This window comes from Saccharopolyspora sp. NPDC049357 (assembly GCF_040677225.1).
Classification (GTDB): domain Bacteria; phylum Actinomycetota; class Actinomycetes; order Mycobacteriales; family Pseudonocardiaceae; genus Saccharopolyspora.
On the sequence record NZ_JBFAQJ010000048.1, the window covers coordinates 1 to 48304 of the forward strand.

Sequence of the window (48304 nt, forward strand, 5' to 3'; positions counted from 1 at the left end):
CTACATCGGCGTCGACGTCGAGGGCCCCTACAAGCCCGAGCACTACCGCTACTGATCCGGTCGGTGGTCACCGCTCCCCGCGAGCGGTGACCACCCCCGGTTCCGCGATAGCCAGGCGGCCGTCCGCGATGAGCCGCCGGTCGCGTCGAAAAACCTTCTCCTTGAAAGAAAACGGTCCCTGTCGCACACGCGCAGGTTCGCAGGCGAATCCACTACAAGCGCTGCGGTGACCGAAGTCGACAGAAGGAATACCTGAGGCCGACATGACCACCATCGCACTCGAACTGGTTCCGCCCGACCTCGACGGCGGTGTGCAGAGGGCCGTTGAAGAGGGTCAGAAGATCGCCGAGCTCAGCCGCAACTCGGGGCTGACCGGCCGCATCGGACACGTGATGATCCCGGGGATCATCCAGGAAGACGGCGACCGCCCGGTCGACTTCCGGCCCAAGATGGACACCATCGACTTCTGGCGCACGATCCGCCCGGAGCTCGGCGACCTGCGGGGTCTGTGCACGCAGGTCACCGCGTTCCACGACGAGCGCGCGCTGGCCGAGCGGCTGCAGGCGCTGCGCGACGCCGACATGGACGGCATCGCCTTCGTCGGCGTGCCCCGGAACATGGCCGACGGCGAAGGCCCCGGAGTACCGCCCACCGACGCGCTCACCAAGTTCCAGGACGTCGTCCCGCACCGCGGGTCCATCCTCATCCCGACCCGGGAAGGGGAGCAGGGCCGGTTCGGCTTCAAGTGCGAGCGCGGCGCCACCTACGGAATGACTCAGCTGCTGTACTCGGACGCGATCGTGGACTTCCTCGAGGAGTTCGCGCGCACCACGCCGCACCGCCCGGAGATCCTGCTGTCGTTCGGGTTCATCCCGGGCGTGGAGGGCGACAAGAAGCTCATCCAGTGGCTCATCCAGGACCCGGGCAACGAAGCGGTCGCCGCCGAGCAGGAGTTCGTCGCCCGCACCGCCGAGCTCGGGTTCGAGCAGCGCAAGCAGGCGGTCGTCGACCTCTACAAGCGGGTCGTCGACGGCGTGCACGACCTCGGCTTCCCGATCAGCGTCCACCTGGAAGCCCCCTACGGCTACAACGCTCCCGCGTTCGAGACGTTCGCGGCGATGCTGGAGCACTGGGAGCCCGGCAAGTAGGCAGACCACCCGGCTGGGAATCACGAGACCCCGCCTCCGCAGCGCGACACGCCTGCGGAGGCGGGGTCTCGTGCTTTTCCGAGGCAGCGTTCGAGTGAGAATCCGGCGGCTTCGCCGGTTCCGCTCCGGTGCTCGGTGTCATCGCTTCGACCGTCGGGGCTTGATCATCGGCGCTGCTGCATGCTTTCGGGTGATCGCCTGAGCGCCAACGGGCACCGAACGAAGTGATCAAAACTCTTCCGGGGTTCAGCGCGCGCGATGTCGGTCGTTCTCAACCGATCATTTCTTCGCTAAGGTCGATGCACTCGTCAGCGGTTACGATGACGAATCGTGCAACGGCGCACTGGTACGTGAATAACGCTCGTGCGCCCAACCGAAAACCCTCACCGCTGCGGTGATCGGTGCGCGCACACCGATCGCCGACAGCACCGGAAGGAACCCGTCGATGTCGTCGCCACCAGCATGTTCGTGCTCGCTCGCAGGACTGCCGGTTCATCAGATCGTCGGATTGCGAACCGGTTTCGGCTTGGTCTGCAAACGCGCCCCGCGGACCATTCGAGAAATGATTTGTAACATGAATGACCAATTTATTGTTGACGGGAAATAGGCGATGAGCGCAACCGAGACGCCATCCAGAAGTGAACTCACGCCACTCGACTGGGCCTTTTTGTGCATGGAGCACGAGGACACGCCCATGCACGTCGGCGCCGTCGCGGTCTTCCGCCCCGAAGGGGCGGTCGACCGGGACCGGTTGCGGCGGGTGCTGGCCGAACGCGCGCAGCGCATCGCCCGGCTGCGCATGCGGCTGGAGCGCTCGTGGCTGCAACCGCACTGGCGCGAAGCCCGCGACTTCGACGCCGCCGAGCACGTCTACGACCACGAGATCCCCGCGCCCGGCGGACGCGAGGAACTGGCGGTCCTGGCCTCCGAGCTGATCGCCGATCCGCTCGACCAGCGTCGCCCGCTGTGGGAACTGCACCTGATCACCGGGCTGGCCGACAACCGGTTCGCGGTGCTGATGAAGTTCCACCACTCGCTGGTCGACGGGCACGACGCGGTCGAGGTCGGGGTCCGGCTGCTCGACGAGTTCACCGACCTCACCGACACCCCCGCGACCCCGCCGCCGAACCCGCTGGACGAGGCGTTCGGGCTGATCCGCCGGCCGGAGAAGCTGGTCGGGGCGCTGCGCGGGACGCTGTCGAAGTCCAGCGAATCGTTGGGGATCGCGGCGTCGGTGATGCGCAACATGCGGATCCCGGTGCAGTCCTCGCCGATGCACGCCTCGACCTCCCCGGCCCGCCGGCTCGCGCTGGTGCCCATCGACCTCGCCGACATCCGCCGCATCCGCTCCCGCCACGGCGGCGGCACCAACAACGACGTGGTGCTCGCGGTGATCGCCGGAGCGCTGCGGCGCTGGATGGCCGCGCGCGGCGAGGACTCCGGGGAGGTCCCGGTGCGCGCGCTGATCCCGGTGTGCCGCAGGCGCAGGAACCAGCCGCGCAGCGGCAACAACCAGCTCTCCGGCTTCCTGTGCGAGCTGCCGGTCGACGAACCCGATCCGGCGACCCGGCTGGCGTCCATCCGCGCCGAGATGAGCAGCAACAAGAGCGCCGGACCGCTGCGCGGACCAGGGGCGTTCCCGGTGCTGGCCGGCCGGTTGCCGCAGGTGCTGCACCACGTGGCGACCCCGCTGGTCGCGCAGGGCGCGCCGCTGCTGTTCGACACCATGATCACCAACGTCCCGCTGCCGACCTTCCACGCCGCGCTCGACGGCGCCGAGGTCGCCGAGCTGTTCCCGCTCGCCCCGCTGGCCTCCGGGCACTCGCTGTCGATCGCGGTCTCGCAGTTCCGCGGCACCGTGCACATCGGCGTGCAGGCGAACCGGGCGGCGCTGCCAGACTTGGAGAAGCTCGCCGAGGCGCTGCCGCAGGCGGTCGCCGAACTCAGCGACGGGACGTGAGCCGTGGACGCTGACAATCCGCCTTCCTTATCGACCTTCGGCTGGTTGTACGGAGGCGTGGACCTCATCGTTCGAACCGAGCACGGCGCCGTGCGGGGAATCTCCGACGGCGATGTCATGTCGTTCAAGGGGATTCCCTACGCGGCGCCGCTGGACGGGCCGCGCCGGTTCCAGGCGCCGGTGGCGCCGCAGCGCTGGGACGGGCTCCGGGACGCCTCGGGCTACAGCGCCTCGGTGCCGCAGGCCGCGCTGGACCCCGCGCTGCCCGCGTGCTGGCGGCCCGGTGACTCGACCGACTGCCTGACCGTGAACGTCTGGACTCCCGATCGCGGCGGCCACCTGCCGGTGATGGTGTGGTTCCACGGCGGCGCGTACCTGGGAGGAACCGCCTCGACGGACGGTTTCGACGGGGCGCAGCTCGCGCGCGACGGCGTGATCGTGGTGACGGTGAACTACCGCGTCGGCTACGAGGGCTTCGGCTGGGTGGACAACGCCCCGTCCAACCGCGGGATCCTGGATCAGCTGGCCGCGCTGCGCTGGGTCCGCGACAACATCATCACCTTCGGCGGGAACCCGGACAACGTCACGATCTTCGGGGAATCGGCCGGTGCGGTGTCGGTGGCGACCTTGGTCGCGGGCTCCGCGCGGCGCGGGCTGTTCCGCCGCGCCATCGCGCAGAGCCCGGCGGCGATGTACTGCGACGAGGACGAGCACCGCAAGATCGGTGAGCTGATCACCGGACGGCTCGGCGTGCCCGCGACCACCGCCGCGCTCGCGGAGGTCCCGCCCGAAGCCCTGCACCTCGCGCAGACCCACGCGATGGCGGAGATCGGCCGCAACCGCGCGGCCTGGACCAACAGCACGCCCTACAACGTCGTCCTCGACGGTGAGGTGCTCTCCGAGCTGCCGTGGGTGGCCATGCGCGGCGGTGCGGCCAACGGCATCGACGTGATCGCCGGGTTCAACCGCGACGAGGCGACCGGGTTCACCATCGACCTGCCCGCCGAGGCGCGCGACGTGCGGCGACTGGCCGACGACCTGCACCTGCCGCCGACGACGGTCGCTGAGTACCGGTCGGCGCATCCGGGCGTGGCCGATCCCGACCTCTACACCGTGCTGCTCGGCGACAGGCTGTTCCGGATGCCCGCGGTGTGGATGGCCGAGGCTGCTGCGGCCGCGGGTGGGCGCGGCTTCCTGTACGAGTTCACCTGGGAGACCCCGCAGCGCGACGGCCTGCTCGGCGCGACGCACGGGCTCGACGTCCCGTTCACCTTCGGCAACCTCGACGACCCGTTGGCGCTGGCGATGCTCGGTGCCTCGCCCGCCGGGTTCGACGAGCTGTCGGCCGCGATCCGCGGGTCATGGACCTCGTTCGCCGCCACCGGCGATCCCGGCTGGCCCGGCTACCAGCTCACCGATCGGCAGACGCGGATCTTGAACGTGCCGGTCTCGCTGGCGTCCGATCCGATCAGCGGGTCCCGGCAGATCTGGGCGCACCGCTTCCCGGAGCTCGGTTGAGACCTCGAACTCCACGTCCTGTTCACGGAGTTACTGTGTGGGCGGTTCGTGAAGTGGGAGGTAATCGATGGTGGACAACTCGGACAACGCAGCGCTGCGGGCACTGCGCTCGGCCTTGCCGGACGAGGTGGTGCTGACCGATCCGGACTCCACCGGACGTTTCTCCCACGACGAGGCGGAGTGGGCGCCGTGCGGGAAGCCCTTGGCGGTCGTGCGCGCGCGCAGCACCGAGGACGTCGTCGCCGCGGTCGAGGCCTGCGCCGAGCACGGGGTGCCCGTCGTGCCGCGCGGAGCCGGGACGGGCCTGTCCGGCGGCGCGAACGCCATCGACGGATGCGTGCTGATCTCGCTGGAAGGCATGAACGGGATCCTGGAGATCAACCCGCGCGAGCAGCTGGCCGTGGTCCAGCCCGGCGTCGTCAACGACGACCTGCGCGCCGCCTGCCGCGAGCACGGCGCCTGGTACCCGCCGGACCCGGCGAGCTCGCCGTGGTCGACCATCGGCGGCAACGTCGCCACCAACGCGGGCGGCGTGTGCTGCGTGAAGTACGGCGTGACCCGGGACTACGTGCTCGGCCTGGAGGCCGTGGTCGGCTCGGGTGAGGTCGTGCGGCTGGGCCGGCGCACCGCGAAGGGAGTCGCCGGGTACGACCTGTGCGGTCTGTTCGTCGGCTCCGAAGGCACGCTCGGCGTGGTCACCGAGGTGACGGTGAAGCTCCTGCCGGGACTGCGCGCACCGGAGCGCACCGTGGTCGGCTACTTCGACTCGCTGGTCGCCGCGGGGGAGGCGGTCGCGGCCGTCGCGGCGGCCGGGGTGGTGCCCTCGGCGCTGGAGCTGCTCGACCAGCACTGCCTGCGCGCGGTCGACGAGTGGAAGAACATGGGCCTGTCCGCCGAGGCCGACGTGCTGCTGCTCGGCCGGTCGGACGCGCCGGGACAGGCGGGGGAGCAGGAGGTCGACGCCCTCGTGCGCTGCTTCGAGGAAGCGGGTGCGACCTGGAGCGCGCGTTCCACCGACCAGCAGGAGGCCGACGCCCTGTTCTCGGCCCGCCGCCTGGCCTACCCGGCGCTGGAGCGGCTCGGCCCGCTGCTCACCGAGGACGTCTGCGTCCCGCGCGCCCTGGTGCCCGACATGCTCGCGCGGATCGAAGCCGCCGCTCAGCGGCACGACACGCAGATCGCCAACATCGCCCACGCCGGCGACGGCAACCTGCACCCGCTGATCATCACCCCGCCCGGCGACGACGAGGCCCGCCTGCGCGCCCAGCGCGCCTTCGACGACATCGTCGCCGACGCCATCGACCTCGGCGGCACGGTCACCGGCGAGCACGGCGTGGGCCTTCTCAAGCGCAATGGCCTGCACGCGGAGCTGTCGCCGAAGGTGATCGACATGCACCACGACATCAAGAACGCCCTCGACCCAGCCGGAATCTTCAACCCCGGCAAGGTCTTCGGCGACCCGTCCTGACCCTCGTCCGCGACCCCGGGTTCGGGTTCCGGTGGGTCAGGTCTTGCGGCGGGTGCGGACCGAGAGGGCTGCGCAGGTGATCACCGCCAGGGCGCCGAGGGCGGTGGGCCAGGTGAGGGGTTCGGACAGGAGGAGGGCGGCCCAGAGGATGGTCATGACGGGCTGGGTGAGCTGGATCTGGCTGACCTGGGCCATCGGGCCGATCGCCAGACCCCGGTACCAGGCGAGGAACCCGAGGTTCTGGCTGATCACCGCCAGGTAGGCGAAGGCCGCCCACTGCACCGGGGTCGCGCCCGGGGGATGTTCGGCCACCTCGATGCCGGTGATCACGATCATCACGGGTGCGGCCAGCACGAGAGCCCAGGAGACCGTCTGCCAGGCGCCGAGCTCCCGCGCGAGCAGTCCGCCTTCGGCGTAGCCGATCGCCGCGGCGACGACGGCGCCGAACAGCAGCAGGTCCGCGAGGTGGAGCCCGCCCAGGCCCTGCAGCGAGGCGAAGGACACCGTGGCGATCGCCCCCAGCGACGCCATGATCCAGAACGCCTTCGGCGGCCTTTCGTGCCCGCGCAGCACCGCCATCACGGCGGTCGCCGCGGGCAGGACGCCGATCACGACCGCTCCGTGGCCGGCCGGGGTGCTGGCGAGCGCGTACGAGGTGAGGAACGGGAATCCCACGACCACGCCACCCGCGACGACGGCGGCGCGCGCCCACTGCGTGCCGCGCGGCAGCGCCTGCCGGGTGGTCAGCAGCGCGACGACGGCGATGATCCCGGCGACGGCGCCGCGGCCGGCCCCGATGAACAGCGGCGAGAGCCCGTCGACGGCGATGCGGGTGAGCGGGAGGGTGAACGAGAACGCCACGACGCCGAGGAATCCCCAGGCCAGTCCGGCGCGAGGCGGGGATAGCACCGGTTCACGAAGAGCAGTAGCGCTACTATTGCCTGTCATGTCGGACGATAGCAGCTCACGGATTGTCGCGGAACTCCGCAAGTGGATGGCGACGGCTCAGCCGGGCGCGAAACTGCCGTCCACGCGCGAGCTCGTCGCAGAACACGGGGTCAGCCCGGTCACCGTGCAGAAGGCGCTGCGCGCCCTCGCGTCCCGCGGTCTCGTCGAAAGTCGGCCAGGTGTGGGGACGTTCGTCCGATCGGTTCGGGTGGCCCGGCCGAGCGACTTCGGCTGGCAGACCGCCGCGCTGGGGTCACCGAAGAACAGCCGCCCCACGCTGTCCACCGCCATGCGGCCCGCGCCCAACGACGTGATCGCGCTGCACTCCGGGTACCCGTGCCGCGAACTGCTACCCGAACGGCTGGTCCGGTCCGCGTTCACGCGAGCGGCGCGCAGCGACGTGGTCATCGACCGGCCCGCCACGGCCGGCGTCCCGGAACTGCAGGCGTGGTTCGCCACCGAGCTCGGCACGGCGGTACCGGGCGACGTGGTGATCTTCCCCGGCAGCCAGAGCGGGCTGAGCGCGATCTTCCGGGCGCTGGTGGGCGCCGGTCGTCCGCTGCTGATGGAATCGCCCACGTACTGGGGAGCGATCGTGGCGGCCGCCCAGGTGGGCGTGCAGACGGTGCCCATCCCGAGCGGACCGGACGGTCCCGACCCGGACCAGCTCGCCCGTGCCTTCGAGCGCACCGGTGCGCGCGCCTTCTACGCCCAGCCGAACTACGCCAACCCCACCGGCGTGCAGTGGTCTTCGCGCCTGGCCGAGGAGGTGCTCGACACCGTTCGCCGCCACGGCGCCTTCCTGATCGAGGACGACTGGGCCCGCGATCTCGGCATCACCACCGACCCGGTTCCAGTGGCCGCCCGCGACGAGGACGGGCACGTCGTCTACCTGCGTTCGCTGACCAAGACGGTGTCGCCGTCGGTGCGCATCGCCGGGATCATCGCCCGAGGTCCGGCGCGGGAGCGGATCCTCGCCGACACCCAGTCCGAGGCCGTCTACGTCAGCGGCATGCTGCAGGCCGTGGCCCTGGACGTGGTCACCCAACCGGCCTGGCGCACCTACCTGCGAGACCTCCGCAAGCAGCTGGCCGCCCGCCGCGACCTGCTGGCCGGTGCCGTGCGCGAGCACGTTCCCGGCGCGCACCTGGACGTCCCGGCAGGCGGGCTCAACCTCTGGGTGCGGTTGCCGGACACCACCGATCTGCCCGCGCTCGTGCGCGACTGCGAAACCGCCGGGGTCGTCGTGGCCCCGGGCGACGAGTGGTTCCCCGCCGAACCGACGGGCCGCTTCCTGCGCCTCAACTACGCCGGGCCCAACCCCGGTGCCTACCCGCAGGCGGCTCGACTCATCGGTGAAGCGCTCGTCAGCTGACCAGCTTGAGCGCGGCGGTCTCGATGGTGTCCTCGTCGAGCAGCACGTGGTAGGCCGCCGCGCCGAGCGGGATGAAGCTGTCCTCACTGGTCACGCGGCTGATCCGGCCGCTGAACCCGGCGTCGACCAGCGCGGTGACGACCGGCTCGGAAACTCCTCCGCTGCGGCGGGTCTCGTCCGCGACCAGCACGGCGCCGGTCGCTTCGGCGGCCTGGAGCAGGTCCTCGACCGGCAGCGGGGCGAGCCAGCGCAGGTCGAGGACTCGGGCGTGCACGCCCTGGTGCCGGAGCCGTTCGGCGACGCGCAGGCTCATCGGGACGCCGTTGCCGAAGCTGACCAGCGTCAGGTCGCTGCCGTCGCCGTAGAGGCGGGCGCGACCGATCGGCACGTGGTGTTCGCCCGGCGCGGGATAGCGGGCCAACCAGCCGTTGTCGCCGGATTCATGCAGGTCACGGGTGTGGTAGAGGGCGATGGGTTCGAGGAAGGTGCAGACCCGGCCGTCTTGCCGGGCGGCGGCCACGCAGGTGCGCAGCATCGCCGCCGCGTCATCCGGCCGGGACGGCGAGGCCAGGACGACACCGGGCAGGTCGCGCAGGGCGGCGACGCTGTCGTCGTTGTGGAAGTGCCCGCCGAAGCCCTTCTGGTAGCCGTAACCGGCGATGCGCACGACCATCGGGTTGGTGTAGCGGCCGTTGGAGAAGAAGCTCAGCGTGCTCGCCTCGCCGCGCAGCTGGTCCGCCGCGTTGTGCAGGTAGGCCAGGTACTGGATCTCGGGGATCGGCACCAGACCCGCCAAACCGGCGCCCAGCGCCGTGCCGAGAACGCTCTGCTCGTCCAGCAGTGTGTCGAAAACCCTGCTGCCGCCGAACTTCTTGCGCAGGCCCCGGGTCACGCCGTACACGCCGCCCTTGCGCGCGACGTCCTCGCCGAAGACCACGACCCGGTTGTCGCGCCCGAGCTCCTCGGCCAGGGACCGGTTGATCGCCTGCGCCAGCGTCAGCGGCCCCTCGTTCTCGGGTGCGGTGCCGAAGGTCGTGGCGCGGCCGGAGGGGGTTTCGGCGGTCCGCGCGGCGATGGCGTCGGGGGAGTGGGCGTGCACGGAGGCCATGACCTCCGCGGCGCTGCCGAGCTTGCGACGGGTCAGCGCGTCCTCGGCGAGAGCGGCGACCTCCGCTCGGATCGCCTCGTAGCGGGAGAGGACCTCATCCGCAGTGAGAACGCCGCGGGAGATGAGGGCTCTCGCCGTCGCCAGCAGCGGGTCGCGCTCGTGGTCGGCGGTGATCTCGGTGCGCGACCGGTACGCCGATTCGACGTCCGAGCCGGCGTGACCCATCAGCCGCACCGTGCGCAGGTGCAGGAACGCCGGTGCGCGGTGCTCGCGCACCCAGTCCGCGGCCTCCCGGGACACCCGCAGGCACTCGACCGGATCGGCTCCGTCGGCGGTGAAGTACCGCAGGCCGGGCCGGTCCCGGTAGGTCGAGGCGATCCAGCCCGCCGGTGTCCGCACGCTGATCCCGATCCCGTTGTCCTCGCAGACGAACAGCAACGGCAGCGGGAGTCCCTGAAAACCGCAGTGCAGCGCGGAGTTGATGGCGCCGGTGGTGGTCGAGTGGTTCGCCGAGGCGTCACCGAAGCTGCACACCACGACCGAATCGGCGGGCCACTCCGCAGGCACCCCGAGCTTCGCGCCGCGCTCCAACGCGAACGCCAGGCCCACCGAGCGCGGCAGGTGCGAGGCGATCGTCGAGGTCTGCGGGATGATCGACAGGTCGGCGTTGCCGAAGACCTTGTGCCGCCCGGCCGAGATCGGTTCGTCCGCCGATGCGACGACACCCAGCAGGACGTCCATCAACGGGGTGCTCCCGGCGACCGCGCCGGCTCGCTGGAGGTAGAACGCCCCGGAGCGGTAGTGCAGCAGCGCCGGATCGCTCACCCGCAGGGCCGCCGCCACAGCGGCGTTCGACTCGTGCCCGGACGACCCGATGCTGTAGAAACCCACTCCACGTTTCCCCAGCTCACGGGCCTTGAAATCCAGGTGACGGCTCCCCGCCTGGGAGTCGAACAACCCCACCAGGTCCTCACCCGATGCGGCGGTCGACCGGATTTCAGTGGAACTCGGGGTTCCGATTTCCACTGAAATCCGGTCACCGAGGTGGGCGATCGACTGCAGGAAGTGTTCGTCGACGGGTTCGGTCATGGTTGCTCCCACTCGGATGCGACCGCTGTGCAGGACTTGGCGAGGAATTCCAGGGCGACCGGGAGCAGCGGGTTGGTGTTCTGCTCGCGGTAGAGGACCTTGACCCGCCGGTGCGGTTCGAAGCCGGTGATCCGGGCCAAGCCCTGCTGCTCCCGGGGGATGGCGAGCGCCGGCAGGACGGCGACGCCGAGGTCCCGCCGCACCAGGTCGCGGATGACGGAGTAGTCGTTGCTGCGGAAGGTGATGCGCGGTGCGAAACCCGCCGCGGCGGCCAGCCGGACCAGCGAGCGGGCGCCCGCGGTGTCCTGGCGGGTGCAGATCCAGTTGTCGCCCGCCAGATTCGGCAGCTCCACCCGGCTCCGGCCTGCCAGCCGGTGCGACGAGGGCAGGACCACGCGAAGGGGTTCGGCCAGGAGCTCCTCCGCGCACAGCTCGATCGGCCACTGACGCGGGTCGAGGTCGTACTCGAAGACCAGGGCGGCGTCCAGCACTCCCTCCAGGACGCCGTCGACGACCTCGTCGGGTTCGCCCTCGTCGAGCTGCACCTCGGCGTGGGGCCGCTGCGAGATCACGGCAGCGAGCACGTCGGGCAGCACGCGGGAGTTGGCGGTGGCGAAGGACGCCAGGCGGAGACTGCCCTCCTCGCCGACCACCATCGCCCGCACCTCGCGTTCCAACGAGTCCAGCGCGCCGAGCGCGTCCCGGCTCCGGTCGGCCAGCCGCAGCGCGAGCGCGGTGCTGCGGGCGGACCGGGCCGAGCGCTCGAACAGCGGCGCACCGATCGCCCGCTCCAGCAGCACCATCTGCTGCGACACGGCCGAGGCCGTGTAGCCCAGCACCCGCCCGGCCTCGGCGAACGAGCCCGTGCGCACGCACTCCTGCAAGGTCCGCAGATGAATGGGGTTGAGCACGCCGACTCCTCAGGTGGTTCAGGCCGGGACCGGCAGGCGGCCGCGCAGCCGCATCGCCTCGCGCACCCGCTGCTGGGCAATCTCCAGGGCCACCGCGTGCGGGAGCACCCCGGTCTCCGCCGCGGTGTCGAGCACCAGCAGGGTGTTGCGCCTGGTCCGGGTCGCGACCTCGTCGAGGATCCTGGCGGGCTCGGGCCGGAACGCGGAATACCGCGCGTCCATCGCGAATCCGGCCGCGATGGCGCCACCGGCGTTGGCGATGAAGTCCGGCACGACCTCCACCCCGCGCGCGGCCAGCGCGGCGCGCGAGGCCGGACCGGTGGGCAGGTTGGCGCCCTCCACGACCAGCCCGGCGCGGATGCGGGCCGCGACCGAGGAGTCGATGACGTCCTGGCGGGCGGCCGGGATCAGCACGTCGCAGTCCACGGTCAACTCCTCGCCGTGCGCGATGCGTTGCGCCGGTGCGGCTTTCGCCACGCAGGTGTCGCCGAACTCCGCCCTGGCGGCCAGCCACCCCGGCACGTCGAGACCGTCGGGGTCGTGCACCGAACCGTCCGCTGTGGACAGCGCGACCAGCTGCGCCCCCAGCTCGTGCAGTCGCGCTGCCGTGGCCGCCCCGACCGCCCCGAAGCCCTGCACCGCGATCCGAGCTCCCGGCACCGGCGTGCCCGCCCGCTCCAGCGCCGCCACCGCGGCCTCCGCGACACCGTGCCCGGTCACGCCGAGCTGGTCGTAGGGAACCCCGCCCAGCGCCTCCGGAACGCCGACGGCCGCACCGCGATCGCCGAGCTCGTCCTGGATGATGGCCGCGTCGTGCTCGGTCATGCCCATGTCGAGCCCGGCGACGTAGCTGGCCGGGATCTGGTCGGCCAGGCGCCGCGCGAACGCGCGCACCACCGCTTCCTTGTCCGGCGAATCGGGATCGGCCGCGATGCCTGCCTTGGCCCCGCCGTGGAAGAGGTCGACCGCCGCCCACTTCCAGGTCATCACCCGCGCCAGCCGGGCGATCTCGCCGATGGTCACGCTCGGGGCCATCCGCGTGCCGCCCTTGCCGCTGCCGCGCGCGGTGTTGTCGATGACCAGCACGCCCCGCATCCCGGTGCGCGCGTCGGAGACGCAGACGACCTTCTCCGGGCCCCACTCGTCGATCTCCTGCAACAGATCAACCACGGTTGTCCCTTCCTACACGCAGTTGTGCTCGGGCCGGACCTCGGCGCCGTCGAATCGGCGCACGTCGAGACCGGAGACGTCGATGGGCGGTGTGCGTCCCAGGACCAGGTCCCGCATCACTTCGCCGATCGCCGGGCTCTGCAGGAAGCCGTGCCCGGAGAAGCCGGTCGCGTAGAAGAACCGGCCGACGTTGCCGACCAGCGCGTTGTGGTCCGGAGTGACCTCGTAGAGCCCGGCCCAGCCGTGCGCCACGCCGGCGTCGGCCACCCGGGGTGCCCGTCGCGCGACGGCCTCGCTGAGCCGCCCCAGCCAGCGGTCGTCGGTGCCCAGCCGGAACCCGAACTCCTCGTCGGGATCCGACATGCCCACCAGCAGGCCGGGGCCTTCCTCGTGGAAGTAGAAGCTCGTGGCGAAGTCGATGGTGAACGGCAGCCGAGGCGGCAGGTCCGGCATCGGCTCGGTGACCAGGATCTGCCTGCGCAGCGGCTGCACCGGCAGCTCGACACCGGCGAGCTCACCGACCGCGGCGGACCACGCCCCGGCCGCGCACACCACCGTCGAGGTGCGCACGGTTCCGGCGTCGGTGCGCACGGCGCTGATCTCCCCGCCGCTGGTGTCGACGCCGGTGACCTCGACGCCGCGCCGCAGCACCGCGCCGTGCTCGCGGGCCGCCCGCGCGTAACCCTGGACGACGCCTTCGGGAGTGCAGTGCCCGTCGGTGGGCGAGTAGGCCGCCGCCAGCAACCCCTCGGGCGAGACCAGCGGAGACAACTCGCACGCCTGCTGCACCGTCAGCATGCGGCTCGGCACGCCCAGCGAGTTCTGCAGCGCCACGCCACCTTCGAAGGCGGCGACATCAGCGGGATCCGACAGCAGGAACAGGTACCCCTGCTGCTTGAGGTCGATGTCGCCGCCCGGCCGTCGTGCGAAGTCCTCGAAGGCCCGCAGGCTGCGCTGCCCGAGCTCGATGTTGACGGGATCGGAGAACTGCGCCCGGACACCTCCGGCCGCCTTGCTGGTGCTGCCCGAACCGAGTTCGCCGCGTTCCAGCAACAGCACGTCCGCGCCGGCTTCGGCGAGGTGGAAGGCGGTGCTGACACCCACCGCCCCGCCGCCGACGACCACCACATCCGCGGAAGGAGGAACTACTTGCTGTGACATCAAAGCTGGCCGAGTTCCGGCGGCAAGCGGTAGTCCATCTCAGGTTCAACGGTGTCGACGTCCATCTGGGCCTTCTGCAGCTTGCCGGAGAAGTCCCAGTTCAACGACTGCCACCGGGTGAACTGGTCGAGCACCCAGATGCCCGACTGGCGGCTTCCGTTGCCGGACTTGCCGTTCCCGCCGAACGGCAGGTGCGCCTCGGCCCCGGACGTCGAGTTGTTCACGCTGACCATGCCCGCCCCGATGCCCTGCCGGAACCGGAACGCCTTGGCCGGGTCGGTGGTGTAGATCGCCGCCGAAAGCCCGTACCCGGGCGCGTTGCCGAGCTCGATCGCCTCGTCGAGGGTCTCGTAGGGGGTGACGCCGACGATCGGCCCGAAGGTCTCGTGGCGGAAGATGTGGTCGTCGGTGCGCATCCCGTCCACCAGAACCGGGTGGTAGTACAGGCCCGCGACCGCATCGCCGTGAAAACCCCTGCGCGGCTTGTCGTTGGTGATGCGTCCGACCGAGTCCGAGCCGAGCGGGGTGTGGTGCGGCTGCAGGGTGTCGAGGATGGATTCGAAGTTGTCGGCGAACTTCTGGTCCAGCATCGGACCGTAGAGCACGTCACCACCGGGCTCGCCCACGGTGGCCGCGCGCAGCGCCGCGTCCAGTCGCGAGGTGAACTCGTCCTTGATGTCGCGGTGCACGATGAGGTTGCCCAGCGAGGTGCAGCGCTGACCGGCGGTGCCCCAGCCGGAGAACAGCGCGCCCTCCACGGCCAGGTCCAGGTCGGCGTCCTCGGTGACGATCATCGGGTTCTTGCCGCCCAGCTCCAGGCACGGGTTCTGCAGGTGACGGCCGCACAGCTCGCCGACCCGGGTGCCGACCGCGCTGGATCCGGTGAAGCCGACCTTGTTGACCGTGCCCGCTTGCAGCGAGGCCTCCAGGCCCTTGAAGGTCGCTTCGCCGTCGGTGTAGACGAGGTTGAGCACGCCCTTGGGCACGCCCGCCTTCCACGCGAGCTCGGCCACCGCGCGAGCCGCCCCGGCGGCGTACTCGGCCGGCTTCCACACCACCGCGTTGCCGCACAGCAGGGCCGGGACGAGGTACCAGGACGGCACCGCCACCGGGAAGTTGCCCGCGGTGATCACCACGGCGACCCCGACCGGGACGCGGAAGGTGAACAGCTGCTTGTCCGGCATCTCCGAGGGCACCGTCTGCCCGTAGAGCCTGCGGCCCTCGCCGAGGAAGAAGTCGCAGGTGTCGACGATCTCCTGCACCTCGCCGAGCGCTTCGGCGTAGGGCTTGCCGATCTCGCGGGTCACCAGCCGGGCCAGCGATTCCTTGTTGGCCTCGACCAGTCGTCCCAGGCCCGCGATGACGCGGCCGCGCACCGGAGCGGGGACCTGCGCCCACTCCTTCTGGGCGCGGTGGGCCTGCTCGGTCGCGGCCACCAGGGTCTCTGGGGTGCCCAGCGCGACCTTGGCGACGACGTCGTCGAGGTTCGCGGGGTTCTTCGAGAGGTACTCGCCTCCGCCGTCGATCACCTCCGGGGCGTCCGGACCGATCACGGAGCTCAACGTCGCCTGCACCGACATGCACCTCTTCCTGCTCGGGACCACGCTGAGATCACCGTAGAACGACGGAGCGCGCTCTGTTGAGAATCAGAAGAGTGATTTCTTGTCGCGCTGAGACCCAGCGTCGCTGGGGCTGCCTTCCGATGGGCGAACGGATGTGCCAACGTCGGTGCGCATGGACCTCCTCAGCGACGCCGACGTGGCCGCCTCCCTCGACTACGACGCGGCGATCGCCTCGCAGCGCCTGGCCTTCGAATCCCTGGGCCGGGGAGAGGCGCAACAAGCTGCGAAGACAGCGATTCGCACGGGGGAGGACACGGTCCTGTCCTACTTGAGCCGGATCTCGCCCCGGCACGGCCCGGTCGCCAAGCTCGTCTCGGTCAACCCCGGCAACGCCGATCGCGGCCTGGCGTCGATCAACGCCACGGTCCTGGTGCTCGATGCCGAGACCGGCGCGCTCACCGCGACGATGTCCGGCACGACCCTCACCGAGATCCGCACCGCCGCGGGCAGCGCGGTCGCCCTCGACGCCCTGGCGCCCGCCGAGGCGGACGTGCTGGCGGTCATCGGCTCCGGCGTCCAGGCCCGCGCGCACGTCCGGGCCCTCTCCCGCGTCCGCGCGCTCACCGAGGTCCGGATCCACAGCCGCGACGTGGCCCGCCGCGAGTCGACCGCCGCTGAGCTCGCCGCCGAGCTCGAACTCGACGTCCGCGCCGCCGGCACCCCGGCGGAGGCGGTACGCGACGCGGCGATGGTCGTCGCCTGCACCCTCAGCCCGGACCCCGTCGTCCCGACCGCCGACCTCGCCCCGGGCGCCACGGTGGTCAGCGTCGGGAGCTTCGAACCCCACCGGCGAGAGGTCGACCGCGACCTCCTGCGCACAGCGGACGCGATCGTCGTCGACGACGTCGACACGGCCACCCACCACGCAGGTCCGATCATGACCGCCCTCGAAACCGGCGACCTCGACCGGGACGGCCTGACTCCGCTCGGCGCGATCCTCACCGCCCAAGCCCCGGGCCGAAAGTCCGCCGAGGACCGCATCTTCTACAACAGCGTCGGAATCGGAGTCCAGGACGCAGCAGCAGCCCTCGCAGTCCTCGGCCTGCTCTGAAGCCGACTTGCCGGATGTGCGGCCCTTTCGAGACGTCAGCCCATCAGTGAGAATTTCGATCAGGAGCGTGCCTGAGCGCTACGCAGCGCATCCGCGTGATCAAAGTGGGACCCCTGACCGGCTCAAACGTTATGCGAGTACGTGAATACACCTTGTCGGCGTCGATCACCTGCCCAAAGCTTGCGCCATGGAACTGCGCAAAGTGTCCGGTTGCGAGGACAAGAGCTGCCCGGCCGTTTACGTATCGGACCTGGGCACGGCAGTGGTGCAAGGAGCCCACGTACCCGAGGCGGAAGGGCTGGAGTTCGGTGACGGTGAGACGGCTGTGGAGCTGCCCGCCGGAGTCGTTCTGGGTGCGTTTTCCGCTCTGGTGAAAAGTCCCGGCATCAGTCCGGATGATCTGCACCGTCTGAAGGAGGACTTGAAGTGATCCTGAGCAGGGACGAGTTCGGCAAGCGGTTCGACGAGTACCGGCGGACCACCTGGCGTTTCGAGTGCCAACCGACCTACACCATGCCGCGCGAGCAGGACGGTATCCGCCGTTGGCGGGCAGGGGAGCCGATGCCTGCCGACCACAACCGTCGTTGGCACGAAACCGTCCAGCAGATCGTTGCGTCCGGCCGCAGCATCGGCCGCGTCCGAGTTGTCTCCCGTCCGTTGACCGAATACCAGCGGTACCAACTGGACTGGGGGATTCCCGGAAACATCGAAGCGGGCGAGGACATCCGAATACTCGACATGACCGAGCTGGATCTGGACCTACCGGACCAGGACTTCTGGTTCTTCGATGAGTCGCTCGTCGTGCACTTGAACTTCAACCCGGACGGTACGCTCATCGACTTGGAGCAGAGGGAGAACCCAGACCTGGCGCAGTACCTACAGTGGCGCGACACGGCGTTGGCGCACGCCGTTCCCCTCAGTGAGTGGAATGCTCGGACCTGACACCGATCAACATCGCAAAGACCTCGCTGAGACGCTGAGGCAGTTGCGCAGAGCGGCCGGACTCTCCGGGGAGAGGCTGGCCGCTCGCACTGCCATGTCGCAGCCCAAGATCAGCCGCATCGAATCCGGCAAGACGGTGCCCACGGTCTCGGACGTCGAACGGATCATGCAGGCGCTGGACGTGCCCGCTGAGGTCCGGGCTGAACTTCTCGCGTTGACCCGGTCCGCGAACGTTGAGTACACCTCGCTGCGTTCCTCCGCCCGAATGGGAATCTGGCGGAGCCAAGCCGAGATCAAAGCCCTGGCGGAGGCATCGTCGGTCGTTCGCCAGTTCTTGCCCGCCATTCCTTCGGGAATCATCCAGACGCCTGATTACGCGCGTGCTGTGCTCACACCGGGGGTGGAGGGGCGACCTGCGCGCGACATCGATCGTGCCGTGCAGGCGCGGCTGGAAAGTCAAGAAGCGCTGAACGATGAATCCCGGACTTTTCACTTCGTGCTGACCGAACAAGCGGTCCGGTTGAAGCGTGCAGAGAATGAAATCATGGTGGGACAGCTTCGGCACATGATCGAGGTGATGAACCGCCCGAACGTCGATCTGTCGGTCCTTCCCAGTTCAGCGCTGGTGAACGCCTCCCCGCTGAACGTTTTCGTGGTCTACGACGACCGGCTCGTGCTTACCGAGATCTTCGCGGGCGAGGTCGCGTTGCGCGATTACCGGGACGTCTCCTACCACTTGAACATCTTCGATCATTTTCGGGACCGCGCCGTTTCCGGAAATGAAGCCGGAGAACTGCTGGAATCGATAGCCGACGAGTTTATGCGAGGTCCTGACTAGAACTGGAATTGCGGTCTCCGCTGCGTTTAACTTCGCGTCATGGTGGTGTTGAACGAGGGGCGGCGCGATGCCGGACAGCCCCCGAGATCGCCGGTTCGATGCGAAACGCAGGAGCGCACAACGGTTCTCGTCGACGGTCGCGATTGGTTGGTGTGCCCGGTCGGTGGACCGGCCTGCTTCCGGGTCGTCGCGGACATGGATCAGATCGCGAAGGACGCCGTCGACTTCCACGCGGAGAACCACTTCCTCGCGTGCGGCTGCCCGTGCTGCGGGCGGTGAGCGGTGGCCCGCATTCCGTGCCAGTGGTTGTTCCTCGGCGGGTTCACCTTCCGGTGGGGGAGAGGTGGTCCGGCGATCGACGTGCTCCGGGGCGACACGGGACCCGTTCACGGAAACGGGCGGCGAGTCGCCGTGATCCCCGTCGATCAGTCCTGGAAGGACGTCCAGGACCTGCAGCAACGAGCCCGAACTTGGTTGCGGGCGACCGCGGCGAAGCGGGCCGGGGTTCGCGAGTGAGGGCGCGCGGTGTGCTTTCCTTGGCGGGCGAGGACGGCGTTGAGGAGGTTTGCGGATGGGCTACGCGGCGAGGTTCGAGGCGGAGCTGGCGGAGTTGGAACTCCCCGGGCGCGTGGGCATCGCGAGCTGGGACCTCCGCGAGAACGAGCCGGTGCTGCGAGGTGCCGAGGTCGAGGTGCACTCGGCCAGCACCATCAAGGTCCTGGTGATGATCACCGCGTTGCGGGCCGTCGCCGACGGGCGGCTCGACCTGGACGCGCAGGTGGAGCTGCCCGCCGAGCGGACCGGCGGGACAGGCGTCCTCTTCGAGGTCCCCAGCGTGCCCAGGGCGTCGCTGAACGACCTGATCAACCTCATGATCGTGGTCAGCGACAACGCCGCCACCAACGCCGTCATCGACGAGGTGGGCTTCACCGCGATCGCCGCGTGCACCGCCGACCTGGGCTGCACCGGGACACGCATCGAGCGCCACATCATGGACACCGAAGCTCCCGGCGTCCTGCGGACCACGGCGCTCGACCAGGCGCGCGTCCTGACCGCGCTCGCCGAGGGCACCGCGCTGCCGCCGGCGCTGACCGCCCACGCCCTCACCGTGCTGTCGCGGCAGCAGGTCGTCGACCGGATCCCGTTGCTGCTGCCCGAGAACGCGCGCTGCTGGAACAAGACCGGCGAGATCAAGGGGCTGCGCCACGACGTCGCGCTGCTGAGCACCGACGACACCCCGCAGGTCGTCCTCGCCGTGCTCGTCGACCAGCTCACCGACGCGGTGTCCACCAAGGGCTACCGCGGCGGCGATGGCGTCGAGGCCATCGCCGCCGTCGGACTGGCCGCCTGGCGGGCGATGACTCAGCCCAGCACCGGATCCCACGGCGTCGAAGGCGCGTAGGGCGCGCGGAATCCGCTCAGCGGCGCGTTGTGCCGGAGTTCGGAGTCGTGGTAGCGGGCCACCTTCTCGTGCCAGTTGAGGATGCCGATGAGCCAGTCCTTGAGCTCCTCCGCGTGCTGGTTCAACGCCTCCTGCGCCTCCGGTGCGACCTCCCGCTCCTCGTACAGGACGGGCAGTTCCACGTTGATGACGTGCAGGAACTGCTCCATCCGCGCGTTGAACAGGCCGTGCACGATCTCGAAGGCGCGGTCCTGGTCGCAGTCCAGGAAGTTCTGCACCACCAGGACCGCGTTGTGCACCTCGCCCTCGAACTCGATCTCCTTGCGGTAGGAGAAGACGTCGTTGACCATCGTCGCGCAGTCGATCGCCGAGTTCTCCAGGTTCTGCACCGCACGCGTCTCGTACAGCTCCGGAGGCACCACGTCACCGTGGGCGAAGCGCGCCAGGCTGATCGTCATGTCCGAACCGAAGGTGGCGCGGCGCATCTCGACGTAGTCCACCGGGTCCGGAACGTGGTTGTGCGCCTGGTTGTCCAGCTCCCACACCCAGCTGTCGATCATCACCTCCACGGCGCTGCGCAGCGACTGCCGCTCCCGGGCGTTCATCGGAGCCGTGGTGCGCCGCCACAGGTCGGCCAGGCCGCGCTCCATCATGTTCACCGGCACGATCCCCGGTTCGCCCGTGTCGGTCATGACCTGCTTCAGCCGCTCGTTCTGCGCCTTGGCGCCGGCCACGTCGCGGGTGTGGCCGTAGCGCTGCGGGTAGAGGTCGTCGCCGTAGGTCCCCCACACCAGCCAGTGCGAGCCCAGGTCGAGCTCCTCCAGCGAGGCGTCCGGATCCAGCCCGGCGGCGCACAGCGGCAGGTCGTTGAACCGCACCGCCTCCTCGTCCCACACCGGTGGGGCGTCGGCGAACATCCCCATCTCCCGCGCCCACTCCACCGCGTGCTCTCGGGAGACGTCCAGGTGAGGGCACAACCGCAGCTCGAACGGTACCTCCAACTGGGGCTTCTGAATCGGGCCGACCGGCTGGAAGGGCACCCTCGTGAAGCTCCGAAGGCGTTGCGGCGCGGTCGAGATAAGCGACTTGGCGATGTAGGCGCCCGCGGTGCCCAGACCCGTGGGACCACCCAGGACCGACGAGTTGCCACCGCCCTCGGGGTACCGCCCCGAGGCCATGTGCCACTCGTGCCCGCCGGACTGCCAGTCCTGCAGGCCCTTGGCGTAACCCAGCACCGCCAGCCGTCCGGCCGGGTCCACCGCGTGCTCGTCGAGCAGCCTCGGCACCTCCGTCAGCGCGGTGTGCTCGAACTGGTGCATCCGCGAGGTCAGCAGGTCGTTGACGGTCTCGGCGGCCTGCTGGGTGTCGCAGCCCAGGAACCGCTCGAAGACCAGGACGCCGTTGCTCAGCTCGCCCTCGTCGGCGACCTCGCGCTCGTAGGAGAACAGGTCGTTGCGCAGGTGCACCGCGTCGGAGAACGTGTCGCGCAGGACCTTCAGCGGCCGGGTCGCGGCGAGCTCGGCCGGAACCTCCATCCCCACGGCGTGCTCGACCAGGTTCGCCGACCACGGAGCGCCGCCGACCTTGCGGCGCATCTCGATGTACTCGATGGGATTCGACAGCCGGTTCTCGCTGATGTTGTGCAGCTCCCACAGGGACTCGTCCAGCAGCGCCTTCGTGCTCTCGGCGAACCGGCGCCGCCAGTCGGCGCTCATCGACGGCACCGTGCGGCGCCACAGATCCGCCAGCCCGGCCTCCACGGGGTTGGTCGGCTGCTCGGTGATCGGTCCCTCGACCGGCATGAAAGCCCGCAGCCGGTCGAGGTGTTCGCGGGCGGCGGTGAGGTCCGGGTCGCGCTTGTAGAGCTCGACGAAGTGGTCGTCGAAGTAGAACACCCACACGTACCAGTCGGTGACCAGGTCGAGCTCGTCACCGTCGCAGTCGGGGTGGGTGTAGGCGCACAGCAGCGCGTAGTCGTCGCGGTCCAGATCCGCCTCGGACCAGATCTCCTTGCCCTGCTGCGGGACGTCGATCATCTCCATGCTGCGGGCCCACACCTTGGTGTGCTCGCGGGCTCGCTGCAGGTTCGGGTTCAAGCGGGCGGGGTAGGACAGGTAGAACTCGGGCAGTCGGAACGACATGGGTCAGCGGCCTCCCAGAGGTGTGCACCGTCGCCAGCTGACGGAACCAGTCACCCGCGCCCTCGCCAATGCCTCACCGGAGTTGGCACACGATCGGGACACGACATCGCCCGCCCGGCCCAGCGGCGAGATCACTGCTGGTGCACGAACTCCCCGTCGACGACCGTCAGATCCACTCCGCACCCGGCGATCTCCTCCGGCGGCAGGGCGAACGGGTCGGCGTCCAGCACCACCAGATCGGCCGCCTTGCCGACCTCGACGGAACCGGTGTGCTGCTCGACGTGGTTCACCCAGGCGCTGCCGACCGTGTAGGCCGCGAGGGCGTCGACGAGGTCCAGCGCCTCGTCCGGGCCCAGCGGATCGTCCGAACCGCTCTCCCGGCGGTTGACCGCCACGTGCACGCCCAGCATCGGATCGGCCTCCGACACCGGCCAGTCGCTGCCGGCCGCCAGCACGACCCCCGCCGCGCGCAGCGAGCGGAACGGGTACTGCCAGGACGCCCGGGTGTGCCCGAGCTTGGGCACCGTCAGCTCGGTCATCGCCGCGTCGTTGACCGCCCAGCGGGGCTGGATCGTCGCCGCCACCCCGAGCTCCCGGAACCGCGCGATGTCACCCGGATGCACCACCTGCGCGTGGGCGATCTGGTGGCGGAGCTCGGGTCCGCTCCCGCGCACGGAGTCCAGGGCGTCGCGCACCGCGCGGTCGCCGACGGCGTGGAAGTGCAGCTGGAAGCCCTCAGCGGTCAGCCGCGGCACCACCTCCGCCAGCTCCTCCGGGGACACGAAGGACAACCCCCGGCCGGCGGGACCCAGGTAGGGCAGCCGCAAGGCGGCGGTGGCGTTCTCGCACACACCGTCCTGCATGATCTTGACCGTCTCCGCGCGGAACCGCCTCCCTCGTGCCCGCTTGCGGCGTTCCAGCAGGTCCGGGATCTGCTCGATGCCGCGATCGCGGTCCCACCACAGCGCTCCGCGGACCTTGCCGGTCAGCAGCCCGCGCTCGTCGGCGGCCAGGTAGGTCGACAGCAGGTCGTCGTAACCGAGGTAGCGGCCGACGATGGCGTCGTGCCAGGACGTGACGCCGCGCGCGTGCAGGTGGCGCTGCCCCGCCGCCAGGGCGTCGAGGTACTGCTCGGAACCGGCGGCCGGGAGCACGTGCTCCATCAATCGGGTGGCTCCCTCGTGCAGGGTGCCGTCGGGACGCCCGGCCGGATCGCGCTCGATGCGTCCGTCCGGCGGATCGGGCGTGTGCCGGTCGATGCCGGCCAGCCGCAGCGCCACCGAGTTCACCCACGCGCCGTGGTGGTCGCGGTTGACCAGGTAGGCGGGCCGGTCGCCGGTCACCGAGTCCAGCGCCCGCCGGGTCGGCGTCCCGCCCGGGAACTGGGCCATGTCCCAGCCTCCGCCGAGCAGCCACGGCGAGTCCGGGAACTCGGTGAGGTGCTCGGAGATCAACCGCAGGCAGTCGCCACCGTCGGTGGCCTGCGAGAGGTCGCAGCGCAACTTCAGCATGCCGCCGAACACCGGGTGCACGTGAGCGTCGTGGAACCCCGGCAGCAGCAGGCGTCCGCGCAGCTCCACCACCTCGGTGCGGGGACGGATCCGCTCGCGCACGGCCTCGCCGCCGACGGCCGCGATCCGGCCGTCGCGCACCAGCACGGCGTCGCTGAACGAGCGCGCGGCATCCATGGTGGCCACCGGGCCGCCCACGAACGCCACGTCATCAGCCATGAGCTGATTGTCGCAGGCGCCGGGCCCCCGATGACCGAGCAGTTCCGGCCACATCGACCGGTCTGAAGGGACGAAGGGGCGGGACGAACCGTCCCGCCCCTCGGAGTGCGCCGGGGCCGACATGCGCGAGGAGTCAGGTTCTCCTACCGGCACCGCCAGGCGAAGCGATCCCCCTGAGAACTCCTAGCGGTGTTCTCCCGTTATCACCGACACCGCCAGCTCGCGCTGAGGTTCGGTGACTTCTGGGAGCTGGAAGCCCAGCGCCCGGATGTGGTTGAGCAGGTCGGGCTCCGGAGACACCCCGTGCAGACGCAGGTAGTAGGCCACCGCACCCGGCCAGATCCAGCTGCCGTCGGTGTGGAAGGTCATCGGGACCGACGCCGCGCGCTGGGGGTCGAGGCGATCGTTGTCGTAGCTGCGCGCGGCCAGCACGACCGGTGCCTTCTCCAGGTACTCGGCCACCCGCTCGGCCTCCGCGCGGCCGATCTCGGGGCGCTCGGTGATCGGGTTGCCCCGGTCGTCGAAGACCTCGGCGGTGCGCAGCGACGGCCTCGGCGGCTCCTGCTGCGCGGTGCCCGCGGCCAGCCACTGCGGCGTCGCCTCCGCGGGCCGGGGGTGCCTGCGCAGCTCTTCGGCGTAGGCCGAGGGCGGGGGAGGGCTCTGCCAGTCCGGCTCGTTGTCGCCGTTGAAGTCGACCGCGTAGCTCCCGGGACGCTGCAGCCGGTAGACCGCGCTGATCCAGGTCCCCCGATCGGGTTGGTGCATGCCGGCCCGCAACCGTCCGAACAGGTCGGAGACCTCAGGAGGCGCGGCGAGCGGGATCGCGCTGCCGTTGGGCGCGATCAGCCGGCACACCGTCTCGACGTGATCGCCGAGCGCGCGGTACTCCGTGGTGGACTCCTGCCAGCCGGGGGGCAGCGCGCGCACGATCACCCGGCCGATCTCCTGGATCAGCTGCTGCTGCGTGGCCTCGTCCAGCGATCCCGGCGGGTCAGGTTGACTCATGACTCCCATCCTTCCAGTCGTGCAGCGTGGGCGATGCACGCCGTTCCCCCTGCTCCGAGCGGCCGTTTCTTCTGGAATGACGGTTTTCGGAGCGGCGGTGAAGGCTCACGAGCGCCTTCGCGATGAAGCTTAGGACCAACGCGTCCCCGGCGGGGCCGGGTGAGTTGATCTCGTTACGCACCAACCGGATAGGGCCGTTTTACCTGCCGTCATCCACCCGTTCCGACGTCTTAACGGTTGTCCGAACCGACGATTGTTGACAATCTCACTTCCCCGGCCTTAGCTTCGAGCCATTCCGGCCAACGCGGGAGGTGCCCATGCGAACCGAGTTGAATCACCTCCCGCGTCCGGCCGGGTCTGTGGATCTTCTTCCTCAAATCGGACTCTTCGAGTTAGCACATATCTGATCGGGCTATACCGGCAACCAGGGCGGGTTATCCGCCCTATGTCGGCATAGCCCGATCGACTTACCCCACCTCGTATGCGCTCTGAAAGGAGGTTTTCGCCCATGGGACTCGTCGGCGGCGAACCGCTCATGAAGGTGACTTGGACGGATCCGGTGACGGGAAGCAATGGCTTCCTGGTCGTGCACACCCTGGTGTCGGGTCTTGCCACCGGTGGGACGCGGATGCGCGCCGGTTGCACGATGGAAGAAGTCGAGCACCTGGCGCGCGGCATGGCCCGCAAGACCGCTGTGTTCGAACTGCCCGTGGGCGGAGCCAAGGGCGGCATCGACTGCGACCCGAAGGACCCGCAGGCCAAGGGAGTGCTCCGGCGCTACCTCCAGGCGATGCGTCCGTGGCTGGACGCGCACTGGGTGACCGCCGAGGACCTGGGCGTGCCCCAGCACCTGATCGACGAGGCCTTCGAAGAGCTCGGAATGCACCAGTCCTACCACGCGGCGATCCGCCGGGCGCCGGACGCGGAGCGCACGCTGCGCCGGGTCCGGGCCGGGCTCAACGCCCCGGTGCCGGGTGGCCTGCTGCTCGGTGACGTGGTCGGCGGCTACGGCGTCGCCCAGTGCTGCCTGGGCGTGGTGCACGCCCGCGACTGGGCCGCGGAGGAGACCACCGTCGCGGTGCAGGGCGTGGGCACCATGGGCGGCGGCGCCGCCTTCTACCTGCACGAGGCGGGCCTGAAGGTGGTGGCCCTGGCCGATGCCGCCGGAACCCTCTACCACCCGGACGGCCTGGACGTCCCGGCTCTGCTGGAGATCCGCGACCGCTTCGGCGAGATCGACCGCGAGCAGGTCCCGGCCGACGTCCAGCGGCTGCCCCGCGAGGCGGTGCTCTCGCAGGAGGTCGACGTGCTGATCCCGGCGGCGGTCTCCTTCGCCATCGGCACCAACCAGGTGCCGGACGTGGCGGCGCGGGTGATCGTCGAGGCGGCCAACAACCCGGTCACGCCCGAGGCCGAGGAGATGTTGGCGACCCGCGGCATCCCGGTGATCCCGGACTTCGTGGCCAACGCCGGTGCCGCGGCCTGGGCGTGGTGGCTGCTGCTGGGCAGGGTGGACGCCGACCCGGTGCTGTCCTTCCAGGTGCTGCGCGAGGAGATGCTGGCCAAGATCCCGCTGCTGCTGGCGGCGTGGGACACCGAGGGGCACACCCCGCGCGACGCGGCGCTGATGCTGGCCGAGCGGCGCACCGAGCAGAACCGGGTCGCCGAGGAGAGCGGGCAGGCGCTGCTGAGCATCCCGTGATGGCGGGTCGTGGTCCCCGGGTCGTGAACCGGCCCGGGGACCACGACGTCCGGCGGCCGAAAAGCGCTGCGGCGGACCGGATACGGTCTCATGTTGACTGGCTGCGATCAACGTGTGACAACCCGCAACTGCGGTGCTAGCGTGACTCGTGGTTGCGGTTTTGGTCCTTGCAGTACTGGAAAGAGTGCCTGCCAGAACGCAGGCGCTTTTTTTGTGCCGTGGTCGCTCCGCGGGCTGCCGGTGATCAGCTCTGGCAACCAGGGGTCGGCGCAGTGTTGACCCTGGTCAGCAGGAACGGGAGAACAAGGAATGGCAAGCGGTACGGTCAAGTGGTTCAACGCCGAGAAGGGCTACGGGTTCATCACCCCCGACGGCGGCGGCTCTGACGTCTTCGCCCACTACTCCGCCATCGATGCCACGGGTTTCCGCACGTTGGAGGAGAACCAGCGCGTGGAGTTCGAGATCGCCCAGGGTCCCAAGGGTCCGCAGGCGGCCGGCATCCGCACGGTGTGACACTCCTCCGTCTGGACGGGTGGCGGGTCGTGACCAGCCGGCCCGCCGCTCGTCGCAGATGATCTTCCTCTCGTCGATCATCGGCGAGTTTCACCCGATGGGGCAAGGAGTTCCGGGGTAGCCTCAGGGCTCGCTGACGTTTGACCAGATGCGAGGTTCCGGGGAATGCCCCTGCGTGTGGTTGTCGCCGGTGCGACAGGTGTGATCGGGAGAGCGCTGCTGCCGCTGCTGCGGGAGCGCGGTCATCACGTGACGGCGCTGGCGCGCAGGGCTGACCGGTTGGAAGAGCTGTCCGTCGACGAGATCGCGGCGGTCGATCTCCTGGATCCCGATGCGCTGCGCATGCACCTGCGCCGCGCCGCTCCCGACGTCGTGATCGACCAGAGCTCCGCCTTCGGTGCCGCCGACCCGCAGGAAGCCCTGCAGCGCACGGCGAAGCTCCGCGAACGAGGCACCAAGAACCTGATGGACGCCGCCGTGACGGCGGGTGCGCGCCGGTTCATCGCCCAGGGCATGACGGCCGCCTACCGCCCGCACGGCCACGACGTCCTGGAGGAGGACGCACCGCTGTGGGTCGACGCCCCGGGTCGCTGGGGGGACCTGGTGCGAGCTCTGGCCTCTGTGGAGGAGGACCTGTTCAGCCGCACCGGCATCGAGGGCGTGTCGCTGCGCTACGGCTCGCTGTACGGCCCGGACACCCACTACGCGCCCGGCGGTGACGTGCACGCCCGCGTGGTCGGCAGCGAGCTGCCGTTGGTCGGCGACGGGGTCGGGCTCACCTCCTTCACCCACGTGGACGACGCCGCCGGAGTGATCCTGGAGCTGCTCGAAGGCGGCGATCCGGGCGCCTACAACGTCGTCGACAACGAGCCGGCCGAGTCCAGCGAGTGGCTGCCCGCCTACGCCAGGATGGCCGGTGCTCCCGCCCCGGTCACGCTGACCACGGACCAGGCGAACTCCCAGCTGGACTGGCTGACCGTGCACCAGCTCACCGAGCAGCGCGGGGCGAGCAACTTCCGGCTCCGCGAGACCCTGGGCTGGAAGCCCACCTGGCCGAGCTGGCGGGAGGGCTTCGCCTCCCTCTTCGGCCTCTGGCCCGCGTGAGCCGGTGACGGGCGGTTCTGGTCCGAACCGTCCGGACGAACAGGACGGTTCGGACCCAAACAGCCACCTGCCGCGGTCGCGTCATCCGAAGACGGCGTCGTGGAGCAGCTCGACCGGGTGCTTGGCCTCACGCCCGGTCCCGTGGGCGACCTGCAGGCGGCAGGACACCCCTGTGGCGGCCACCGCCTCATCGGCCGAACCCTCGATCGCGGGGAAGAGCCGCTGACCGCCGATGCGCATCGACAGCTCGTAGTGCTCGGTCTCGAAACCGAACGAACCGGCCATGCCGCAGCAGCCCGCGTCGAGCACGTCGACCTCGGAGAGGTGTCGCAGCAGGCGCGCCGACGAGGTCGTGCCCAGCACCGCCTTCTGGTGGCAGTGGCCGTGGAACAGGACCTTCTCCGGACCCGGTGACGGCGTGAGGGTGCCGTCGTCCAAGGCCTCCAGGAGCAGGTCCTCGACGAGGCTCGCGCTGCCGGCCACCCGCGAGTCGCCCAGCAGCCTGGGGTGCTCGTCGCACAGCGTCGACACGCACGACGGCTCGCAGCCCACGATCGGCACGCCCCGCTCCGCCTCCGGCGCGAGCTTGGCGACCAGCTTCCCGGCCACCTTCTTCGCCTGGGGGAGAAGGCCTTTGGAGATCTGCGGGCGCGCGCAGCACACCTGCGACTCGACCCGCACCCGCCAGCCCGCGTGTTCGAGGAGGCGGATCGCGGCCCGGCCGATGGCCGGTTCGGTGTGGCTGGTGAACGAGTCGGCCAGGAACACCACATCGCCCCGCTCGCCCGGGGCGACTCCCGGGGCGGTCGGCGTGGCGGGACGCGACCGGTTCCAGCGCACCAGGTCGTCCCGGCTGAAACCGGGCAGCGGGCGCCTGCTGTCGATCCCGGCGATCTTCTGCATCAGGGCCCGCACCGGCTTCGGCCGGGCGAGCGCGTTGGTCAGCGGCGCGGCCATCGCGCCCAGCCGGTAGAGCAGTCGGGTGGAGCCGAAGATCCGCGTCCGCAGGTCGGTCCCGTGCTGCGCGTGGTGGTGGGCCAGGGCTTCGCTCTTGAGCGTGGCCATGTCCACCGACATCGGGCATTCGTGCTGGCACGCCTTGCACTCCAGGCACAGGTCGAGCACCTCGTTGAGCCGGTCGCCGCCCAGCGCCGCCTTCGGGTCGGGCTCGGAGAGCGCGAGCACGAGGGCGTTCGCCCGGCCCCGCGTGGAGTGCTCCTCGTCGCGGGTCGCCATGAACGACGGGCACATCACCCCGCCCGAGGTGTCGGGCTTGCGGCAGGCGCCGATGCGCTGGCAGCGCTCGGCCTCCCCGCGCATCCCGCCGTAGCGGGTGAAGTCGAAGTGCGTGTCCAGCGGCGCTGCCACCGGGATCGTCGGCTCGCGCAGGTTCTCGGTCATCGGCGGAGCGTCGACGATCTTGCCCGGGTTCATGATGCCGTTCGGGTCGAACAGCGTCTTGACCTCCCGCATCGCCTCGTAGACGGTGTCGCCGAAGATTTTCCGGTTGAACTCGCTGCGCGCGTACCCGTCGCCGTGCTCGCTGGAGTTCACCCCGCCGTAGGACAGCGCGAGATCGCAGACCTGCTCGGCGACCTTGCGCATGGTGGCGACCTGGTCGGGGCGGGTGAGGTCCATGAACGGGCGCACGTGCAGGCAGCCGGCCGAGGCGTGCCCGTAGAACCCGGCGCGCAGCCCGTGGTCGTCGAGGATCTCGGCGAACCGGGTCGTGTACTCGGCCAGGTGCTCCGGTGGCACGGCGGTGTCCTCGACGAAAGCCACCGACCGCTCGGTGGAGTCGCCCGCGGCCATCAGCAGCCCGAGCCCGGACTTGCGCAGGGCGCGCAGCGGCGCGAGCTCGGCGTCGGTGGCGGCCAGTCGAGTCGCGTAGCCGTGCCCTTCGGCTCGCCAGGCGGCCACGAGTCCTTCGGCCGCGGCGCGGGCCTCCTCGACGGTGTCGCCGTAGAACTCGGCGAACATCAGCGCACGCGGATCTCCTTCCAGCGCGCCGAAGAGGTGCGCGTGCTCCGGAGACCGGCGGGCGAGGTCGAGGATGAAGTTGTCCACCATCTCGATCCCGGCGGCACCGGTGCGCATCGCCGCGTCGGTGCCCGCGATGCACGCGGCGGTGGAGTCGAAGTGCCCGACGACCATCACGGTCGCCTTCGGCTTCGGGGTGAGCCGCACCAGCGCTTCGGTGACGGTGACCAGTGTTCCCTCGGCGCCGACGACGAACTTCGCCAGGTCGAACGGTCCCTCGGCGAGCCGGTCCAGCCGGTAGCCACCGGCCCGCCGCCAGAACTGCTGCGTCTGCTCGGCCAGCCCCGGCCGCGCGGAATCGACGATCTCGGGCAACCGCCGGTGGATCCGGCCCTCCAGCGTGTCCGAAGTGGACTTCGCCGCGAGCTCGGCGGCCGACAGCTCGCCCAGCGACACCGGGGTGCCGTCGGAGAGCACGACTTCCAGTCCTTCGACGTGGTCGATGGTCATGCCGTAGCGGGCCGAGCGGGAACCGCAGGAGTTGTTGCCGATCATCCCGCCGAGCGTGGCGCGGTTGCTGGTGGAGGTGTCCGGCGCGAAGAACAGCCCGTGCGCTCCTGCGGCGAGGTTGAGCTCGTCCTGCACCACTCCGGGCTGCACCCGCGCGATCCCGCGTTCCGGGTCGAGCTCCAGGATCCGGTTCATGTGCTTGGAGAAGTCCAGCACCACAGCCTCGCCGACGGTCTGCCCGCAGTGGCTGGTCCCCGCACCGCGCGGCAGCACGGCGACACCGGCTTCCCGGCACAACCGGACGGTGGTGGCGACGTCCTCGGCATGGCGCGGGAAGACCACGCCGAAGGGGCGGACCCGGTACATGCTGGCGTCGGTGGAGTAGAGGTGGCGGGTGTAGTCGTCGAAGCGGACGTTGCCGTCCAGGCTCCGGGCGAGTTCGGTGGCGATCCCTGCGGTGGCGACGTTGCGCACTGGGTTTCCTTCCAGCGTTTTCCGGCCGATTTCGCTGCCGTGACCAGCTAGAACCGTTGTCAAGGGGGAAGTGAGCCACTTGACATGATCGGCTCGCTGTCTACAGAATTCAACCCACCGAGACTTGGTTTTCACATGCCGGAAGAGCGTCCTCACCGTGGAGGAACGAATGTCCGTTGCCAGCAGTCGTCACTTCCTGCAGATCCCCGGTCCGACCAACGTTCCCGACCGGGTCCTGCACGCGATCGCCAAACCCACCATCGACCACCGGGGCCCCGACTTCGCCGACCTCGCCCTGGAGGTCTTCGACAAACTCCGCGCCGTGGCGCGCACTTCCGCCGACGTCGTGATCTACCCGTCCTCGGGAACCGGGGCGTGGGAGGCCGCCCTGGTCAACACGCTCTCGCCCGGCGACGCCGTCCTGATGTGCGAGACCGGGCACTTCTCCGACCAGTGGTCCGAACTGGCCGCCACGCTCGGCCTGCGGCCCGAGACGATCCCGGGGGACTGGCGCAGCGGCGCCGACCCCGGCGTCATCGAGCAGCGGCTGCGCGCCGACTCCGAGCACCGGATCAAAGCCGTGGCCGTGGTGCACAACGAGACCTCCACCGGCGTTGTCACCGACATCGCAGCGGTGCGCGCGGCCCTCGACGCGGCCGACCACCCGGCGCTGCTGCTGGTCGACACGATCTCCTCGCTGGGCTCGGTGGACTACCGGCACGACGAGTGGGGCGTGGACGTCACCATCAGCTGCTCGCAGAAGGGCCTGATGCTGCCGCCGGGCATCGGCATCAACGTCATCAGCGCCAAGGCGCTGCTGGCCGCGCAGTCGTCGAAGCTCACCAAGTCCTACTGGGACTGGCAGCCTCAGCTCGACGCCGGCAAGCAGGGCTACTTCCGCTACACCCCGCCCACCAACCTGCTCTTCGGCCTGCGCGAAGCCCTGTCGATGCTGCTCGACGAGGGGCTCGACGAGGTCTACGCGCGTCATGACCGGCACGCCGCGGCCACCCGCGCCGCCGTGCGCGCCTGGGGACTGGAAGTCCTCTGCCGAGATCCCGCGACCACACCCGGAACCGACTACAGCAGCGCGCTGACCGCCGTGCTGATGCCGCCGGACCACGATGCCGACCACCTGCGCGAGCTCATCCTGGAGCACTTCGACACCTCGCTCGGCGCGGGACTGTCCAAAGTGGCCAAGAAGGTCTTCCGCATCGGGCACCTCGGCGCCTTCAACGACGCCACCCTGCTCGGGACCCTCGGCGTCGTCGAAGCCGGGCTCGCCCTGGCCGGTGTGCCGCACCAACCGGGTGGCGTCACCGCCGCGATCGCCGAGCTGACCGGCAGATCGGGGGACTGAGGATGTCGCCCGAACTGATCTCGATCCTGGCGCTGGTGGCCATCTTCGTCATCACCGGCGTGTTCTCGGTCAACATGGGCGCGCTCGCCTTCGCCGCCGCCTTCCTCGTCGGCACCCTCGCCGGCGGGATGAGCTCCGACGACATCCTGGCCGGATTCCCCGGCGAGATCTTCATGGTGCTCGTCGGTGTCACGTACCTGTTCGCCATCGCCCGCGCCAACGGCACCATCGACTGGCTGGTCTACCGGTCGGTGCAACTGGTGCGCGGGAGGCTGGCGCTGGTGCCGTGGGTGATGCTCGCGGTCTCGGCGCTGCTGACCGCCATCGGCGCGGTGCCGCCCGCGGCGGTGGCCATCATCGCCCCCGTCGCGATGGGACTGGCCGCCAAGCACGGCATCAGCCCGCTGCTGATGTCGGTGATGGTCGTGCACGGCACGATGGTCGGAGGGTTCTCGCCGATCTCGGTGTTCGGCGTCATCGTCAACGGCGTCGTCGACGACAGCGGGCTGCAGGGCAGTCCGCTGTTCCTGTTCTTCGCCAGCTTCGTGCTCAACCTCGTCTTCGCCGCGGTCGCCTTCGTGCTGCTCGGGGGCCGAAAGACCGCCGAAGCCCCGGTGCCGGCCGACGCACCGGGCGCGGCGCGCGACGCCACCATGCTGGCGAAGGTCGAGATGAGCTGGGACAAGGCGCTGACCCTGCTGGGCATCGTGACCATGGTCGTGCTGACCCTGTTCCTGGAGCTGGACATCGGGCTGGTGGCGATCACCGTCGCGGTGGTGCTCGGCGTCATCTCGCCGCAGGCGCACCGCGACGCGGTCAAGAACGTCACCTGGCCCACCGTGCTGCTGATCTGCGGTGTGCTCACCTACGTCAGCGTGCTGCAGGAGCTGGGCACGGTCGACTACGTCAGCAAGGCGGTCAGCGGCATCGGCGTCCCGCTGCTGTCGGCGTTCCTGCTGTGCCTCATCGGCGCGGTCGTGTCGGCGTTCGCCTCGTCCACCGGCCTGCTCGGCGCGCTGATCCCGCTGGCGGTGCCGCTCATGGCCGCGGGCGAGGTCGGCATCGCGGGCATGGTCGCCGGACTGGCGATCGCCTCCACGGTGGTCGACATCAGCCCGTTCTCCACCAGCGGCGCCATCATGCTCGCCAACTCCCGCGAGCCCGAGCGCGACTCCGTGTTCAAGGGCCTGGCCCTCTACGGCGGAGCCATGGTCGTCATCGCCCCGATCGTCGTCTGGCTCACCATGATCGCCCCAGGCATCAACTGACCCGCGAGGTAGAGGATTTCAGTGGAACTCGGGGACCCGATTTCAGTGGAAATCAGGGACCCGAGTTCCACTGAAATCCGTTTTGAGGGGTGCGGGAGGAGCGAGAGGGGGAAGAGGGGAGAAAATCACTCGGGGTGGGATTGAGGTGTTCGGCGGGCTAGGTTCGCGGTGGTAGGACCTGTTCGAAAGCCTGGGAGAGACGAGGCGATGATCTCCACCGACGCGCTGCGGGAGCTGCTGCCCGAGGGCCGTGTGTTCGACGATCCGGACGTGCTGGCGGCGCACAGCCGTGACCGGGCCACGTTCTGCCCGGCCGGAACTCCGGCCGCGCTCGTGCGGGCCTACGACACCGGTGACGTGGCGACGGTGCTGAAGTGGGCCCACGAGAACCGGGTCCCGGTCGTTCCGCAAGGCGCGCGCTCCGGTCTGTCGGGCGCGGCCAACGCCCTCGACGGCTGCGTGCTGCTGTCGCTGGAGAAGATGGACGCCATCCTCGACATCGACCCCGACGAGCAGCTGGCCGTGGTGCAGCCCGGGGTCGTCAACGGGGTGCTGGCCGCCGCCGTCGCGGAGAAGGGCCTGTTCTACCCGCCGGACCCGGGCTCGCGCAGCATCTCCACCATCGGCGGCAACGTCTCCACCAACGCGGGCGGCATGTGCTGCGTGAAGTACGGGGTGACCGGTGACTTCGTGCGCGGTCTGGAGGTCGTGCTGGCCGACGGCAGGGTGATGCGGGCCGGCCGCCGCACCGCCAAGGGCGTCGCCGGCTACGACCTGACCCGCCTGATGGTCGGCGCCGAGGGGACCCTCGGCGTGGTCACCGAGGTGACCGTCGCGCTGCGCCCCGCCAGCGCCCAGCCGCTGACCGCCGTCGCGTTCTTCCCCGAGGTCGCCGGCTCGGCCCGCACCGTCTCCGGCTACCTCGCGGAGGGCTACCAGCCGTCCGTGCTGGAGTTCATGGACGCCTCCTCGGTCAAGGCCGTCCAGCAGATCGCCGACCTGGGATTTCCCGAGGGCATGGCGGCGATGCTGCTGGTGCAGTCCGATCGCGGGGCCGACGCCCCGGCCGATCTCGCGGCCTTCGAGCGGGTGGCGCGCGCGATGGGCGCGGCCGAGGTCGTGGTCTCCGACAGCGCCGCCGAGGGCGAGATGCTGATGCAGGCCCGCCGCCTGGTCGGCGACGCGCACGAGAAGCTCGGCAAGGCGCTGCTCGTCGACGACGTCTGCGTGCCCCGCCGTCACCTGGTCGACCTGGTGGAGGGCTTGCAGCGCATCGCGGAGGAGCACCGCGTGCAGGTGCTGTGCTCCGGGCACGCCGGTGACGGCAACATGCACCCGGTGGTCGCCTTCGACGACGTCGACGCCGACGAGACCGCTCGCGCCCAGCAGGCCTTCGACGCGATCATGCAGCTCGGCCTGGACCTGGGCGGCACCATCACCGGCGAGCACGGCGTCGGGCAGCTCAAGCGCGACTGGCTGGGCCGGGAGCTCGACGAAGCCGGCCTGTGGGCCTCACGCGCGATCAAGGCCGCGCTGGACCCCCACAACGTCCTCAACCCCACCCGAGTCCTGCCGTGACGACGACGCCGGGCCCCTGACCAGCAGGACCCGGCGTCATCGGACCGGTCAGCGGTCGTAGTCCTCCTCGACCGGCACCGCTCTGGACTGCTCGGAGAAATCGGCCGGATCGGCGTCGAGCGGCACTTCCGCCGGCACCGCCTCGTCCTCATCGGGCAGGTCCTCGGCTCGGCGCGACTGCTCGACGGCGTCGGCCTCGGGCGTCTCGGGATTCATCGAACCTCCAAGATGATGGGCTCGGGCACCATCGACCGTAGCGCCGATCGGGCCCTCCTGTCGGTCAGTCCTCGGCCGGCTGGACGCTGCGCCGACCCAGGTGGGCGTGCCTGCGGCCGTAGGCGAAGTAGATCACCAGGCCCAGCGCCAGCCACACGGCGAAACGCAGCCAGGTCACCACGTCCAGGTTCGACATCAGGTACAGGCACGCCAGGGCGGTGATGACCGGCAGCACCGGCGACAGCGGCATCCGGAACGGGCGGGGCAGATCGGGCTTGGTGCGCCGCAGCACCGGCACCGCCAGCGCCACGATCAGGAACCCGGACAGCGCGCCGATGCTGACCATGTCCGACAGCTCTGAGATCGGGATGAACCCGGCCAGCACGATGATCACCACCGCGCCGCCGATGGTCATCCGGTGCGGGGTGCCCCACTTCGGGTGCACCTGCGACAGCTTCGGGGGCAGCAGGCCGTCGCGGCTCATCGCGAACCCGATGCGGCCGATGGTCACCAGCTCCACCATCATCACCGAGGTCAGACCGGTCACCGCGCCCAGCGAGATCAGCGCGGCCACCCACGGCTGGCCGACCGACTGGAACGCCGCCGCCAGCGGGGCGCCCTCGTCGATCTGCTGGTAGTCGACCATCGCGGCCAGCACGAACGCCACCAGCACGTACAGCAGGGTGCAGACGATGAGGCTGCCCAGCAGGCCCACCGGCAGGTCGCGCCGGGGACGCTTGGTCTCCTCGCCGAGGTTTGCCAGCGCCTCGAAACCGGTGTAGGCGAAGAACACGATGGCCGCCGCGGTGAGCACGCCGCCGAAGCCGTAGACCGACTGCTCCATGCCCAGCAGCGCCGACACCAGCGGCTGCTCCAGGGCGCTCGCCCCGGTCTCGGCGGGCTGGGCCGGGGGGACGAACGGGTCCAGGTTGGCGCCGTTGACGAAGAACAGGCCGGCGACGATGACCAGCACGCACACCGCGACCTTGACCACGACCAGCGCGTTGGTCAGCCACGAGGACTCGCGGATGCCGATGACCGCCACCGCGGTCAGCGCCGCGATGATCAGCATCGCACCCACGTTGACCGTGGCGTCCTCGCCGAACCACGCCTGCGGCAGGCCCAGCAGGTTGGCGATGTAGCCCGACCAGCTCCGCGACACCACCGCCGCGCCGAGGGCGAACTCCAGCAGCAGGTCCCAGCCGATGATCCAGGCGAACAGCTCGCCCAGCGTCGCGTAGGCGTAGGTGTAGGCGCTTCCCGCCGTGGGCACCGATGAGGCCAGCTCGGCGTAGGCCAGGGCCGCCAGCGCCGCCACGATGCCGCCGATGACGAAGGACAGCACGACGGCGGGACCGGCGTGGTCCTTGGCCTCGATCCCGGCGAGGGTGAAAACACCGGTGCCGATGATGATTCCGATGCCGAACCCGACGAGTTCCTTACCGGTGAGACGGCGGACCAGACCGCTGCGCTCACCCCGAGTGAGGATGTCCTCGACGGGCATCGTTCGCAGAATGTTCACGGAGCCGCACGTTAGAAGATGTCACCCGCGACGGCTCCCTCGGGCTCGCGGAGTGTGACACTACTGGTACTCAACGTCACCCTCGGTGCACGGCGGGAGCCTGCGGGTGATCGTCGCAGATCCCCCGAACGGTGTGAAAAGGATTGATCAGGCGGGTATCGAGGCGGTGTCGCGGTCCCACTCCCGGTGCTTGCCCAGAGCGGCGGCGAACTGCTCGACGAACTGGTCCGGCAGCGAGCCGCCGGTGTTCGCGGCCAGCACGACGCCCCGGTCGGTGCCCTCGCCGTCGGTGGCGATGCCCGCTCGCCGCAGCACCTCCAGCCCCTCGTCGCTGGCCGCGACGGGCTTGTGGTGCTTGTAGGCCTCGGCGACGAAGTGCACGGCGTGCCCGTCGGCGGCCAGCGTCCGGGCGCTCTCGCTCCCGCCGGGCACGATCACCCCGTCGTAGACCACCGACATCGCGGTGCGCGCCGCCACGTCGATGTCCACTTCGGATCCGTCGGCGCCGCGCGCCCGCCCGTCGTGGCCGGCGCCCAGCACCTCGGCGGTCGCGCCGCGCTCGGACAGGCCGCGCCGGATCTGCTCGACCTCGGTGGCGTCGACCCCGTCGGCGACCAGCACGGCGACCTTGCGAGTCGCGATCGAATCGGTGGGGGAGTTGGCCAGGCTCAGCGCCGGGGAGCTGCGGCCGTGGTTCTCGGTGCCGCCCTCCGGCGGCTCGAGCCCGAGCCCGTGCGCGACCGCCACGGCCAGGTCGCGGTCGACGTGGACGAGCTCGGCGAGGACGCGCTCGCGCACGTGCTGGTGGCCGACCTTGCCGAGCTCGAAGCGGAAGGCGTCAACGATGTGGTCCTTTTCCCAGTCGGACTGGCTGTTCCAGAACAGCGTGGCCTGGCTGTAGTGATCGGTGAAGCTCTCGCTGCGCTTGCGGATCTTGTCACCGTCCACCCGCGTCTGGTAGTGGCGGAACACCTCCGAATCGGCGATCGCGGGACATCCGCCGCCGAGGCTGTTGGGCGTGTAGTTCGTCTGCCCCCTGTGGATGCGCTGCTGGCCGTAGCCGTCGCGCTGGTTGGTCGAGACCTCCGCGACCGGCCGGTTGATCGGGATCTGCGCGAAGTTCGGCCCGCCCAGCCGGATCAGCTGGGTGTCCAGGTAGGAGAAGTTGCGGGCCTGCAGCAGCGGATCGTTGGTGAAGTCGATGCCGGGCACGACGTTGGCGGTGTGGAAGGCGACCTGCTCGGTCTCGGCGAAGAAGTTGTCCGGGTTGCGGTCGAGCACCATCTTGCCCACCGGCCGCACCGGGACCTGCTCCTCGGGGATGATCTTGGTGGCGTCCAGCAGGTCGAAGTCGAAGGCGAACTCGTCGGACTCGTCGACCAGCTGCACGCCCAGTTCCCACTCCGGGTACTGGCCCGCCTCGATGGCGTCCCACAGGTCGCGGCGGTTGAAGTCGGCGTCCGCGCCGGCGATCTTCTGGCACTCGTCCCACACCAGGGAATGGCTGCCCAGCAAGGGCTTCCAGTGGAACTTCACGAACGTGCCCTTGCCCTGGGCGTTGACCAGCCGGAAGGTGTGCACGCCGAAGCCCTGCATCATCCGGTAGCTGCGCGGCAGCGCCCGGTCCGACATCAGCCACATGATCATGTGCAACGTCTCCGGCTGCAGCGAGACGAAGTCCCACAGCGTGTCGTGCGCGGAGGCGGCCTGCGGGATCTCGTTGTGCGGCTCGGGTTTCACCGCGTGCACGAAGTCGGGGAACTTGATGCCGTCCTGGATGAAGAACACCGGCATGTTGTTGCCGACCAGGTCGTAGTTGCCCTGCTCGGTGTAGAACTTGGTGGCGAACCCGCGCACGTCGCGCACGGTGTCGGCCGAGCCGCGCGAGCCCGCGACGGTGGAGAACCGCACGAACAGGGGAGTGCGCACGTTCGGGTCGGTCAGGAACTTCGCGACGGTGTGCTCGCCCAGCCAGCCGTCGTAGGGCTGGAAGTGCCCGTAGGCACCCGCGCCTCGCGCGTGCACCACCCGTTCGGGGATCCGCTCGTGGTCGAAGTGGGTGACCTTCTCCCGGAAGTGGAAGTCCTCCAGCAGCGTCGGACCGCGCTCACCGGCCTGCAACGAGTCGTCGGTGTGGTCGACCCGCACGCCCTGCTGCGTGGTCAGCTCGGTGTCGGTGAGGTCGGCGCGGACCCCGTCCAGCTGCTCGTGCTTGGCGTCGCCGTTGGCCATCGAGATCGGCTCCCCTCGTGTCGAAACGCGGACCGATCTGTGGTTTCCCCTCGCGCGGCCGAACTATGCGCGCGCCACCGGTTCGGGTCAGGAACCCAGCCAGCTCACCACTTCGGGTGCGCCTGCCACGATGAGGAAGTGGCCGATGCGCCCGACCAGGCTCGCGGCGAGGTAACCCAGCAGGGGGAGTCCGGCGGCGCCGGAGAGCAACGACATCAGGCTGAACGGCGGGATGCCGGGAACGGCGCTGACCGCCAGCACGGTCATGCCCCACCAGGGGTGCTCCTGGGTGCGCTGGTGGAACCGCTCCACCCAGGCCGCCCAGCGCCCGGTGCGCTCCTTCTGGACCCGCTTGCTCAACCGCTCGCCGAGCGCGAAACCGCCCTTGCCCGCGAGGTAGAACAGCGTCTTCGCGGCGACCTGGCCGATCGCGGCGGCCAGCGCGAAGGCCCACCACGGCACGCTCTGCACGGTGGGGACCACTCCGAGCAGGTAGAGCTCGATGTTCACCAGCGGGAAGACCGCGCCCAGGGCAGCGGTGCCCGCCGTGCCCAACAACCACCCGATCACCGAAGCGCTGACCCCCACGAGAGAAACCTGCGGCAGCCTATCGGGTGACGCCGCGATCAGCCCTCGGGGTCCCAGTCCAGCAGCCGCACCCGGCTGACCGTGCGCAGGTGGCGGGCCATGGCCGAGGCGGCGGCCCTGGCCTCTCCGTTGCGGATCGCCTCGGCGATGCGTTCGTGCTGGGCCAGCGACTTGGGGGGCCTGCGCGGCTGCCGCAACGACTCGTTGCGGCTCTCGGCGATCTCCGCGGCGATGGTGCGCATGAACTCGGCGAGCAGCGCGCTGTGCGCGGCGGCGGTCACCGCGGCGTGGAACCGCCGGTCGCCGTCCTGGCCGATCTCGCCGTCCTCGATCTCGGCGCGCATCGCGGCCAGCGCGGCGTCGATCTCGGCCATGTCCTCGTCGGTGCGCCGCTGGGCGGCCAGCTCCGCCAGCTTGGTCTCCATGCCTTCGCGGGCGTCGAGGACGTCGGGCAGCCGCCGCTTGCGCTCCACGAGCTCCTCGACCGGCTCGACCTCCAGCGACTCGCGCAGCAGGTAGGTTCCGCCGCCGTGGCGGACCTCGACCAGGCCCTGCACCTCCAGCACGACGATCGCCTGCTTCACCGACGCCCGGCTCACGCCGAGCTGTTCGGCGAGGGTGCGTTCCGGGGGCAGCCGGTCGCCGGCGCGCAGGCCGGAGTCCGCCACGTGCTCGCGCAGCCGCTGGACGACCTGCTCGTAGAGGCGCGGTCGGTTCAGCGGACGGAGGGAATCGGACACCGGCGCGCTCCTGAATCGGAAAGAGGCAAACTGGCTGAGCCAATTCTGCCACATTCCCTTGACTCGTTTCGTCCCAGACGGCAAAAGTTGGATCAGCCAGTGGACCACTGCTGACCCGGCTCGCCGGGCGGTGCGGGTCCGCCGGTGAGAAATTGCCCGGTGAGGACCCGGAGGTGGCCATGGCCGACCAGGTGCTGTTCCCCAAGTTGCGCGAACCCGACGACTCCGAGGCGCTGCGTTTCGGCGCGCGGGCCCTGACATACCGGGAATTGGCCGGTCTCGCCGGTGCGATCGCCGAGCGCGTCGCCGGTAAGCGGCGCATCGCGGTGTGGGCCACCAACACGCTGGAGACCGCCGCGGCGGTCATCGGCGGACTGGGCGCCGGCGTCGCCGTGGTGCCGATCAACCCGAAGGTGGGGGAGCGGGAGCTCGCCCACATCCTCGGCGACAGCCGGCCCGAACTGCTGCTCGCCGAACCCGGCTTCACCCCGCCCGCCGGCCTCGGCGACGTCGAGGTCGCCGAGATCGACGTGACCGCGCGCGGCGGCGACCTGCCCGCCGAAGCCGGCGCCGACGCGCCCGCGCTGATCGTCTACACCTCCGGCACGACCGGCCCGCCCAAGGGCGTCGTGCTGCCCCGTCGCGCGCTGAGCGCCAACCTGGCCGCCCTGGCCGAGGCGTGGGAGTGGACCTCGGCCGACGTGCTGGCGCACGCGCTGCCGCTGTTCCACGTGCACGGCCTGATCCTGGGCACCCTCGGCCCGGTCCGCCTCGGCGGAACCGTGCACCACTTGGGCAAGTTCTCCTCGAAGGCGATCGCCGAGGAGCTCTCCGGCCCGGCCACGATGATGTTCGGCGTGCCGACCATGTACCACCGGCTCGCCGAGGACGCCGAGAGCGACCCGCAGATCGGTCAGGCCGTCGGCAAGGCCCGCCTGCTGGTGTCGGGCTCGGCGGCGCTGCCCGCGGTGGAGCACGAGCGCATCGAACGGCTCACCGGCCAGCGCGTCGTCGAGCGCTACGGCATGAGCGAGACGATCATGAACTGCGGTGTGCGCGCCGACGGCGACCGCCGCCCCGGATACGTCGGCAAGCCCTTCGCAGGCGTCGAGCTCAAGCTCGTCGACGAGCAGGGCGCGGAGATCACCACCAGCGATGACGAGACCGTGGGCGAGATCCTGGTGCGCGGCGCCAACCTGTTCAGCGGCTACCTCAACCGCCCGGACGCCACCGAGGCCGCCTTCGCCGACGGCTGGTTCCGCACCGGCGACATGGCCACCCGCGCCGCCGACGGCTACATCCGCATCGTCGGCCGCAAGGCCACCGACATCATCAAGAGCGGCGGTTACAAGATCGGCGCGGGCGAGATCGAGAACTGCCTCCTGGAACACCCCGCGGTGGCCGAGGTCGCCGTCACCGGCGAAGCCGACGCCGACCTGGGCGAGCGCATCATCGCCTGGGTGGTGCTCGCGCCCGGTCAGCAGGCCGCCGACGCCGACTTGGTCGACCACGTGGCGCGGCTGCTCACCCCGCACAAGCGCCCGCGCGAGGTCCGCTTCCGCGACGCGCTGCCGCGCAACGAGATGGGCAAGGTCCAGAAGAAGGCCCTGCAGAAGGGGCCGGGAAATGGCTGAGCACAGCGCGGTTCGCGCGCTGGTCGACAGCATCGGCCAGGGCTTCGTGGAGTTCGAGCCGCCGTCGCGGCGCACCAGCGCCGACGGTCCGCTCGACTGGCCCGGCTACGCCGACCAGCGCGCCCGCGCGTCCGGCCGCTCCGGCACCGACGAATCGGTGCTGTGCGGCCGGGCCGGGCTCGGCGGGCGGGAAGCCGTGCTGATCGCGTTCGACTTCGCCTTCCTCGGCGGCTCGGTCGGCGAGGACACCGGTGCGCGCATCGTGGCGGCCTTCGAGCACGCCCGCGAGCAGCGGCTCCCGGTGATCTCGCTGATCGCCTCCGGTGGAAGCCGCATGCAGGAGGGCATCCGCGCGCTGCAGCAGCTCCAGGCGATCACCCGCGCCTGTCAGCTGGCCGGGCAGGACCGCATCCCGCACGTCGCGGTGCTGCGCGACCCGACCACCGGTGGCATGTGGGCGGCGATGGGTGCCGCGGCCGACGTCGTGCTGGCCGTCCCAGGCGCCCGCATCTCCTTCGGCGGCGCCCGCGTGCGCTCGGCGGAGGAGGACGGCGAGGACTTCCGCGCCGAGGGCAAGCTCGACCACGGCCAGGTGGACCGCGTCGTCGAGGAGGCGGACCTGCCGCGGGTGCTCGCCGAGCTGGTGTCGCTGCTGCACCCGGCCCGGCTGACCCGCGCGCCGGAACCCGCGCCGCTGCCCGCCGCGCTCGGCGCGGAACGGCTGCCGGAGACGGGCATGCAGGCCGTCGAGCGAGCTCGTGCGGCCGACCGGCCCCGCGCCGGTGACTACCTGGACGCCTACTTCAGCGCGCGGTTCGAGATCAGCGGTGACCGCGCCGGCGGTCGCGACGAGAACATGATCTGCGGTTTCGGCGATCACGACGGGCGCGCGGTGGCCTTCGCCGCGCAGACCGGCGGCCGCAACTCCCCGGCCGGTTTCCGCACGGCGGCACGCCTGATCCGGCTCGCCGACCAGCTCCGCATCCCGGTGCTCACCCTGGTCGACACCCCCGGTGCCGCCAACGACGCCGAGGCCGAGCGAGGCGGTGTCGGTCCGGCCATCGCCGAGGTCTTCGGTGCCGTCGCCGACGCCCGCGTGCCGGTGACGACGCTGGTCATCGGGGAGGGCGGCTCCGGCGGCGCGCTGGCGCTGGCGGCTCCGGAGAACACCTGGGTGACCGCCGACGCCTACTTCGCGGTGATCGCCCCGGAGTCCGCCGCGGCGATCCTCAAGCGCGAGCCCTCCGAGGTTCCCGAACTCGCCGACCACCTCAGGCTGCGCCCGCAGGACCTGCTGGAACTCGGCTTCGCCCGCGGCATCGCCCGCTGATCCGCTGCATCGTCCGGTATGCGCCGTTGCTCCCATGTGAGCAGCGGATTCGCCCGATGACCGTGCGTCATCGGTGATCAATGCCACCTCATTGGCGGGAGATTCGATTCCGGTTCATGTTCTAAACTCAGGCTCGCCTGACGAAGGTTAGGCTAGCCTCAGTTGAGTGAAGGGCGAGATGAACCGCACGGGGATCAGCGACAAGGTTGCCATCGTGACCGGCGCCGGCCAGGGGATCGGTGCCGCTGTGGCGAGAGCGCTCGCCGAGCTGGGGGCCGACGTCGCGGCAGTGGACCGCAACGGGGACAAGGCCATCGAGACGGCCGAGAAGCTCGCCGCCGAAGGACACCGGGTGCGCGCCTACCGCGCCGACGTGGCCGACCCGGCCGCGGTCACCGAGGTGGTCACGCGCGTCGAAGCCGAGCAGGGCCCCATCGACGTGCTCGCCAACGTCGCGGGCGTGCTCCAGGTCGCCACGGTGCAGGAGCTCACCGACGCCGAGTGGCAGCGCACCTTCGCGGTCAACACCACCGGTGTGTTCAACGTGTGCCGGGAGGTGTCGAAGCACATGATCTCGCGGCGCAGAGGATCCATCGTCACCGTCGGCTCCAACGCCGCGGGCGTGCCGCGCCACTCGATGGCCGCCTACGCCGCGTCCAAGGCCGCCGCCACGATGTTCACCAAGTCGCTGGGCCTGGAGCTGGCCGAGTACGGCATCCGCTGCAACATCGTCGCGCCCGGCTCCACCGACACCGACATGCAGCGCGGGATGTGGACCGACGGCAATAGCCCGGACCGGGTCATCGCCGGCTCGCTGGAGACCTACAAGGCCGGCATACCGCTGCGCAAGCTCGCCACCCCGGACGACATCGCCAACGCGGTGGTCTTCCTCGCCTCCGACGAGGCCGGGCACATCACGATGCACGACCTGTACGTCGACGGCGGCGCCACGCTGCGCGCCTGACCTCCGCGATTCGCCGAAAGGTTGTCATGACCACGATCGAGACCGACGGGCGCATCGACGCCGTTGACGACGCACTCGCCGACGACGCCGCCGCCCGCCTGCTGGCCGCCTACGAGCAGGGCCAGTCCTTCCTGTTCTCCAGCGCGCGCGGGGTGCTGCTGACCCGAGGCGTGGCCGCCACCATGTCCAAGACCCAGTGCGCGCGCTCGGACTTACCCGCCCGGATGCAGGAATTCCTCGACGGCGCGGTCGAGTTCGGCCGCCGCAACCCGATGGTGGTCGGGGCGGTGCCCTTCGGCGGCACCCTGCCCGCGCACCTGGTCCTGCCCGAGGAGGTCGTGCGCGCCGAACCGCTGAACGTGCTGGTGCCGCAGCAGAAACCGGTCTCCGCGCCCGCCTGCTCGCTGCGGCCGGTCCCGGAACCCGAGGAGTACGAGCGCGGCGTCGCGCGGGCCCTGCGGCGCATGGAGGACGGTGACCTCACCAAGGCCGTGCTGGCGCGCAGCCTGGAGCTGACCTCGGCGGAGGCGATCGACGTCCGCGAGGTGCTGCGCAACCTGGCGATGGCCGACCCCACCAGCTACACCTTCGCCGTCGACCTGCCGCGCCGCGGCGAGGACGGAACCCGCGACAGCTACGGCCCGAAGCCCCCGCTGGAGCGCACCTTCCTGGGCGCCAGCCCCGAGCTGCTGGTGTCCCGGCGCGGCAACCAGGTCCGCTCCAACCCGATGGCCGGATCCCGGCCGCGCAGCACCGACCCGGACGAGGACCAGCGGCGCGCCGCCGAACTGGCGGCCTCGGAGAAGGACCACCGCGAGCACGCCGTGGTGGTGGAAGCCGTGGCCGAGGCGCTGCGCCCGTTCTGCACCGAACTGCACGTGCCGCAGGCGCCGACGGTGGTCAGCACCAACGCGATGTGGCACCTGGCCACCGAGATCACCGGCGAGCTCCGCGACGGCTCGACGACCTCGCTGCACCTGGCCGACGCGCTGCACCCGACCCCGGCGGTGTGCGGCGCCCCGATCGACCGCGCGCGCGAGGTCATCGCCGAGACGGAGCCGTTCGAACGCGGCTACTACGCGGGAATGGTGGGCTGGTGCGACGCCGCCGGTGACGGCGAGTGGGTCGTGGCCATCCGCTGCGCCGAGGTCGAAGACCAGGAGATGCGGCTGTTCGCCGGTGCCGGAATCGTTCCGGGCTCCGACCCGGCCGACGAACTCGCCGAGACCTCCGCGAAGTTCCGCACCGCGCTCACCGCGATGGGCCTGAGCCAGGCAGTCTGAGGGGAAAGCAGTCGATCATGATCGCAAATCTGCCCGGCGTGACGCTCTGGCCGGACGAGTTGGCCGAGCGCTACCGCGCGGCGGGGTACTGGCAGGGCTACACCTTCGGCCAGCTGCTGCGGGTGCGCGCCACCAAGCACCCCGACCGCGTCGCCGTCGTCGAGGGCGCACGCCGGATCACCTACGGCGAACTGGACCGCCGCGCCGACCGGCTGGCAGCCGGGCTGCGCGAGCGCGGGATCGGCAAGGGCGACCGGGTCGTCGTCCAGCTGCCCAACGTCGCCGAGTTCTTCGAGGTCTGCTTCGGGCTGTTCCGGCTGGGCGCGGTGCCGGTGTTCGCGCTGCCCTCGCACCGGCTGACCGAGATCTCCTACTTCTGCGGGTTCAGCGAGGCCGCCGCCTACATCACCGTCGACACCGAGGCCGGGTTCGACCACCGGGCGCTGGCCGCCGACGTCTCCGCCGAGCAGGAGGGGCTGCAGGTGTTCGTCGTCGGCGACCCCGGTGAGTTCACCGCGCTGTCCGATGTGGACGCCGACCCGGGGGAGCTGGACGAGCCCACGCCGAGCGACATCGCGTTCCTGCAGCTCTCCGGCGGTAGCACGGGCGTGCCCAAGCTGATCCCGCGCACCCACGACGACTACATCTACTCCTTCCGCGCCAGCAACGACCTCTGCGGCGTCACCGAGGACACCGTCTACCTCGTGGCGCTGCCCGCCGCGCACAACTTCCCGATGAGCTCGCCCGGCACCTTCGGCGTGCTGCACGCCGGCGGCCGGGTCGTGCTCGCCCGCAGGCCCAGCCCCGACGAGGTCTTCCCGCTCGTCGAGCGGGAGCGGGTGACGCTGACCGCCGCGGTTCCGCCGCTGGCGCTGCTGTGGCTCGACGCCGCGGCCGACGCTCAGCACGACCTGTCCAGCCTGGAGGTGCTGCAGGTCGGCGGCGCCAAGTGCAGCGAGGAGGTCGCCCGGCGGGTCCGCCCGGTGCTCGGTGCGACGTTGCAGCAGGTGTTCGGCATGGCCGAGGGCCTGGTCAACTACACGCGGCTGGACGACCCCGAGGACGTCATCGTCACCACCCAGGGGCGGCCGATCTCGCCCGACGACGAGGTGCTGGTGGTCGACGACCAGGACGACCCCGTCGCGGCGGGGGAGACGGGGCACCTGCTCACCCGCGGCCCCTACACGATCCGCGGCTACTACAAGGCCGATGAGCACAACGCGCGCGCCTTCACCCCCGAGGGCTTCTACCGCACCGGCGACGTCGTCCGGTTCACCGCCGAGGGCAACATCGTCGTCGAAGGCCGGGCGAAGGACCAGATCAACCGGGGTGGCGAGAAGGTCGCCGCCGAAGAGGTCGAGAACCACCTGCTGGCCCACCCCGCCGTGCACGACGCCGCCGTGGTGTCCATGCCCGACGACTACCTGGGGGAGCGGACCTGCGCGTTCGTCGTCCCGCGCGGTGAGCGGCCGAAGGCGCGCGAGCTGATCAAGTTCGTCCGCGAGCGCGGCCTGGCCGGCTACAAGGTCCCGGACCGCGTGGTGTTCGTCGAGCAGTTCCCGCAGACCGGCGTCGGCAAGGTCTCCAAGCGCGACCTGCGCGAGGCCATCAGCCGCGAGCTGGTGCCGCAACTCGGCCGCTGACAACGACTTTCCACGACGAGAAGACATCGAAGGGGGAGCCGTGGCGCTTCCGAGCATCGCACCCTACACCGTTCCGCAGGACGGCGAGCTGCCGGCGAACAAGGTCTCCTGGCGGCCCGACCCGGAACGCGCGGTGCTGCTGATCCACGACATGGAGCGGCATTTCGTCAACGCCTTCACCCCCGGCGCCGAACCGCTGAACCAGGTCGTGCCCAACATCGCGCTGCTGCGCGAACGTGCCCGCGCCGCAGGCGTTCCGGTGGTCTACTGCGCCCAGCCGGGCGGCCAGACCCCGGACCAGCGCGGACTGCAACTGGAGTGGTGGGGACCGGGGGTCGCCGACCCGGCCATGGAGGCGATCATCGACGAGCTGGCGCCCGGAGCAGGTGACGTCCAGCTGATCAAGTGGCGCTACAGCGCTTTCCAGCGCACGGACCTGCGCCGCCGGATGCAGGAGTGGGGCCGCGACCAGCTGATCATCACCGGCATCTACGCGCACATCGGCTGCCTGATGACCGCAGCGGAGGCGTTCCAGCAGGAGGTCCAGGCGTTCTACGTCGCCGACGCGGTCGCCGACTTCTCGCGCGCCGACCACGAGATGGCCGTCTCCTACGCCGCCCGCAACTGCGGCGTCGTCGACACCACCCGCAACCTGTGCCGCGACCTCGTCGCCCACGAGTCCGAAGTCGCCTGAACCCGAACGACCCAGCAGGAGAACCCCGAACCATGGCTGAGAAGCTCACCCTCGAAGCGGTCCGCGAGCAGGTCGCCGAGCTGCTCTACGAAGACCCCTCGGAACTCGCCGACGACGAGGACCTCATCGACTGGGGCCTGGACTCGGTGCGGATCATGACCCTCGTCGAGCAGTGGCGCAAGCAAGGCGTCCAGATCACCTTCGCCGACCTCGCCGAACGCCCGACCCTCGCGGACTGGTGGAAGGTCCTCGAACCCAAGATCAGCTGACCCTCCCGACCCGCAGGATTCGAATTTCGCGCGAAAATAGACCGCCGAAGTTCGGAGTCAAATTTAGCGCGAAATTAGAATCAACCACACCCCGCGGGAGCCGACGACGTTTC

General features: G+C 70.4%; 38 protein-coding genes. 23 read left to right on the forward strand and 15 right to left on the reverse strand.

What is annotated here, in order from left to right; all coding sequences use genetic code 11:
- Positions 1-263 precede the first annotated feature (263 nt).
- The 4 genes from AB0J91_RS28480 (at position 264) to AB0J91_RS28495 (ending at position 6094) form a co-directional block, all read left to right on the forward strand.
- Entirely contained in the window at positions 264-1148 is an 885-nt protein-coding gene (locus AB0J91_RS28480) for a mycobacterial-type methylenetetrahydrofolate reductase (protein ID WP_363874854.1), read from the forward strand.
- Positions 1149-1758: 610 nt separating this feature from the next.
- Positions 1759-3108: a wax ester/triacylglycerol synthase family O-acyltransferase gene (locus tag AB0J91_RS28485; RefSeq protein WP_363874857.1), complete on the forward strand. Its 1350-nt coding sequence runs from the start codon at positions 1759-1761 to the stop codon at positions 3106-3108.
- 57 nt (positions 3109-3165) lie between these two features.
- Positions 3166-4626, forward strand: coding sequence for a carboxylesterase family protein (locus tag AB0J91_RS28490; protein WP_363874860.1), 1461 nt, complete (start codon positions 3166-3168; stop codon positions 4624-4626).
- A 67-nt stretch (positions 4627-4693) separates the two neighbouring features.
- Positions 4694-6094, forward strand: coding sequence for an FAD-linked oxidase C-terminal domain-containing protein (locus AB0J91_RS28495; RefSeq protein ID WP_363874863.1), 1401 nt, complete (start codon positions 4694-4696; stop codon positions 6092-6094).
- A gap of 36 nt (positions 6095-6130) precedes the next feature.
- Here the strand turns inward: AB0J91_RS28495 and AB0J91_RS28500 are convergent, their stop codons facing one another.
- On the reverse strand, positions 6131-7003 hold the full coding sequence (locus AB0J91_RS28500; protein WP_363874866.1) for a DMT family transporter: 873 nt from the start codon (positions 7001-7003) through the stop codon (positions 6131-6133).
- A 37-nt stretch (positions 7004-7040) separates the two neighbouring features.
- Here AB0J91_RS28500 and AB0J91_RS28505 point away from each other — a divergent pair, with 37 nt between their 5' ends.
- A complete protein-coding gene (locus AB0J91_RS28505) occupies positions 7041-8417 on the forward strand; it encodes a PLP-dependent aminotransferase family protein (protein WP_363874869.1) in 1377 nt (458 codons plus the stop codon).
- Here AB0J91_RS28505 and AB0J91_RS28510 read toward each other — a convergent pair.
- Genes AB0J91_RS28510 through AB0J91_RS28530 form a run of 5 tightly spaced genes read right to left on the reverse strand, consistent with a single transcriptional unit; the run spans position 8410 to position 15436 of the window.
- Complete coding sequence (locus tag AB0J91_RS28510; RefSeq protein WP_363874872.1) at positions 8410-10614, reverse strand: thiamine pyrophosphate-dependent enzyme; 2205 nt, start codon at positions 10612-10614, stop codon at positions 8410-8412. The genes AB0J91_RS28505 and AB0J91_RS28510 overlap by 8 nt on opposite strands.
- Positions 10611-11525, reverse strand: a complete 915-nt coding sequence (locus tag AB0J91_RS28515) for a LysR family transcriptional regulator (RefSeq protein ID WP_363874875.1) — start codon at positions 11523-11525, stop codon at positions 10611-10613. The genes AB0J91_RS28510 and AB0J91_RS28515 overlap by 4 nt, the downstream gene beginning before the upstream one ends.
- A gap of 18 nt (positions 11526-11543) precedes the next feature.
- Entirely contained in the window at positions 11544-12695 is a 1152-nt protein-coding gene (locus tag AB0J91_RS28520) for a Glu/Leu/Phe/Val dehydrogenase dimerization domain-containing protein (RefSeq protein ID WP_363874878.1), read from the reverse strand.
- A gap of 12 nt (positions 12696-12707) precedes the next feature.
- Positions 12708-13856 carry an FAD-binding oxidoreductase gene (locus tag AB0J91_RS28525; protein WP_363874881.1) on the reverse strand — a complete coding sequence of 383 codons (1149 nt, stop codon included), beginning with the start codon at positions 13854-13856 and terminating at the stop codon, positions 12708-12710.
- Positions 13856-15436, reverse strand: coding sequence for an aldehyde dehydrogenase family protein (locus tag AB0J91_RS28530; protein ID WP_363874884.1), 1581 nt, complete (start codon positions 15434-15436; stop codon positions 13856-13858). Before AB0J91_RS28530 ends, AB0J91_RS28525 begins: the two co-directional genes overlap by 1 nt.
- A 154-nt stretch (positions 15437-15590) precedes the next feature.
- Between AB0J91_RS28530 and AB0J91_RS28535 the strand changes: the two genes are divergently transcribed.
- From AB0J91_RS28535 to AB0J91_RS28555, 5 genes are all read left to right on the forward strand, one after another.
- Entirely contained in the window at positions 15591-16529 is a 939-nt protein-coding gene (locus AB0J91_RS28535) for an ornithine cyclodeaminase family protein (protein WP_363874887.1), read from the forward strand.
- A 187-nt stretch (positions 16530-16716) separates the two neighbouring features.
- The gene (locus AB0J91_RS28540) at positions 16717-16959 is read left to right on the forward strand and encodes a hypothetical protein (RefSeq protein WP_363874890.1); all 243 of its coding nucleotides are present in this window, start codon (positions 16717-16719) and stop codon (positions 16957-16959) included.
- Positions 16956-17471: a DUF6879 family protein gene (locus AB0J91_RS28545; RefSeq protein ID WP_363874893.1), complete on the forward strand. Its 516-nt coding sequence runs from the start codon at positions 16956-16958 to the stop codon at positions 17469-17471. Before AB0J91_RS28540 ends, AB0J91_RS28545 begins: the two co-directional genes overlap by 4 nt.
- Complete coding sequence (locus AB0J91_RS28550) at positions 17458-18309, forward strand: helix-turn-helix transcriptional regulator (RefSeq protein WP_363874896.1); 852 nt, start codon at positions 17458-17460, stop codon at positions 18307-18309. The genes AB0J91_RS28545 and AB0J91_RS28550 overlap by 14 nt, the downstream gene beginning before the upstream one ends.
- Before the next feature lie 571 nt (positions 18310-18880).
- Positions 18881-19711: a serine hydrolase gene (locus tag AB0J91_RS28555; RefSeq protein ID WP_363874899.1), complete on the forward strand. Its 831-nt coding sequence runs from the start codon at positions 18881-18883 to the stop codon at positions 19709-19711.
- Here the strand turns inward: AB0J91_RS28555 and AB0J91_RS28560 are convergent.
- The 3 genes from AB0J91_RS28560 to AB0J91_RS28570 form a co-directional block, all read right to left on the reverse strand.
- Positions 19672-21852: a germacradienol/geosmin synthase gene (locus AB0J91_RS28560; protein ID WP_363874902.1), complete on the reverse strand. Its 2181-nt coding sequence runs from the start codon at positions 21850-21852 to the stop codon at positions 19672-19674. The genes AB0J91_RS28555 and AB0J91_RS28560 overlap by 40 nt on opposite strands.
- A gap of 131 nt (positions 21853-21983) precedes the next feature.
- On the reverse strand, positions 21984-23582 hold the full coding sequence (locus tag AB0J91_RS28565) for an amidohydrolase (RefSeq protein WP_363874904.1): 1599 nt from the start codon (positions 23580-23582) through the stop codon (positions 21984-21986).
- 183 nt (positions 23583-23765) lie between these two features.
- Entirely contained in the window at positions 23766-24587 is an 822-nt protein-coding gene (locus AB0J91_RS28570; RefSeq protein ID WP_363874907.1) for a hypothetical protein, read from the reverse strand.
- A gap of 508 nt (positions 24588-25095) precedes the next feature.
- Between AB0J91_RS28570 and AB0J91_RS28575 the strand changes: the two genes are divergently transcribed.
- The 3 genes from AB0J91_RS28575 (at position 25096) to AB0J91_RS28585 (ending at position 27906) form a co-directional block, all read left to right on the forward strand.
- A complete protein-coding gene (locus AB0J91_RS28575) occupies positions 25096-26289 on the forward strand; it encodes a Glu/Leu/Phe/Val dehydrogenase dimerization domain-containing protein (protein WP_363794395.1) in 1194 nt (397 codons plus the stop codon).
- 309 nt (positions 26290-26598) lie between these two features.
- Positions 26599-26802 carry a cold-shock protein gene (locus tag AB0J91_RS28580; RefSeq protein ID WP_145739725.1) on the forward strand — a complete coding sequence of 68 codons (204 nt, stop codon included), beginning with the start codon at positions 26599-26601 and terminating at the stop codon, positions 26800-26802.
- A 165-nt stretch (positions 26803-26967) separates the two neighbouring features.
- Entirely contained in the window at positions 26968-27906 is a 939-nt protein-coding gene (locus AB0J91_RS28585; protein ID WP_363874910.1) for an NAD(P)-dependent oxidoreductase, read from the forward strand.
- 81 nt (positions 27907-27987) lie between these two features.
- Here the strand turns inward: AB0J91_RS28585 and AB0J91_RS28590 are convergent, their stop codons facing one another.
- Positions 27988-30870 carry an FAD-linked oxidase C-terminal domain-containing protein gene (locus AB0J91_RS28590; protein WP_363874913.1) on the reverse strand — a complete coding sequence of 961 codons (2883 nt, stop codon included), beginning with the start codon at positions 30868-30870 and terminating at the stop codon, positions 27988-27990.
- A gap of 169 nt (positions 30871-31039) precedes the next feature.
- Here AB0J91_RS28590 and AB0J91_RS28595 point away from each other — a divergent pair, with 169 nt between their 5' ends.
- The 3 genes from AB0J91_RS28595 to AB0J91_RS28605 all read left to right on the forward strand — a co-directional run bounded on the left by AB0J91_RS28595 (position 31040) and on the right by AB0J91_RS28605 (position 35076).
- On the forward strand, positions 31040-32230 hold the full coding sequence (locus AB0J91_RS28595) for an aminotransferase class V-fold PLP-dependent enzyme (protein ID WP_363874916.1): 1191 nt from the start codon (positions 31040-31042) through the stop codon (positions 32228-32230).
- Between the two features lie 2 nt (positions 32231-32232).
- On the forward strand, positions 32233-33498 hold the full coding sequence (locus tag AB0J91_RS28600; protein WP_363874918.1) for an SLC13 family permease: 1266 nt from the start codon (positions 32233-32235) through the stop codon (positions 33496-33498).
- A gap of 207 nt (positions 33499-33705) precedes the next feature.
- A complete protein-coding gene (locus AB0J91_RS28605; RefSeq protein WP_363874921.1) occupies positions 33706-35076 on the forward strand; it encodes an FAD-linked oxidase C-terminal domain-containing protein in 1371 nt (456 codons plus the stop codon).
- Positions 35077-35124: 48 nt separating this feature from the next.
- Here AB0J91_RS28605 and AB0J91_RS28610 read toward each other — a convergent pair whose 3' ends face one another.
- The 5 genes from AB0J91_RS28610 to AB0J91_RS28630 form a co-directional block, all read right to left on the reverse strand.
- The gene (locus AB0J91_RS28610; protein WP_363794383.1) at positions 35125-35292 is read right to left on the reverse strand and encodes a hypothetical protein; all 168 of its coding nucleotides are present in this window, start codon (positions 35290-35292) and stop codon (positions 35125-35127) included.
- Between the two features lie 64 nt (positions 35293-35356).
- A complete protein-coding gene (locus tag AB0J91_RS28615) occupies positions 35357-36814 on the reverse strand; it encodes an amino acid permease (RefSeq protein ID WP_363874924.1) in 1458 nt (485 codons plus the stop codon).
- 147 nt (positions 36815-36961) lie between these two features.
- Positions 36962-39046, reverse strand: coding sequence for a catalase (locus AB0J91_RS28620; RefSeq protein ID WP_363874927.1), 2085 nt, complete (start codon positions 39044-39046; stop codon positions 36962-36964).
- 87 nt (positions 39047-39133) lie between these two features.
- Positions 39134-39634, reverse strand: coding sequence for a VTT domain-containing protein (locus AB0J91_RS28625; RefSeq protein WP_363794377.1), 501 nt, complete (start codon positions 39632-39634; stop codon positions 39134-39136).
- Positions 39635-39672: 38 nt separating this feature from the next.
- Positions 39673-40374, reverse strand: coding sequence for a FadR/GntR family transcriptional regulator (locus tag AB0J91_RS28630; protein ID WP_363874930.1), 702 nt, complete (start codon positions 40372-40374; stop codon positions 39673-39675).
- Between the two features lie 179 nt (positions 40375-40553).
- Between AB0J91_RS28630 and AB0J91_RS28635 the strand changes: the two genes are divergently transcribed.
- The 7 genes from AB0J91_RS28635 (at position 40554) to AB0J91_RS28665 (ending at position 48191) form a co-directional block, all read left to right on the forward strand.
- On the forward strand, positions 40554-42008 hold the full coding sequence (locus AB0J91_RS28635) for an acyl-CoA synthetase (protein WP_363874948.1): 1455 nt from the start codon (positions 40554-40556) through the stop codon (positions 42006-42008).
- On the forward strand, positions 42001-43338 hold the full coding sequence (locus tag AB0J91_RS28640) for a carboxyl transferase domain-containing protein (protein WP_363874933.1): 1338 nt from the start codon (positions 42001-42003) through the stop codon (positions 43336-43338). Before AB0J91_RS28635 ends, AB0J91_RS28640 begins: the two co-directional genes overlap by 8 nt.
- A 178-nt stretch (positions 43339-43516) precedes the next feature.
- On the forward strand, positions 43517-44302 hold the full coding sequence (locus AB0J91_RS28645; protein WP_363874951.1) for a 2,3-dihydro-2,3-dihydroxybenzoate dehydrogenase: 786 nt from the start codon (positions 43517-43519) through the stop codon (positions 44300-44302).
- A gap of 26 nt (positions 44303-44328) precedes the next feature.
- The gene (dhbC, locus tag AB0J91_RS28650; protein WP_363874936.1) at positions 44329-45585 is read left to right on the forward strand and encodes an isochorismate synthase DhbC; all 1257 of its coding nucleotides are present in this window, start codon (positions 44329-44331) and stop codon (positions 45583-45585) included.
- A 17-nt stretch (positions 45586-45602) separates the two neighbouring features.
- A complete protein-coding gene (locus AB0J91_RS28655) occupies positions 45603-47228 on the forward strand; it encodes a (2,3-dihydroxybenzoyl)adenylate synthase (protein WP_363874939.1) in 1626 nt (541 codons plus the stop codon).
- Positions 47229-47268: 40 nt separating this feature from the next.
- Entirely contained in the window at positions 47269-47922 is a 654-nt protein-coding gene (locus tag AB0J91_RS28660) for an isochorismatase family protein (protein WP_363874942.1), read from the forward strand.
- Between the two features lie 32 nt (positions 47923-47954).
- Positions 47955-48191 (forward strand): phosphopantetheine-binding protein, encoded by a 237-nt coding sequence (locus AB0J91_RS28665; RefSeq protein ID WP_363874945.1) that lies wholly within the window; start codon positions 47955-47957, stop codon positions 48189-48191.
- The last annotated feature ends 113 nt before the right edge of the window (positions 48192-48304 follow it).

Bases quoted from the DNA above. Each gene is read 5' to 3' on its own strand.
- AB0J91_RS28575 (WP_363794395.1), top strand. From the start codon at position 25,096: ATGGGACTCGTCGGCGGCGAACCGCTCATGAAGGTGACTTGGACGGAT.
- AB0J91_RS28570 (WP_363874907.1), bottom strand. From the start codon at position 24,587: ATGAGTCAACCTGACCCGCCGGGATCGCTGGACGAGGCCACGCAGCAG.
- AB0J91_RS28635 (WP_363874948.1), top strand. From the start codon at position 40,554: ATGGCCGACCAGGTGCTGTTCCCCAAGTTGCGCGAACCCGACGACTCC.
- AB0J91_RS28505 (WP_363874869.1), top strand. From the start codon at position 7,041: ATGTCGGACGATAGCAGCTCACGGATTGTCGCGGAACTCCGCAAGTGG.
- AB0J91_RS28510 (WP_363874872.1), bottom strand. From the start codon at position 10,614: ATGACCGAACCCGTCGACGAACACTTCCTGCAGTCGATCGCCCACCTC.
- AB0J91_RS28600 (WP_363874918.1), top strand. From the start codon at position 32,233: ATGTCGCCCGAACTGATCTCGATCCTGGCGCTGGTGGCCATCTTCGTC.
- AB0J91_RS28535 (WP_363874887.1), top strand. From the start codon at position 15,591: ATGGACCTCCTCAGCGACGCCGACGTGGCCGCCTCCCTCGACTACGAC.
- AB0J91_RS28640 (WP_363874933.1), top strand. From the start codon at position 42,001: ATGGCTGAGCACAGCGCGGTTCGCGCGCTGGTCGACAGCATCGGCCAG.
- AB0J91_RS28580 (WP_145739725.1), top strand. From the start codon at position 26,599: ATGGCAAGCGGTACGGTCAAGTGGTTCAACGCCGAGAAGGGCTACGGG.
- AB0J91_RS28560 (WP_363874902.1), bottom strand. From the start codon at position 21,852: ATGTCGTTCCGACTGCCCGAGTTCTACCTGTCCTACCCCGCCCGCTTG.
- AB0J91_RS28540 (WP_363874890.1), top strand. From the start codon at position 16,717: ATGGAACTGCGCAAAGTGTCCGGTTGCGAGGACAAGAGCTGCCCGGCC.
- AB0J91_RS28495 (WP_363874863.1), top strand. From the start codon at position 4,694: ATGGTGGACAACTCGGACAACGCAGCGCTGCGGGCACTGCGCTCGGCC.
- AB0J91_RS28645 (WP_363874951.1), top strand. From the start codon at position 43,517: ATGAACCGCACGGGGATCAGCGACAAGGTTGCCATCGTGACCGGCGCC.
- AB0J91_RS28485 (WP_363874857.1), top strand. From the start codon at position 1,759: ATGAGCGCAACCGAGACGCCATCCAGAAGTGAACTCACGCCACTCGAC.
- AB0J91_RS28480 (WP_363874854.1), top strand. From the start codon at position 264: ATGACCACCATCGCACTCGAACTGGTTCCGCCCGACCTCGACGGCGGT.
- AB0J91_RS28605 (WP_363874921.1), top strand. From the start codon at position 33,706: ATGATCTCCACCGACGCGCTGCGGGAGCTGCTGCCCGAGGGCCGTGTG.
- AB0J91_RS28610 (WP_363794383.1), bottom strand. From the start codon at position 35,292: ATGAATCCCGAGACGCCCGAGGCCGACGCCGTCGAGCAGTCGCGCCGA.
- AB0J91_RS28565 (WP_363874904.1), bottom strand. From the start codon at position 23,582: ATGGCTGATGACGTGGCGTTCGTGGGCGGCCCGGTGGCCACCATGGAT.
- AB0J91_RS28620 (WP_363874927.1), bottom strand. From the start codon at position 39,046: ATGGCCAACGGCGACGCCAAGCACGAGCAGCTGGACGGGGTCCGCGCC.
- AB0J91_RS28550 (WP_363874896.1), top strand. From the start codon at position 17,458: ATGCTCGGACCTGACACCGATCAACATCGCAAAGACCTCGCTGAGACG.
- AB0J91_RS28655 (WP_363874939.1), top strand. From the start codon at position 45,603: ATGATCGCAAATCTGCCCGGCGTGACGCTCTGGCCGGACGAGTTGGCC.
- AB0J91_RS28525 (WP_363874881.1), bottom strand. From the start codon at position 13,856: ATGTCACAGCAAGTAGTTCCTCCTTCCGCGGATGTGGTGGTCGTCGGC.
- AB0J91_RS28530 (WP_363874884.1), bottom strand. From the start codon at position 15,436: ATGTCGGTGCAGGCGACGTTGAGCTCCGTGATCGGTCCGGACGCCCCG.
- dhbC (WP_363874936.1), top strand. From the start codon at position 44,329: ATGACCACGATCGAGACCGACGGGCGCATCGACGCCGTTGACGACGCA.
- AB0J91_RS28595 (WP_363874916.1), top strand. From the start codon at position 31,040: ATGTCCGTTGCCAGCAGTCGTCACTTCCTGCAGATCCCCGGTCCGACC.
- AB0J91_RS28585 (WP_363874910.1), top strand. From the start codon at position 26,968: ATGCCCCTGCGTGTGGTTGTCGCCGGTGCGACAGGTGTGATCGGGAGA.
- AB0J91_RS28665 (WP_363874945.1), top strand. From the start codon at position 47,955: ATGGCTGAGAAGCTCACCCTCGAAGCGGTCCGCGAGCAGGTCGCCGAG.
- AB0J91_RS28555 (WP_363874899.1), top strand. From the start codon at position 18,881: ATGGGCTACGCGGCGAGGTTCGAGGCGGAGCTGGCGGAGTTGGAACTC.